Source organism: Streptomyces sp. NPDC091972 (genome assembly GCF_044756385.1).
Classification (GTDB): domain Bacteria; phylum Actinomycetota; class Actinomycetes; order Streptomycetales; family Streptomycetaceae; genus Streptomyces.
This window is the reverse complement of sequence record NZ_JBIVSV010000009.1, coordinates 145,354-201,340: the sequence shown is the minus strand read 5'-3', so window position 1 is coordinate 201,340 and position 55,987 is coordinate 145,354. Positions and strand designations below refer to the sequence as shown.

The window sequence follows — 55,987 nt, the reverse complement described above, 5'->3', positions numbered from 1 at the left end:
GAGCGGCTCGGTGCGGTCACCTGGGCCGAACGCGCCCATGCCGAGCTGCGGGCCACCGGCGCGACCGCGCACACCTCCTCCGCCCACCTCGCGGCGCTGACCTGGCAGGAACGCAGGATCGCCGACCTCGCCGCGGGCGGTCTCACCAACAAGGAGATCGGCGAACGCATGCACCTCTCCCCCCGCACCGTCAGCTCACACCTGTACCGCGTCTTCCCCAAACTCGGCATCACCAGCCGAGCCGCTCTGCGCGACGCACTGGGCAGGCTGTCCGACGACCAGAAGGTGTGACCCCGCGCTAGCCGGGGTGGGTGCGCAGGCCGTACTCCTCCAGCCACCCGAGCACGTAGTCGGCGACGAACCGCCATCCGTTGTCGATGACCAGGGAGTGGGCGCGGTCCGCGAACTGCTTGAGGTCGGTGACGGCCGTGGAGTCGCCGTACTGCTTGTACGCGGCGCGCGTCACGGAGTCGGGTACCAGCAGATCCTCCTGGCCGGAGATCAGCAGCAACGGGCCGCGGTCGGCGTTGCCGACGTCCACCACGGCGTACCGTTCACGTGCCGCGCTCGCGTGTCCGAGGTCGTCGAGCAGACGGCGGGGGGCGGGAACGACGTAGCGCTCGAAGAGCCGGTCCGACTCCTCCGCCGTGGCGGTGTTCGCGAACACGTGGTGGAACTGCCCCGGGGAGAGCGTCACCAAGGGTTCGGCGTCGGTCAGGTCCGGGGTCCACAACCGGGCCGGGGCGTCGGGCAGTGCGATGTCGTTGATGGGGGCGGGCGCGATGGCCACGGCGGCCCGGCCGATGTTGGCGGCGAGGAGGTGCTGCGCGATGAGACCGCCGACGGAGTGGCCGACGATCACCGGAGCGGTGTCGAACGAGCGGACGATGCCGGCGTAGTGGTCGGTGAGCACGTCGAGGCCGATGCCCGCGATGGTCCCGGGCGACTTGCGCAGTTCCCCGACGGCGGCCGCCTCCCCCGGCCAGCCGGGTGTGAACGCGTGGAACCCCCGGCCGGCGAAGCGCTCCGCCCATGACTCCCAGGACAGCGCGTGCAGCCAGGTGCCGTGGATGAAGACGACGGGAGTGTGGTTCACAACGGGCTCCTCCGAGCATGACGATCATCCGGCTCCGGCACGCCGGCGACGGTTTCAGCATCGTTGAGGGGCTGGTCGGGGGGCGACAGTCGAATGACTTAATGTTCATGGCCGCAGCACCCTCGGAGGCTGGAGCGCCCCGGGGAAGCGCCTTCGTTCGAGGCGGCGGGGATCCGGATCCCGCTCCGCTTTCCGGGGCGCCCGCTGAGCACCCCGCACCGCGACTCGGGCGAAGCGGCCGGTCAAGTGACTTATGAACGACGCCTTTGAAGCGACCAGGGTGGGTGGCGTCAGCTTTCGCCACGGGGAAGGATCCACCCGCAATGAGCAGCAACCAACCCGGTGTACAGTCCCGGCCTCCGTCGTACGCCTGCCCGGAGCTGGTCCTGGACGTCGAGCGCGTGCTGGACGTCGCCGCCCGGCAGACGATCAGGGCGGAGTTCCGTTTCGACCCGGAGACTCCCCTGGCCGTGTCCATGGTGCTGGTCGTAGAGGGCGGTCCCCGGGTGCTGTGGCGGATCGGCCGTGACCTCCTGCGGCAGGGCCTCCGCTCGGCCAGCGGACTCGGTGACGTGCAGATGTGGCCCGCGCGTTCCGTTGGCGGGGGCACCGCGTGGCTCCAGTTGGCCTCCCGGGACATGGCGGCTCTCTTCGAACTTCCGGTGCCCCCGCTGGAGGAGTGGCTGGAGCACACCTACGAGCTCGTACCCGCCGGTCGCGAGCTGGCCGAGGTCGACTGGGACGCGGCCACCGCGGATCTGCTGGCGGGTTCCTGAAAATTCGAGGGCGGGTCACCACCGCGGACGGGTTGGGGGTCCTGAGACATCAGGCCGAGCGCAGGGGGCCGGACGCCGGAGGCCGGGACACAGCTCATCAGCCCCGAGGGCACAGCATCCGACGCGGATGGGCTCGGTCCGGTCGGGCCCGCCGTCGGTACCGCCGAGGGCCCCGCCGACTCCGTCCCCGACGCGAACGCGGACGCGGACTCACCGGTCGACGGCGGGGCGGAGCCGCCCCCGGAGGCCTCTCCGGACGAGCCTCCGCACGCCAACAGGACCACCACCCCCGGCGCACACGCCCACCGGCCCACCACCGCATCCGTGCACCTCCCGGCCCCGACGGACTGGCACCGGCCCGCGGGCGCGCCCGCCGCCGATCCCGGCCATGCTGGAGACGACCGGGCACCGACGACGACCGGTGCCGGGGCAGGAGGCGAGGCGGTGACACGATGACCGTCGACGTGACGGTGCGACGCCTGATCCCGCTGCCGCCCGAGCGGGTGGCCGGGTACGCCATGGACTGGCGCCACGACGCCGAGTGGACGCAGGGCATCCGTACGGCGCAACTCACCCGGGAGGCGGACGGCGGCGGCTTCGGGACGGGCGCCGAGGTCACCCGCACCGCACGCTTCCTCGGCCGGCGCATCGACTACGTCCTGCGGGTGGCCGCGTACGATCCCCCTGGACTCCTGGACATGGTCTCCGTGGCCGCTCCCATGCCGATGCACGTGACCTACTCCTTCACGCCGCACACGCGTGGCACACTCGCGGTCATTCGGGTACGCGGAGGCCCCGGCGGTCTGCTCCGCCTGGCAGCGCCCCTGCTCGCCCGCCGGGTCCGTTCCTCCCTCACCAAGGACCTGCGCGACCTCGGGCGCAGGCTCTCCGAGCGGCAAGGAGACAACTGATGGCGTACGACGAAGGGCTCGCCGAGCGCATCCGGCACTGTCTGGGCGCGCATCCCGGCGTCGCCGAGCGGCGCATGTTCGGCAGCATCACCTTCCTGTACCGGGGCAACCTGGCCGTCGGTGTGACCGGTGACGACCTCATGGTCCGCATCGGCCCCGACGCCACCGACGCGGCCCTCGCCCGGCCCGGCACGCGGCCCTGCGACATGACGGGCCGGCCGATGCGCGGCTGGGTGCTGGTCGCCGGGTCCGCCGTGACGGAGGACGAGGCGCTGCGGGCGTGGGTCGACGAGGGGCGGGCGTTCGCGGCGAGCCTGCCGCCCAAGTAATTCGCTCTCCGTGTACGTCAGTTCTGGCGCGCGGCCTCCAGTACGGCCTTGAGCTGCCGCAGCGGTTCCGGGCCGGAGATCCGCAGGACGACCGTGTCGGCGCCGGCCGTCGCCAGTTCGCGGATGCGCCCGGCAGCCTGCGCCGCCGGGCCCGAGACGGTGAACACCTCGTGCGGCGGGCGGCCGAGCCAGGCGGCGTGGCCCTCGATGCTCGGGTGCAGGGTCCGGGCCACCTCGTCGGCGTCGTCTCCGACGCAGGCGAAGGCGAGGACCGTCAGGGTGTGGTCGGAGGCGGCGCCGCCCTTCCCCGTCAGCGCGCGGGCGTTCGCCAGGTCCTGCGGACCGTGGCCCTCCGTGATGACGGTGCCGTCCGCGACCCGTCCGGACAGTTCCAGGGAGCGAGGGCGCACCACACCCGCGACCACCGGCGGCACCTCGGCCGGGGGATGCGTCAACTCGACGCCGTCCAGGCGTACTTCACGTCCCGCCAGCTCCACGCGCTCGCCGCGCAGCAGCGCGCGTACCGAGGTGATCGTCTCCTCCAGCAGGGCCAGCGGGGAGCGGGCCGCGGCGCCCACCTGGGCCATCCACTCCTGCACGCCGTGGCCGATGCCCGCCACCAGTCGGCCGGGGAACACCCGTGCCAGCGTGGCCAGTTCCATCGCGAGGAGGGCCGGGCTGCGCAACGGGGCGGGGGCGATGCCGATGCCGACCCTGATGCGTTCCGTGGCGCCCAGGGCCACGGCCGCCGCGGACACCCCGCCGTTCCACCCGAGGTCCTCGACGACCCACAGGTCGTCCGCACCGAGCGCCTCGGCCTCCCGGGCGAACCCGGGCAGCTCCTCGGGGGCCCAGTCGCGGTCGTACATCACACCGATCCGTACGTTCGTCATACGCCGGAACCTATGCGGGTGCGGCACGTCGATCAACGGGGCGTCCCGGGCGGGGAGTCGGCCGTCGGCGAGGTGCGAGGTGCCCGGGAGCACGCGCTCCCGGGCACACCCGGAGACGGAGCGGAGCACCGCCCCCGCTCCGGGCGGGTGCCGTGAGGCTCAGCCCCCGCTCTTGCGCCGGAACGACCGCTGGCTCGACGCCGGGCCGTGCGTCCCCCGGATCTTCGACGCGTGGGAGTTGGCGGCGAGGTCGGCGGCCTCCGCCTGCGCACCGCGCTTGCGGGCGAGAGCCTCACGGAACTTCTGTTTGAGGTCGTAGTTGCCGTCGCTGTCGGGTGCGAGGGCCGGCTTCTCGGGGTCGGCCGGTTCCGAACCTTCCGGGGATGCAGCGTCTGCGGTCATGGTGACCTCCTGGGTTCGGTCAGTGGGAAGCACAGCTTGTCATGCCGTGAGGACGATCTTCCCCTGGATATGCCCCCGGGCGGCACGTTCGTGGGCTGCCTGGGCGTCTTTGAGCGCAAACGTGCTGTCGATCGCGACCCTGACCTTCCCCGCGTCGACCAGGCGGCCCAGTTCGGCGAGCTGCGCGCCGTTGGAGCGGACCTGGGTGGCCGTGACGGTGACACCGAGCCTGGCGTTCTCCTCGTCGTCGAAGTCGCCGAAGTACACGGGGTAGAGGGCCCCGCCGCGCTTGATGGTCCGCAGGAAGCGCCTGCTGTCGGGGCCGCCGACGGTGTCGAGGACGAGATCGACCTCGCGGACGACCTCTTCCGGGCGGTCCTTGGTGTAGTCGACGAACTCGTCGGCACCGAGACCGCGCAGGAACGTCTCGTGGGCGCCGGAGGCCACGGCGATGACACGGGCCCCTTTCCACTTGGCCAGTTGGAGAGCGAGATGACCCACGCCGCCGGCGGCCCCGTTGACGAGCACCGTGGTCCCGCCGCCGAGCGCCATCGGGCGGTGCCGGGCCGCCTGGAACGGCGAGGGGTGGTCGTGCCCGAGCTCGATCAGGAACTGCCACGCCGTCAGCCCCGACATGGGCAGGCCCGCGGCGTGTACGTGGTCGAGGGAAGCCGGCTTGCGGGCGAGGTCGGACGCCGGTGCGGTGACGTACTCGGCGTAGGCGCCGGCCTGGAGGGCCTCGGGGAAGCGCAGGAGGCCCATCACCTCCTCCCCGACCGCGAGGCCGTCGACGTCGGCGCCGACTGCCTCGACGACGCCCGAGACGTCGGTCCCCGGGATCAGGGGGAGGTGGAACGGGGGCTTGAGTTCGGGAGGCACGTCGGGCATCCCCTCACGCGCGTACCAGTCGGGAGGGTTGAGGCCCACGGCGTGCACGCGCACGAGCACCTCCCCCGGTCCCGGTTCTGGGATCGGCACCTCCTCGTGGCGCAGCACCTCGGGGCCGCCGAACTCGTGCAGACGGATCGCGCTCATCGTGTGTCTGGGCATCGTGTTCTCCTGCCGCGTTGCGGGATAGGCTTATCCGGATCAGCGATCCGGGTATCCGGTTCACTGATCCGAATATATGGATCACTGATCCGGATAGTCAAGAGGGGCAGATGCGAGCCGACGCCAGGAAGAATCACGATCACCTGCTCACGGTTGCGGGCACCGTCATCACCGAGCAGGGCGTCGACGCGTCGCTGCGCGACATCGCCCGCCGGGCCGGCGTGGGACTCGCCACGCTGATCCGCCACTTCCCCACCCGTGAGGCACTCCTCGAAGCACTTCTCCGCACGAGCTTCGACGAACTGGCGGCGCAGGCTGCCGCCCTTGAGACATCGACGCGACCGGACGACGCCCTGGCCTCGTGGCTGCGCGACTTCGTCGCCTGCGCGCACAACTACCGGGGCGTCGTGGAGCTGATGGTGACGGCCATCGAGGACCCGCAGTCCGCGCTGCACGCCTCGTGTGTCGCGATGCGCGCCGCCGGCACACGACTCCTGACCCGCGCCCAGGCGGAGGGCCTGGCGCGGGCCGACATCGACGGCACCGACCTGTTCGCGCTGGCCGGGTCACTCGCCTGGCTCAGCGACCAGCCCTCGCTCGCCGCCCGCTCCGACCACCTCTTCGACGTGGTGGCGAGCGCCATCCTGCGGAGCCCTGCGAGTGTCGGCGACACCGGAGCCCCGTCGCCGGCCCGCTAGTCGCGGCCGGGCCCGCTCCGGGCCGGCCGACAGGTGGGCGTGGGCCACCACGGCGCAACCCAGCGCCGCCGACCTCGCCGCCGGGCACGTCGGGCGGCTGCGGGCGGTCTGGGCGCAGGCCACGACCGTCGGGGGCTGCCGTGGGTCCGGGCGCAGGCCACGATGGTCGGGCGGCTGCCGTCGGTCCGGGCGCAGGCCACGACGGTCGGGCGGCTGCCGTCGGTCCGGGTATAGGGCACGACGGTCGGGCCACTGCTGGCCGTCTGGGCGCAGGACACGACCCCCGGGTGGCCGTCGGCGGTCAGGGCGCAGCACACGACCCCGGGTGACTGCCAGCCGTCTGAACACACGGCACGACCCCCGGGCGGCCGTCGGCGGTCTGAGCGCAGAGCACGATCCTCGGACGACTGCCGGTGGTCCGAGCGCCGCACACGCCCCCCGGGTGGCCGTCGGCGGTCCGGGCGCAGCACACGCCCCCGGGCGGCCGTCGGCGGTCTGAGCGCAGAGCACGATCCTCGGACAACTGCCGGCCGTCCGAACGCCGCACACGACCCCGGGAGGCTACCGGCCGTCCGTGCGCGGAGCACGGCGCATGTCCCGGAACGCCCGCCCTCGAACCGGTCCGGTACCGCCGGTGACGCCTCGGCTGACGCGGCAGACGGTCCATCGTGGCGTGCGCGACTGCACCCACCCAGGGGCGCGGGGAACTGCGCGACCGGCCACGACGGACCCGCACCCGCCCCAACAGCCACACCCTCACGCCTGCCGCGAGAACACATCGCACCGCCCGCCGCATGAGCCCCCTGGAGTCGCCTCGACGCAGGTCAGCCCTCTCGACGCACCGCCGCGTCGAGGAGGGGGCCGAGTTCCCGGGCCACGGTCGTCAGCGGACCCACGTCCCGCTGCGCCCGGGCCATGAGGATCGCCCCCTCCAACGAGCTGACCATGAGGGTGGCCAGCGCCCCGGCCCGCTCCTGGGGCACGCCCATGTCGGCCAGTGCCCGGGTCACCGGACCGGTCCAGGTCGCGAACGCCTCCGCCACCGCCGCCCGGGTGGACGCGGTCGACTCCGCCCAGTCCACGGTGGCGGCGGCGACCGGGCAGCCACCGGCGAAACCGGCGCTCTCGTACTCGTCGGTCCACTGGCGCACCATCGCGGCGAACAGCCCGCTCGGTGTCGGTTCGGGCAGGGCGGCGAGGAAGCGGGCGACCCGGTTGCCGGCGTACCGGCCCGCCCACTGCACGGCCTCGTTGACCAGTTGCTCCTTGCCGCCGGGGAAGTAGTGCTGGAGCGAACCGCGCGGCGCGCCGGCGTGGGCGGCCACGTCGCGCATGCCCGTGGCGGCGACTCCCTCGCGCCGGATGAGCTGGGCCGCGCTGAAGACCATCCGTTCCCGGGCTCCCCTCTCGGCCCCCGCCATCGCCGACCTCCCTGTCCGGTGCAGTTCCGCACCCACTCTATGACCGCTGTCATAGAGACGCTTACTATGACCGCTGTCATAGTGTGCGGCAGCGGCTCGGCTTCGGCGCGGGCCGGAGAAGGCGGTGCCTCGTGTACGTGGGATTCATCGGCCTCGGCACCATGGGGCATCCCATGGCCCTCAACCTCGCCCGGGCCGGCACGCCTCTCGTCGTGTGGAACCGCACCCCCGGCCGCAGCGAGGCCCTGCGCGCCGCGGGAGCGGAGGTCGCCGCGAGTCCCGCCGAGGTCTTCGGCCGGGCCGGGACCGTCTTCCTCATGCTGGCCGACGAGACCGCCGTGGACACCGTGCTGAAGCGCGCCACCCCGGACTTCGCCGCTCTGGTGTCGGGGCGGACGGTCGTCCACATGGGCACGACCTCGGCCGAGTACTCGGCCGGCCTCCAGGAGGCCGTCAGGGCGGTGGGCGGACGGTACGTCGAGGCTCCCGTCTCCGGCTCCCGTATCCCCGCCGAGCAGGGTGAACTGGTGGGCATGACGGCGGGTGACGACGACGCCGTCGCCGCCGTACGTCCCCTGCTGGCCGCCATGTGCCGGGAGACGTTCGACTGCGGAGCGGTCCCCGGCGCGCTGCAGATGAAGTTCTCGGTGAACCTGTTCCTGATCACCCTGGTCACCGGGCTGACCGAGGCGTTCCACTTCGCCGACCGGCACGGGCTCGACCAGCGCCTGCTCCGGGACGTCCTGGACGCGGGCCCGATGGCCAGCGCCGTCTCGCGGGTGAAGGGGCCCAAGCTGCTGGCCCGCGACTTCAGCGTGCAGGCCGCCGCCGGCAACGTCCTGGAGAACAACCGTCTGATCGCCGAGGCCGCCCGCAAGGCCGGCCTGGCCTCCCCGCTCCTGGACGCCTGCCACGCCCTGTACGCCGAGGCCGTCGAACAGGGCCACGGCGACGAGGACATGGTGGCCGTCCTGCACGCCCTGGAGACCCGGACCGACGGCCCGCCCGCCCTGTGAGGTGAACGCCTGCCGGTGACGGCACACGGCCGTTCTTCCCTGACGGGTCCCGCGGCTGTGCTCGGACACCGCGTCACCGCCACGGCCCGGCTCAGGGCGGAAGTCGGACCAGCCCGGGGGGCCCGCACGCGTCGACACCCGGTCCGAACCGCGGCTCCTCGTCCGCAACCCGCCGCCAGAGTTCCAGGTCGACGGCGAGGCCCTGCGCCTCGCGACCCCGCACCGCCCGGAACGCCGACCGCATCGGGACGACTCGAAGACCCCGATGCGGGAACCGGTAGAGGAGCCCTGACGCACACAGGGGCCTGGGGTGCCATGCCCCCGGCGCCCGCCCCGGAGGAGAGGCCACGATGGTGCCTGAACACGACTCCCAGCAGGCCGTCCCGAACCCGCCGGGGATGCGCCCCGACGCCGACGGCGTCACGCGCCGCCGTCCGCTGCGCAGGCGGCACGTGGAGGAGACGGTCGAGGTCGCGGTGCCGGTGCGGACGGCGTACAACCAGTGGACGCAGTTCAAGACCTTCTCCCGGTTCTCGCACGTGGTGCACGACGTGGAGCAGGTCAGGCCCACCGTGACCGCCTGGACCATCGGCTTCGGGCCGCTGCGCCATCGCTTCTCGGTGGAGATCGTCGAGCAGGACCCCGACGCCTACCTGGCCTGGCGTGGCCTGGAACTGCGCCCCTCCCATCAGGGCGAGGTCGAGTTCAGGCCGACGGAGTCGGGCGGCACGGCCATCACCGTCCGGATGCTGCTTCAGCCGCGCGGAGCCGCGAAACGGCTCACCGGGTCCTCCAAGGTCGCCCAGGTGACCTCTCGGCTGGTGCGCCGCGAACTGCAGAACTTCAAACTGTTCATCGAGGGCCTGGGACAGGAGGGCGGGGCCTGGCGCGGCACCATCCGCAACGGGCGAGTACAGCACGACCACCCGGAACCGCCGAGGAGCCGGGTGGCCCAGTGGCCCGTCGGCTGACCGGCGTACCGGACACGCAGGACACAGCGGCGAGCCCGTCGCGGCAAGAGAAAGGCGATGCGATGCAGAACCCGCCCGGCGAGGAGCCGGAGACCACCCTCTCCGTGACACCGCCGAAGAAGTGGGCGGCCGGGGTGCCCGCCGTCGTGCACGCGCTGGAGTACTCCCTGGAGCAGACGTCCCCGCGCCGGACCGGGGTGGACCTGCTGGCCATGAACCAGGTGGGCGGGATCGACTGTCCCGGCTGTGCCTGGGCGGATCCGGCCCCGGGGCACCGCCATCGCAACGAGTACTGCGAGAACGGCGCCAAGCACATCAACGACGAGGCCACGAAGCGCCGGATCACCGCCGACTTCTTCCGTGAGCACAGCGTCTCCGACCTCGCGGCACGCTCCGACATGTGGCTCAACCAGCAGGGCCGGCTCACCGAGCCGATGATCAAGCGGCCGGGCTCCGACCACTACGAGCCCACGAGCTGGAACGACGCCCTGGGCGTGATCGCCGAGGAGCTCACCTCGCTGTCCTCGCCCGACGAGGCCGTCTTCTACACCTCGGGGCGGGCCAGCAACGAGGCCGCCTTCGTGCTCCAGCTCTTCGCCCGGGCCTTCGGCACCAACAACCTGCCCGACTGCTCCAACATGTGCCACGAGTCGAGCGGCTTCGCCCTGAGCGAGACGCTCGGCACCGGCAAGGGCACCGTCAGCCTCGACGACCTCCACCACGCCGACCTGATCTTCCTGGTCGGGCAGAACCCCGGCACCAACCATCCGCGCCAGCTCTCCGCCCTGGAGGAGGCCAAGCGCAACGGTGCCCGCATCGTGGCGGTCAACCCGCTGCCCGAGGCCGGGCTGCGGCGCTTCAAGAACCCGCAGAAGGCTCGCGGGGTCATCGGCCGCGGCACCCAGATCGCCGACCGCTTCCTGCACATCAAGCCCGGCGGTGACCTCGCCCTCTTCCAGGCCCTGAACCGTCTGCTGCTGGAGGCCGAGGACGCCCGGCCCGGCACCGTCCTGGACCACGACTTCATCGACGCGCACACGTCCGGCTTCGAGGAGTTCGCCGAGCACGCCCGCACCGTCGACTGGGACGACGTGCGCGCGGCGACCGGTCTGACCCGCGAGGAGATCGAGAAGGTCCACGACGAGGTCCTGCGCAGCGAGCGCGTCGTCGTGTGCTGGGCGATGGGCATCACGCAGCACAAGCACGGGGTGCCCACCATCCGGGAGATCGTCAACTTCATGATGCTGCGCGGCAACCTGGGGCGGGCCGGGACCGGCGTCTGCCCGGTGCGCGGGCACAGCAACGTCCAGGGCGACCGCACCATGGGCATCTGGGAGCAGATGCCGGACTCGTTCCTCGACGCGCTCCAGAAGGAGTTCGGTTTCGACCCGCCGCGCCCGCACGGACTCGACTCGGTGAACTCGATCAAGGCGATGCGCGAGGGCCGCGTCAAGGTGTTCCTCGCCCTGGCCGGCAACTTCGTGCGCGCCGCCCCCGACAGCGAGGTCACCGAGGAGGCGATGCGGTCGTGCCGGCTGACCGCCCACATCTCCACCAAGCTGAACCGGTCGCACACCGTCTGCGGTGACACGGCGCTGATCCTGCCGACCCTCGGCCGCACCGAGCGGGACGTCCAGGCCGACGGCGAGCAGTTCGTCACCGTGGAGAACTCCATGAGCGAGGTGCACACCTCCCAGGGGCGCCTCGAACCCGCCTCGCACCTGCTGCTGAGCGAGGTCGCGATCCTCTGCCGGCTCGCCCGCCGCACCCTCGGCGGCAACCCGGACATCCCCTGGGACCGGTTCGAGGGGGACTACGGCACCATCCGCGACCGCATCTCACGCATCGTGCCGGGATTCCACGACTTCAACGCCCGCGTGACCCGCCCCGGCGGCTTCCAGCTCCCCAACCCCGTCAACGAGGGCGTGTTCAACACGTCGGCCGGCAAGGCGCTGTTCACCCGCAACGAGCGAGTGGTCCCCAAGGCCCCCGCGGGACATCTGCTGTTGCAGACCCTGCGCTCGCACGACCAGTGGAACACCGTCCCGTACACGCTCGACGACCGCTACCGCGGCATCCACGGCAGCCGCCACGTCGTGCTCGTCAACCCCGTCGACCTCGAAGGACTCGGTCTCGCCCAGGGCGACCGCGTCGACCTGGTGAGCGTCTGGGCGGACGGCACCGAGCGGCGCGCCGAGAACTTCGAGGTGGTCCCCTACCCGGCGGCACCGGGTTCCGCCGCCGCCTACTACCCCGAGACCAACGTCCTGGTGCCGCTGGACAGCGTCGCCGACATCAGCAACCAGCCGACGTCGAAGGGCATCGTCGTACGCCTGGAGCCCACGTCGGACCGGGCGGCCACCACGTCCGTCTGAGGCGTGCGCCCGGGCCCACGATCGGCCGGATGACGTCTGTCCACGGCCCGGTGAAGGCCAATAGCCTGTGCGGCCTTCGCGTACTGGGAGGTCTCGTGAACGGGCTCCGTGCGGTCGTCGTCTGCCTCGTGATCACCTGCGCCGCGCTGGTGTCGCCGGCCGCCGCCGTGACGCCGGGCCGGGGCGCGACGCCGGGCTGGGCGGCGCTGACCGTGCCGGCGGCGGCACCGCCCGTGGCCGTGTCGGACCTCGCCGCGCGCGGACCGGGCGAGGCGTGGGCGACCGGGTACGAGCAGGCATCCGACGGGGCCATGCCGCTGCTGTACCGCTGGGACGGCACCGCGTGGAGCCGGGACACCGCCTTCCCCGGCGCCGGTGAGCCGGGTTGGCTCGGCGAGGTGCAGTTCGTCGGCGCGGAGACATGGATCCTCCACAACCGCGCCGGCGAGGGCGAGATCCTGCGCCGGTCGGCGGGAGGGTGGAGCACCGTCCCGCTGCCGCAGACCCTGTGGACGTACCAGGACTTCGCGGCGGTGCCCGGGGCCGCCTGGGTGGTCGGAGAGGACGACACCGGGCTGAGGGTGCTGCACTACGACGGCTCCCGCTGGACCGCGCAGGCCACCCCGGACGGCGTGCTGTACCTGATGGGCGTCACCGCGCGCACCGCCACGGACGCCTGGGCCTGGGCGGACACCAGAACCGGGACGACCGTCCTGCACTGGGACGGCACGGCGTGGCGGGACGCGGGGGTGCCCCTGCCTGCCGACAGCAACGTGCACACCCTGCTGCTCGAACCGTCCGGCCGGATCACGATCGGCGGCAGCCAGTACACCGACGGCGTCGCCCGCACCTACCTGACGATCTTCAACGGGCGGGCCTGGCGCACCACCCACCCGCCGCTCGGCGACACCCACACCGAGGCCATGGTGCGCGGCCCGGACGGCGCGCTGTGGCTGCCGCTGCGCAGCGACCGCGCGTTCCAGTCCAAGTACGCGCGGGTGGACGGCCCCCGCACCACCTTCTCCTACGGCCCGGAGCGCGCGAACGCGATCGACGTCCGCCCGCGTGCGCTGGCCGGGGCGGGGGCGGCCCTGCTGTCCTTCGGCACGGTCGAGGTCTACGGCTCGAAACCGAACCTGATGAGTGAGCGGCTGGGAGGCTGACCATGGCACGCAGACTGTTCGTCGCCGCCCTCGCTCTCGCCATGACCCTGCTCGCCGTGATGGGCTCGGCCGCGGCGGAGCCCCTGTCCTGGCAGCACGTGCCGGTCCCGGCCGGGGTCCGCCCGCAGGCCGCGCTCAACGAGGCTGTGGCGTTCGGCCCGGACCTGGTGTGGGCGGTGGGCGCCGACGCGGTCGGCCGCGAGGCGCCGGGCTTCCCGCTGGTGCTGCGCTGGGACGGAAACGCGTGGCGCCGCCAGAACCTGCCCGGGGCCGGCTGGCAGGGCGAGCTGCTGTCCGTCGCCGCGACCTCACCGGCCGCGGTCTGGGCCGTGGGCCGCGACGCGGCGGGCGGTGCCCGGCTGCTGCGTTTCGACGGCGTCGCCTGGTCCGAGAGCCGGCCCCCGTCCGGTGTGGTGCTGACCGGAGTCGTCGCGGGCGGCGGCGAGACCTGGCTGATCGGTTCGCGGGACGGCGCCCAGGTCCTGCTGCGCCGGGACGGACGCGCCTGGCGGGACGTGCCCGTACCGCCGGGAGCGGTGTACGGCCTGCACATCAGGGCCGCCGACGACGTCTGGGCCGCGGGCGCCGCCGACTCGGGTGCGGCCGTGTCCCACTGGGACGGGCAGGGCTGGCGGCAGACGATCGTGGACGGCTTCCCGCGGTCGGCCGTGGGCAGTGTGCTGGCCGTCTCCGCGACCGAGGTGTGGGCGGGCGGCACGGCCGGGTTCGTGGGCGGTCCTCCGGGCCGGCCGATTCCGCCGCTGCTGGTCCGCTTCGACGGGCAGACGTGGAGCAGGGTGACCGTGCCCACCGACTTCGGTTCGGTCACCTCGCTGGCGGCCGACGCGTCCGGCGAACTCGCCTGGGTCTCGGTGGCCCGCTCACAGAAGTGGGGCCCGCCGGGCAGCACGCCGCCCCTCGTGCCCGGGCCGGACTTCCTGGCCTGGAACGGACAGTCGTTCACCGAGTACGGCGAGCCGGCGGTGGCCGGAGAGGGCGACTCCTGGACGCTGCGCCTGGCACCGGTGCCGGGCACGCGGACGGTGTGGTCGGTCGGCCGCGCCGCCGGTCCCGAGGGCACCTTCGCCCCCCGCGTCCTGCGCTTCGGCTGACAGGCGCGAAGCGAAGCGCAAATCCATCACCCTTCCCTCCAGGGCTCCGCGCATGCACGGTGTCCCTCGATCGAGAGACATACGGCACACCCGCCGAGGAACTCGGCGCGACGGGGTAACCGAGTTCAGGTAAGGGCGTCGGAGGCACTGTTGCCGTCCGACAATGGAAGCCAGGAAGCAGCACAGCGGCCGTGTCGTACGTACGGGGAAGGACCTGGAATGTTCCGGTGGGCGGAGAGCGCTCCGTGTGCTGGTCACCCGAGTCGAGAGGTGGCAGGGACGCCGACGCGCTCGGCGGTTCAGGCGGTCCGGCTGTCGGAGCCGGCCTCGTCGTCGTGCGTCTGCGCCGCCGCGGCGGCGCAGAACGCCTCCAGTCCTTCCAGCAGCGCGACCCGCTTGGCGGCGGGCATGTCCGCCAGCACGGTCTGCAACTCCCTCTCCCTGCGGGCCCGCAGGTCGACGAGGAAGGCGCGGCCGCGGCCACTGAGATGCAGCCGCACCTCACGTCTGTTCTCCTCGCACACGACCCGCTCCACGAGCCCGGCCGCCACCAGCCGGTCGCACAGCCGGCTCGTGGCCGGCGGGGTCGAGGCGAGGAACTCGGCGAGGGTGCGCAGGTTGATGCCGTCGTGGTGTTCGAGGATGTACAGCACCCGAAGCTGCGACGCGGAGGTGGGCGCGATCGACGCCCGGCCCCACACGACTTCCAGCAGCTCGACGGCCGTCGTCGTCACGCGTGCCACCTCATCAGGCTCGGAGCGGCGGCGGAAGGCAGTCACGATCACACTCTCGCAGGCACTGGGGTGCCTGCCAGCGTACTAGGCGCGTGCGCCGACCACACAGGACGGGGCTCGTCGAAGCGGGCCCACCACGTGAGGGAGACCCGTACGTCGTCCCGCGAAGGACAGGTGTTCACACCATCATGAAGAGATTTCTGGCCGCTGAACGCGCTCTGCGCACAGCGGCCCCCCACGAGTTGCTCGACGCCGTCCGCGCCGTACTGGTCGAGGAGTACGGCGCGGAGGACGTCGAGCTGTTCATGGCCGACTACAGCCTGCGGGTGCTTCAGCCGGTCTCGGTGCTGCCGCACACGCTGGAGCCGGTGTCGGTGCACAGCAGCGCGGCGGGCCGGGCCTTCGGTGCGCAGAAGCCGTACCGGGAGGACCTGCCCGACGGGCGGACGCGGCTGCACCTGCCGGTCAGTGTGCGCGGCGACCGGCTCGGCGTGCTGTCCGTCACTCTGTCCGACAGCGAGGCCGCACGGCGGTGGGAGTCGGAACTGGCCGACATCGCCGGCGTGCTGGGCCACGAGGTGGTCGTGGCGGAGCGCGACACCGACGTGTACCTCCAGGCCCGGCGCAAGGACCGGCTGACCCTGGCCGCGGAGATGCAGTGGCAACTGCTGCCCGGCCGCGCCTGCTCCCGCCCCGAGTACGAGCTGGGGGCCCAACTGGAGCCGGCGTACGCGATCTTCGGTGACAACTTCGACTGGTCCGCCACCGCCGACCATCTGATGCTGTACGTCACCAACGGCATGGGCGAGGGCATAGAGGCCTCCCTGCTGACAAACCTGGCGATCAACGCGCTGCGCAACGCCCGGCGCGCCGGGCTGTCCATCGCCGACCAGGCGGCCCTGGCCGACCAGGCCGTGTACGCCCACTACCGGGGGCGGTGCTACCTGTCCGTCCTGCTGTTCGACTTCGATCTGGCGACCGGCCGGGCGAGCGTCGTGGACGCCGGCTCTCCCCAGCTGCTGCGGCTGCGCGGCGGCACCGTGGAGCGGGTGGACTTCGACGCCCAGCTCCCCCTCGGCATGTTCGAGGAGACCGACTACGTCGCGCAGGAATTCCACGCCGAGCCCGGTGACCGGCTCGTCTTCGTCAGCGACGGGGTCCACGCCGTGGCCTCCCCCAGGGGTGAGGCGTACGGTGAGGCGGCTCTCGCCCGGGCCATCCACGCCACCCGCCTGCTGCCCGCGGCGGAGGTGCCGCGCGCCGTGCTGCGTGAGCTGACCGGCCACCGCGGCGAGTCCATACCGGACGACGACGCGCTGATCGTCTGTCTGGACTGGCACGGAAGGCCGCAGTTCGGCTGACCGGCGGCTCTGTCCGGTGGCGGCGGGGGCATGTTGTTCACCGCCACACGCACGCGTTAACGTTTGCCATGCGGCAATAATTGCCTCATGGCCTGACCGCTCGGCGGGCCGTACGGGCTCGCAGGCAGGGAGACGATGCAGGTGGCGGAGCACGACACGGCCCTCGAGACGGCGAAGGAGCTGGGCGCCTTCCTGGAGCGGCGTCGTGAGCAGATCGCCCAGCGCTGGGCGGACGCCGCCCTGTTCCGCACGGTCTTCACCGTCTCCCGGGACGAAGCGGTCGAGGCGTGCAAGGCCGTGGTGGACGCCCTGGCCGACGTGGCCCGTTCCGGACGGCTGGAGGACGTCGACGCCCCGGGCTTCGGCCCGGCCCGCGACCAGCTCGGACGGATGGCCGCGGCCCGGTCCCGGGCCGGGTTCACGCCCGTGCAGATCGCCGCCGAGGTGGCGGGACTGCGCGAGCCGGTGACCGCGCTGCTGCTCGCCGAGTTCCAGGACGCCGGCGACGAGGCGCGCGCGACCGCGTGCGCCCAGGCGCTGGCGGTCCTGACGGCCACGCTCCGCCTGGTCATCATGGAGACCACGGTGAGCGCGGGCGAGGAACTCATCGCCCGCCAGCGCCAGCAGTTGCTGGAGGTGGCCACGCCGGTCATCAAGCTGTGGGACGGCGTCGTCGCCGTACCGCTGATCGGGACCCTGGACAGCGCCCGCAGCCAGGTCGTGATGGAGAGCCTCCTGGAGGCCATCATCGACCAGCGGGCCGCGTACGCCATCCTCGACATCACCGGCGTGCCGACCGTGGACTCGCTCGTGGCCCAGCACCTGATGAAGACGGTCGCCGCGGCCCGGCTGATGGGCGCGGAGTGCATCGTCTCCGGTATCCGTCCGGCCATCGCGCAGACCATCGTCCACCTCGGCATCGACCTCGGGTCGATCATCACGCGGGCGGGGCTCGCCGACGCGCTGGCCTACGCCCTCGGCCAGCAGGGCATCGTCGTCTCCCCGCGCCCGGTGACGGCGGCGGGCCCGCGGTGACCGGTTTCCTCGCCGCGCACTCCGGCCCGGGCCCGGTACCGGTGCTGGCGCTGGGGGACGTCCTGCTGGTCACCCTGCAGGGCGAGCTGCACGACGGGGCGGCCGAACAGCTCCAGCACGACATCTCCCAGCGGATCGCGTCCGGTCCGATGCCGGTGAACGGCGTCGTGATCGACATCTCCGGGGTGGACATCGTGGACTCCTTCCTCGGCCGCGTCCTGGCCGAGATCGCCGCGAGCGCACGCCTGATGGCCGCACGGACCGTGCTGGCCGGAATGCGTCCCGCCGTGGCCATCACCCTGGTCGAGATGGGGCTCACCCTGCCCGGCCTGGGGACGGCCCTGAACGTCGAGAAGGCCCTGGCCCTGCTGGGCCGCGCCACCTCGGCAGCTCCGACCGCACACCCGGAAGAGGGTGCATGATGCATGCCCCCATCACCTCCACCACGCGTCTGCCCATCGGCTCGGACGCAGACCTGGCCTGGGTCCGACAACAAGTGCGTCAGACCGCTGCCGAACTCGGATTCAACCTGGTGCAGCAGACGAAACTGGTGACCGCGGCCAGCGAGCTGGCGCGCAACGCCCTCGTCCACGGAGGCGGCGGGCACATGGAGATGACGGTGCTGGCGGAAGGCGCCCACAAAGGACTGCGACTGTCCTTCGTCGACAAGGGCCCCGGTATCCGTGACGTCGAACTCGCCATGACCGACGGTTACACCACCGGCAACGGCCTGGGCATGGGCCTGAGCGGGGCCAAGCGCCTCGTCCGGGAGTTCGCCCTCGACACCCGCCCCGGCGAGGGCACCACCGTCACCATCACCGACTGGGTCTCCGGCCTGCCCGGGCCGCGTACAGGTGCCTCTTGAGCAGGGTCTGGGACATCCCCGTCCAGGACAGCACCCGGGTGCGGGACGTGCGCGTCGCCGCCGAGGCCGCCTGCGACCGGGCGGGGCTGGACGCGCACGCCACGGCGGTCGCGGCGCTGGTCGCGACCGAGCTGGGCACCAACCTCGTCAAGCACGCCGGCGGGGGCCGTGTCGTCATCAACCTCACGGCCCCCGCCGACACGCTCGCCGCGGACGTGCCCTGCGTCCAGATCGTCTCCCTCGATCACGGGCCGGGCATCGACAATGTCGCGGCGGCCATGCGCGACGGTCACACCACCGCGTCCTCCTCCCTCGGTGCGGGCCTGGGCACCTGTCGGCGCGTCTCCAGCGAGTTCGACCTGCACAGCAGACCGGGGCGGGGCACCGTCGCGGTCGCCCGCATCACCCCGGCGCGGTCTCCCGGCGGCCCCCGCCCCCGGGAGGTCCGCTCACGCACGGGCACCCGGGCCGGCGGGATCACCACCTCCCTCGCCCATGCCGAGCACTCCGGGGACGCCTTCAGCCGGGTGCGCTCCGGCCGGCGCCTCACCCTGATGCTGGTGGACGGCCTCGGCCACGGGGACAAGGCGGCCGAGGCCTCCACCGCCGCCGTGGAGGAACTGCGCCGGTGCGCGGACCTGCCGCCCACCGAGATGTTGCGGCGGCTGCACGCCGCGCTGCGGGCCACGCGAGGCGCGGCCGTCGGCGTCGCACAGCTCGACGAGGAGGCCGGCCGGCTCTCGTTCGCCGGGGTCGGCAACATCGGCGCCCGGCTGCGCGCCGACGGCGAGTGGCAGCCCCTCGTCTCCCACCCCGGCATCGTCGGGGCCCACTTCCCCGCCACCGTGCCCCTGCGTGAGAGCGCCTGGACCCCGGACAGTCTGCTCGTCCTGCACAGCGACGGGCTCCCCAGCCGCTGGGTGCCCCCCGCCGACCCACGACTCGGCACCCACGATCCGGCCGTGGTGGCCGCGGTCGTCCTCAGGGACGCCGGAAGCGCCGCCCGGCCGTTGCGCGACGACGCCAGTGTGGCCGTACTGGCCCCTGACCCCCGGACGGACCCGCATGACCGCACCCCCTGACGTCTGGAAGATCGCGTCGGTCGCCGACGCCGCCCGGGCCCGCGCCGCCGTCGACCGCATCGCCACGGACGGCGGGGCGCCGACGCTGGACCGGGTCCGCTTCCTGACGGCGCTGACGTCACGCCTGCGCCACTGCGTCGGCCAGGGCGGCGAGTGGGAACTGCGGCTCCAGGTCCGGCAGTCCGCACCCGGAGAGGCCGTCCGGCTGGAGCTGTCCCTGACGCCGTCGGGCGACGGCGAGCCGGGCCCGCGGGACGAGACGCCCGCACTCATCTGCTCCCTGGCCCACCCGCCGCTGAGCACCGGCCGCCGTGTCCCCGCCCCGTTGTCGCAGGCCCTGCTCGGCGCCGACGAGAACACCGCGGCGGTGCTGCGCCTGCTCGACGAGCAGGAGAACCTGGTCCGGCTGCACCGGGAGGAGCTGCACCACACCAACCAGGGCGTCCTGGCCCTGCACGCCGACCTGGAGGCAGCGGCACGCGCTCAGCGCGAACTCCTCGAAGCCGAGCGGACCGCGCGCACAGCGGCGGAACGCGCCCGGCGCCTGCTGACCTTCCTCGGTGACGCCAGCGCGGCCATCACGTCGTCCCTCAGCCACACGGCCATCCTGCGCCGCCTCTCCGACATGCTGGTGCCGGAGTACGCGGAGCGCCTCGACGTCTGGCTCTTCGACGAGGAGGAGTACGAGGAACACGACGAGCACCCGAGGCCGGTCGGGGAGCACTCGGCGGCCGCCGTGGCGGCCGCCCGCACGGGCCGTCCCCAGCACGCCGCCGCCCATCCCGGCGGCCTTCCCGGCGTCGACGACCTCCCGCCCTCCGCCCTGTCCCCCGAGCGGCCGCTGCTGGCCATCCCCCTGGTCGCGCAGCGCCTGCTGGGTGTCCTCACCCTCACCGCCCCCGGTCCCCGCTTCGACGAGGACACCTCGATGATGCTGATCGAGCTCGGCCGCCGCGTGGGCGTCGCCCTCGACCACGCCCACCGGTACCAGCAGTCCCGCAACACCGCCGAAGCCCTCCAGCGCGCCCAGCTCACCGAGCTGCCCACCCCGCCGGGACTGCTGCTCGCCGCGCGCTACCTCCCCGCCACCTGGGGCATGAACATCGGCGGCGACTGGTACGACGCCTTCCTCCAGCCCGACGGCAGCCTGCTGGCCGTGATAGGGGATGTCACCGGTCACGGACTGCACGCCGCCGTCGTCATGGGCCAGTTGCGCACGGCCCTGCGCGCCTACGCCGTCGAGAACGCCACCCCCGGCGAGATCCTCACCCGACTGCACCGCATGCTCGGCCACCTCCAGCCGGACCTGTACGCCACCGCGCTGATCGCCCGCTTCCGGCCCGGCGAACCGGAGGTGGTCTGGGCCTCGGCGGGTCACCCGCCCGCCGTGGCGCGCGCCGCCGACGGCACGGTGCGGGTCCTCGACGCCAAACCCGGCGTCATGCTGGGCATCCCGCTGCCCTACGTGTACCGGGACCACCGGGCCGACCTGCCCCTCGGTTCATCCCTGGTGCTGTACACGGACGGCCTGGTGGAACGCCGGGGGCAGGGCATCGACCCCGGCATCGGGCGCCTCTGCCGCGCCCTGGAGGCGCTCGGCACGCCGGAACTCGAACAGGACCTGGACGCCGCCGCGGACGCCCTGCTCAAGCCCCTCCTGTACGACTCCGAGCGGGACGACGACGTCTGCCTGCTGCTGTGCCACACCGTGGCCACGGCCGAGCGGCCTCGGCAGGCGGACCCCTCCCCCGCTGACCCCCGCGGCTCCGAACCGCCCGACAGCCCGCCCGCGCACGGTAGCGTGAAGGAATCAAGGCGAGAGGGTGGATTCCGTGAAAGCGTCTGAATCACAGCAGTCGGCGGAAGCCCAGCTCCGTGCGGCCCCGCCGCACGCGCTGGTCGCCACCGCTCACCGTCTGCTCGCCGAACGGCTGGGCGCCCGGGAGGTGCGCCTGCTGCTCGCCGACTACGGCCTGGCCGTCCTGCAACCGGTGACGCACCTGCCGCAGACCGGCCCCGCGGTCTCGGCCCACGAGGGACCCGCGGGCAGCGCCTTCCTCACCCAGAAGCCGGTGCTCGAACTCCTCGACGACCCGGCGGGCAATCTGGTCCACCTGCCCATCACCGTGCGCGGCGACCGCCTCGGCGTCCTGTCCGTGCACCTGCCGGCAGGCGCCGTCGACCCGCACACCGTGCTCCAGCTCAGCGAGTTCGCCACGGCCCTCGGCCACGAGGTCACCACCGCCGGCCGCGACACCGACCTCTACCTCCAGGCCCGCCGCACCCGTCGGATGACCCTCGCCGCCGAGATGCAGTGGCAGCTCCTGCCCGGCCGGGGCTGCGCCCGCGAGGAGTACGTCATCGGCGCGCACCTGGAACCCGCCTACGCCATCGGCGGCGACACCTTCGACTGGTCCACCGGCGCCGACCACCTCGTCCTGACCCTCACCGACGGCATGGGACAGGGCATCGACGCCTCGCTGCTCGCCGGCCTCACGACCGGCGCCCTGCGCAACGCCCGCCGCGCCGGCATAGGCCTCGCCGACCAGGCGTGCCTCGCCGACCAGGCCGTCTACGCCCAGTACGGCGGCAAGGCGTACGCCTCAACCCTGCTGCTGCGCTTCGAGCTGGCCACCGGCATCGTGCAGGCGGTCGACGCCGGCTCCCCGCAGCTGTTCCGGCAGCGCGGCGGCCACACCGAGCAGATCGAGTTCGAGGCTCAGATGCCGCTCGGCATGTTCGAGGAGACTATTTACACGGAGCAGACGTTCCAGGTGGAGCCCGGCGACCGTCTCATCGCCGTCAGCACCGGTGTGCACGGCACCCGCTCCGCGACCGGCGACCTGTTCGGCGAGCGGGTCCTGCGCCAGATCCTGGGGGCCACCCGTACCGCGCCGCCCCATGAGACGGCCCGCGCGGTGGTCTCCGGCCTGATCGAGCACTTCGGCAGCAAGGACCTGCTGTCCGACGCCGCGGTGGTCTGTCTGGACTGGCACGGCCGCCGAGGCTGACGGCCGGGTCAGCCCCGGGGGCCGTCGCCCTCCTTGTCGCTCTGGTCCTGAGCGCTCAGGAACGCCCGCAGCCCTCCGCTCAGGGCCGACCTCTCACCGGGCCCCATGGCCGCGAGGACCGCGGCGAGCGCCTGCGACCTGCGCGCGGCCACCTCGTTCAGGACCTGCCTCCCGCGTCCGGTGAGGACGATCTGCACCTCGCGCCGCCGGTGCGGATGCAGCAGGCGCTCCAGCAGACCGGCCGCCTCCAGCCGGTCGCACAGCCGGCTCGCGGTCGGCGGACCTATGTCCAGGCTCTCGGCCAGCGCGGTGAGGTTGAGGCCCGGTTCCGACTCCAGCACCCGCAGGGCTCTGAGTTGGTGCGGCGACAGCCTCAGGCTCGCGCCCTGGGCGGCCACCGACCACAGGTTCGCGAGACCGTCCACGGCATCGGCGATCTCCAGCGCGACGGAGAGTGGGTCGTCACCCGGTCCGCTCGACTGGTCGTCCCCCGAGCCACTGAGACGAGTCACACACCCATCGCTTTCAGTAATTGCTTGGCCATGTAGATACCACCCTCATTCAAACGCGGTACCCGATGCCGCGTCGACCAAGCACATGGCTCGCTCCGGAGGAAGGCAAAAGGAAAAGGCAAGGAGAGAATTCTCCTTGCCACTACTCAACTTATAGCGCGACGGGGGGCTTGCGGCAAGCCCCCCGTCGCGGCGCAGAATCGTCCGCCGAGGCCACAACCTGCGGAAACAGGGGGAATGACGTGTTGTTGTCGACGTCTGGTGCGCAGCGCCCAGGAGGGCGGAGCGACCGACCGACTCGTCAAGGGGAAGGCAACCGCGGATGACGACGTGCTCGACCAACGGTTCGACCGACCTGCACATTCGATCGGGCACCGCAGTGCAGCACGGCACGGCCGCCTCGGAGGTGTCGCGATGACCGAGCGGTACGTGCTGGACCTTCAGGAGATCGACGAGAGCCGGCTCGCCGTAGCCGGCGGCAAGGGAGCACATCTGGGCAGTCTGTCGCGGATCGAGGGCGTCCGCGTACCGGCGGGCTTCTGCGTGACGACGGACGCCTACCGGCGGGTCGTGGCGCAGGAGCCGTCGATCGCCGCGCAACTCGACCGGCTCTCGCGTGTGAGCCCGGACGACCAGGAGGCGATCCGCACGCTCAGCGCGGAGATCCGCCGGACCGTCGAGGAGATCGCCGTCCCGGACGACCTGGCGCGGGAGATCACCCTCGCGCTGCGCCGTTCCGGTGAGCAGGTCCCCCACGCCGTCCGCTCCAGTGCGACGGCCGAGGACCTGCCCACGGCCTCCTTCGCGGGCCAGCAGGACACCTACCTGAACGTGGTGGGCGCTGCGGCGGTCCTCCGGCACGTCAGCCGGTGCTGGGCGTCCCTGTTCACCGAGCGGGCCGTCACCTACCGCCGGCGCAACGGCGTCGACGACCGTACGGTCCTCATGGCCGTCGTCGTGCAGCAGATGGTCTTCCCGCAGGCGTCCGGCATCCTGTTCACGGCCGACCCGGTCACCGGCAACCGGACGGTCGCCACCGTGGACGCCGGCTTCGGCCTCGGCGAGGCCCTGGTGTCCGGCCTGGTGAACCCGGACGTCCTCAAGGTGCGGCACGGCGAGGTCGTCGCCCGGACGATCTCCGCCAAACAGCGCGAGGTGCGCGCACTGCCGGCCGGCGGCACGCAGGAGGTGGCCGTCGACGCGCGGCGGCAGGAGGAGCCGGCCCTGACGGACGCGCAGGCGGTCCGGCTCGCCGAGCTCGGGCGCCGGATCGAAGCGCACTTCGGCCGCCCGCAGGACATCGAATGGTGCCTGGTCGACGACGACTTCCACATCGTGCAGAGCCGGCCGATCACGACGCTGTTCCCCGTCCCCGAGAGCGGCGACGAGGAGAACCACGTCTACGTCTCCGTCGGCCACCAGCAGATGATGACCGACGCGATGAGGCCCCTGGGCCTGTCCATGTGGCAACTGACGGCCATGGCGCGGATGCACACGGCCGGCGGGCGGCTGTTCGTGGAGGTCACCGAGCGCCTCGCCACGCCCGCGAGCCGCGCCGCCCTGCTGGAACTCATGGGCAGGGGCGACCCGTTGGTCCGGGACGCCCTGGAGACGGTCCTCGACCGCGAGGACTTCGTCCCGTCGCGCCCGGACACGCCTGGCGGCGGGGTGCGGGCCGGCGGGCCCCCCGAGCCGGTCGAGACCGACCCGGCCGTCGTCACGGGACTGATCGAGCGCAGCCAGGCCTCCATCGCCGCCCTGCGGCGCGAGGCCCGGACCAGGTCCGGCCCGGAGCTGTTCGACTTCCTGCTGGAGGCCTTCGAGGAGCACAAACGCGTCCTCACCGATCCGCTGAACTTCAAGGCGATCATGGCGGGCATGGAGGCCACCTGGTGGCTCAACGACAAGCTGGAGGAGTGGCTCGGTGAGAAGAACGCGGCCGACACACTGACCCTGTCCGCCCCCGGCAACGTCACCTCGGAGATGGGACTCGCGCTGCTCGACGTCGCGGACGTGATCCGTCCGCATGCGCAGGTGGTCGACTTCCTGGCGGGCGTCGAGGACGACGGTTTCCTCGACGAGCTGGTGAAGCTCCCGGGCGGGACCGAGGCCCGGGACGCCATCGAGGCGTACCTCGACCGGTACGGCATGCGCTGCGTCGGCGAGATCGACGTCACGAGGCCGCGGTGGAGCGAGCGCCCCAGCACGCTCGTCCCGGTGATCCTCGACAACGTCCGGAACTTCGGGCCGGGCGCGGCCCGGGAGCGTTTCGAACAGGGACGGCGGCAGGCGTCGCGGAAGGAGCAGGAGGTACTGGAACGCCTGCGGGCGCTGCCGGACGGGGAGCGGAAGGCCGCCGAGACCAAGGACATGATCGACCGGGTCCGCACCTTCATCGGCTACCGGGAGTACCCCAAGTACGACATCATCAGCCGCTACTTCGTCTACAAGCAGGCGCTGATGGCGGAGGCCGAGCGCCTGGTGGAGGCGGGTGCGCTCGCCGACCGGGACGACGTCTTCTACCTCACCTTCGAGGAGTTCCGCGAGGCCGTGCGCTCGAAGCAGGTCGACGACCGGCTCGTTCGGCAGCGCAAGGAGGAGTTCCGCGTCCACCAGGCGCTCACCCCGCCCCGGGTGCTCACCTCGGACGGTGAGGCCCTCAGCGGGGCGTACCGGCGCGACGACGTGCCGGCCGGCGCCCTGATCGGCCTGCCGGTCTCCACCGGGACCGTCGAGGGGCGGGCCCGCGTCATCCTCGACATGGCGGACGCCGACCTGGAGGCGGGCGACATCCTGGTCACGACGTTCACGGACCCGAGCTGGTCGCCGCTGTTCGTCGGCATCGCGGGCCTGGTGACGGAGGTGGGCGGCCAGATGACCCATGGCGCGGTCATCGCCCGTGAGTACGGCCTGCCGGCCGTCGTGGGCGTGGAGCAGGCCACCCGGCGGATCCGGGACGGCCAGCGGATCCGCGTGCACGGAACCGACGGGTACGTCGAGATCCTGCCCTGACCGCCGGGGGCGGAGCCGGGACCGGCTCCGCCCCCGGCACACGTGCGGCCGGGCTCAGGCGCTGGTGGCGGTCTCGCTGTCGGGGTGGATGGTGAAGATCTGGTCGAGGCCGACGATGCGCAGGACGCGCAGGATGTTGGGCGGTACGGCGGCCAGGGCGACGTCCGCCTGGACGGCCTGCGCGGTACCGCGCGCGGCGATCAGGGCGGTGATGCCGCTGGAGTCGCAGAACTCGAGTCCGCTCATGTCCAGGACGAGGCACTGGCCCGGCCGGAGGGACAGGCCGCCGAGCACGGACTGGAGTTCGGCGACGTTGGCGTAGTCGAGTTCACCGAAAATCTCCATGACGGGACCGGTCGCGGCATCTCGGGTAGTGATCTTCAGCTTGCTCATCGTTCGTTTCTCGTCCGGGGGTCGCTGGCGGGGACACCGATGGCGAGCAGGGCGGTGTCGTCGTCGAGGCCGTCACCGAAGCCGTCCAGAAGACCGGTCAGGGCCTCGACGACGGCGTGCGGCGGCTTGCCCGCATGAGCGGTGACGAAGGCGAGCAGTGCTTCGTCGCCGTAGCGGCCGGTGCGGTCCGGGCCGGTGCGGGCTTCGGTGAGGCCGTCCGTGTAGAGAAGGAGCGTGTCGCCGGCGCCGAGGACGGTCCTGGCGTCGGTGAAGGGCGCGGAGGGCAGGATGCCGAGGAGCAGGCCACCGGGGGTGGGCAGGAACTCGGCTGTGCCGTCCGCGCGCAGGACGATCACCGGGGGGTGGCCGCCCGCCGCGAGGTGGACGGCCAGTTGCCCGGTGTCGGGATCCGGTTCGAGGGTGCCGAAGACGGCGGTGCAGTAGCGGGGGTCTCCGCTGCCGGCGTAGCGCTCGTGGAGCACCGTGTTGAGGGTGTTCAGGGTGGAGACGGGGTCGGGGTCGTGCAGTGCGGCGGCGCGCAGGGTGTAGCGGGTCAGTGAGGTGAGCGTGGCGGCCTGGGGTCCCTTGCCGCAAACGTCGCCGAGGAAGAACCCGAAGCGCTTGCCGTCCAGGGCGAAGACGTCGTAGAAGTCGCCGCCCAACCGGTCGGGCGAGGCGGTGTGGTAGTGGGCGGCCGTCTGCACGCCGGGTACCGCGGGCAGGCTGTCCGGGAGGAGCGACTGCTGGAGCACGGCCAGCGCCTCCTGCAACCGGGCGCGGTCGGCCTCCGCCTGCCGGCGGGCCTCCTCGGCCGCTGCACGGCGGCGCAGGAGCTCCTCCTCGTAGGCGCGGCGGTCCCGGGCGTCGAAGACCGTGGTGCGGATCAGCAGGGGCTCCCCGGTGGTGCCGTGCTTGATCAGGGAGGACACCAGCACGGGTATCCGGCCACCGCCGGTCTGCTTCATGTCGAGGGCTATTCCGCTGATCTCGCCCTGCATCCGCAGCAGCGGCGCGAAGTGCGTCTCGTGGTAGAGCTTGCCGCCGACGGTCAGCAGGTCGGTGAACCGCATCCGGCCCACCACCGCCTCCCGCTCCAGTCCGAGCCAGCCCAGGAGAGTGCCGTTGATCTTGGCGATGGTGCCGTCCATCAGCGTGGACAGGTAGCCGCAGGGGGCGTTCTCGTACAGGTCCTCGGCTCCGTCCTCCAGCAGTGCGGCGAACGCCGCGTCAGGGCCCGCCCCGTCGGCGTCGGCGTCCTGGGGGTCGGGCTGCTGGTCGGCACGGCACATCATCACAGGCTCGCGAGGAAGTCGACGATCGCCTGGTTCGTGGCCTCGGGCGCGGACAGGTGGGGGCAGTGGCCGGTCGCGTCGAGCGTGACCAGGGTCGAGCCGGGGATCGTGCGGTGGACGAAGGCGCCGACCTCCCGCGGGGCGATCGCGTCCTGGGCGCACTCCAGCACCAGCGTCGGCACGCTCACACCCTTCAGGTCGTCCCTGGAGTCCGACAGGAAGGTGGTCCGGGCGAAGACGCGGGCCATGTCCGGGTCGGTGGCGCAGAAGCTGTTCCTGAGTTCGTCGCCGAGCTCGGGCCGGTCCGCGTTGCCCATGATCACCGGGGCCATCGCGGTCGACCAGCCGAGGTAGTTCGCCTCCAGCGAGGCGAGCAGTTCGTCGATGTCCTCGGCGCTGAACCCGCCTCGGTAGCCCTCGTCGTCGATGTAGCGCGGGGACGGAGCGATCATCACCAACGCTCCTATCCGCTCGGGAGCCATGCCGGCTGCCAGTACGCCGATCATCGCGCTGACCGAGTGCCCCACGAACACCGCGTCACGCAGGTCGAGCGCCTCGGACACCTCGACCACGTCCCGGGCGTACCCGTCCAGGGAGGAGTACCGGTCCTCGGAGAACGCGGAGGCGTCGGAGCGGCCGGAGCCCACGTAGTCGAACAGCACCACGCGGTAGTCGTCGGCCAGGGCGGGCACCGTCAGCCGCCACATGTTCTGGTCACAGCCGAAGCCATGGGCCAGCACCACCGTGCGTCCCTGCGGGTTGCCGGTGACGGTGACATGGTTTCTGCTCGTGATGTCCATACCCGACAGTCTCTCAGCCCTGTCCCGGCACTGCGGCACCCCCTCCGCACGGCCCTTCAGGAGAAGGGCCGTGCGGAACGCCCCCGGGGTCATGGCGGGGAAGTCCGGATCGAGGCCGGGTCGGCGTGGTGGGCCCAGCAGGGCGCAGTCCACGTCCACCACTGCCTCCACTGTCCGCACCAGGCGTACCGCGACGGGCACGCCCGAGGTGTCCCGCACCTCGACGCACACGGTCACGAGACCGTCGCGCACATAAACGGTCCGGGGCGCCGTCGCGGAAGTCCCGTTGGGCAGCAGGTCGGCCTCCGACACCGAGGTTCAGCGCCCCCCGTCGAGACCACGCGAGAGAGAGCGGCATGGGCGTAGGTGGCCGACCGGCCCGGTCCAGTGGCCGGGCCGTGAGGCCCACGGCCGCGCTGGGCCGAACGGCCCTGGTCGCGGACCGTTCGGTCCCGTCTCGTGGCGGTGCACCGGGACCTTCGTCCCGACCTCGGCGCCGAAGGTCCCGTGCCACTCCTCCAGGGCCGGAAACGACCGTAAATGCCGGAATTCCTGTTGCTATACAGGGGCCGCCGCCCCACGACCGGCGGCCCCCGATTCCCCCGCTCCCCTGGGAGACCGCATGCTGTCCGCCGAGTCCGCCGCCCTCGTGAAAGCCACCCTGCCCGCCGTGGCCGGGGCTCTCGACGAGATCACCACCCGGTTCTACGCCGCGATGTTCCGTGACCGGCCCGAGCTGCTGGACGGGATGTTCAACCGCGGCAACCAGGCCAGTGGCGCCCAGCGACGGGCGCTGGCCGGTTCGATCGCCGGGTTCGCGACTGCCCTGCTCGCCGAGCCCGGCACCCGGCCGGACGCGCTGCTGGCGCGGATCGCCCACAAGCACACGGCGGTCGGCGTCACCGACGACCAGTACACGATCGTCCACAAGTACCTGTTCGGCGCGATCGCCGAGGTCCTCGGCGATGCCGTGACACCGGAGGTGGCCGCCGCCTGGGACGAGGTCTACTGGCTGATGGCCGGCGCGCTCATCGCCCAGGAGGCCCGCATCTACCAGGAGGCCGGTGTGGAGCCGGGCGCGACGTGGCGGCCCTGGACGGTGGTCGAACGCCGCGAGGAGACCGCGGACGTGGTCTCCTTCCTGCTGCGCCCGGCCGACGGACGCCCCGCCCCGGCGGCACGGGCCGGACAGTACGTCAGCGTCCGGATGCGGATGCCGGACGGCGTGCGCCAACTGCGCCAGTACAGCCTGTCCGGGGACCCCGGCGGTGAGCTGCGCCGCATCACCGTCAAGCGGGCCACCGGCGCCGAGGGCGCCCCCGACGGCGAGGTGTCGGACCTGCTCCACCGCACGGTGCGGCCCGGGGACGAGCTCACCCTGTCCGCGCCCTTCGGCGATGTCGTCCTCGACGAGGCCGACACCCCGCTGGTCCTCGTCTCCGCCGGCATCGGCTGCACCCCCATGGTGGGCATGCTGGCCCGGCTCACGGCGACCGGCTCCACCCGCCCCGTCCTCGTCCTGCACGCGGACGGCTCTCCGGACGAGCACGCCCTGCGCGCCGAGACCCGTGAGCTGACCGGCCGACTGCCGCGGGCGCGGCACCTGTTCTGGTACGAGCGTCCCGGCACCGCCGAGCCCGACGCGCGCGCCGGACTGATGGACCTCGACGGAGTGGAGGTGCCCGTCGACGCCACCGTGTACCTGTGCGGTCCGCTGCCCTTCATGCGCGCGGTCCGCACCCAGCTGCTGGAGCGGGGTGTCCCGCCGCGTGCCATCCGTTACGAGGTGTTCGGCCCCGATCTGTGGCTGCCGGGAACGACTGCCTGAACCGGACGGACATGCCCCGGCCGGAGGCCGGGCACCCGCCTGGCAGTGGGCCGAACGGCCCACCCGGCGCCGTGCACGGGTCCGGGCGGCCCGGTGACGGTGTCTGCCCGGTTCATGTCACCAGGCCCGGGACCTGCCACCGTCGCGGACGGAGCATCTGGAGGAGGCTCGGGCATGGGCGGGACGTGGTTCTGGCGCTGGCGGAGCAACCCGTTGCGACGCCGGGACGACATCGTCGAGGCGTGGATCGTCCTGGCGGTGTGGACGGTGATGGCCCTGGGCGGTACGGCCGCGGGGCTCGCCGCGACGCACACCGCCGACGAGGTGTTCGCACGGCAGCGCGCCGAACGGTTCCCCGTCGGCGCGGTCCTGCTCACCGACGAGTCGCAGCGCACCTCGGCGGTCCGCCCGGGGAGCGGCCGCTCTCTGGGGGCGGTCCGCTGGAAGGCTCCCGACGGCTCGGTCCGCACCGACTGGACACTCGTCGACACCGGGCTGAGGGCCGGAAGCCGTGTCATGCTCTGGCAGAACGGTCAGGGCACCCTCGTCACCGCTCCCCCGAGCACCCGGGAGGCCGCCGTCGAGGCGGGTGTCGTGGGCGCGCTCGCGGGCCTGGCCCTCGCCGGTGCCGTGCACGCCGCCGGAACCCTGGCGCGGTGGCGGCTCGACCGGCGGCGGGTCGAGGCATGGGGCCGTGAGTGGGACCTGGTCGGCCCGCAGTGGGGGCGTCGGACCATCTGACGTGTACCGGAGACGGCCCGGCCCTCCATCACCTGGCAGGGAGACACGCTCATGCAGAAGCCCTCGCACCGTTTCGCCGAGATCGTGCTCGGTGTGGACGCCCGCGATCCCGCCGAGGCCGTCGTCCGCCTCGCCTTCGACTGGGCCGCGCTGTGCGGCGCCCGCCTGCGCGCCGTCCACGCGTGGCGGTACCCGTCCTGCGCGGCCGAACTGCCCTTCGGCGTACCCGAGGAGGACCGCGGGGCGTGGGAGGACCACGAGGTGCAACTGCTGTCCGACGCCCTGCGGCCGTGGCGTGCGGAGTATCCCGAGGTGCCCGTCCTGGAGGACGTACGACACCTGCCGCCGGCCGAGGCCCTCGTCCGGCAGTCCGCGGACGCCGAGCTGGTGATCGTGGGCCGCGGCCGCGACGGTGAACTCGGCACCGTGGCACGGGACGTGCTGCGGGAGGCCGCGGGTCCCGTCCTCGTGGTGCCCGTGCAACGCCGGGCCGCGGCCGTCCGGTAGACCGCCGGGCCATGGTCGGCCCTGACATCGCGAGGGCCGAACGCCCCCTGCGCGGGCGGTGTCAGCCGCCCACCGGGACCCGCCACACCAGCGTGGTGCCGCCCGTCCCGGGACGGTCGATGGTCAGGTGCCCGCCGTAGGCCTCCGCGCGGTCGGCCAGGTTGCGCAGTCCGCTGCGGCGGCCCTCCGCCGGGATGCCCACGCCGTCGTCCGACACGGTCAGCCGCACCTCGTGGCCGTCTGTCTCCAGGACGACGTCGGCGCGTCCGGCCCGCGCGTGGCGCGCGATGTTGGTCAGCGCCTCGGAGAGCACGGCCACCACGTCGTCGGCGATCTCCCGGGGCACGTCCGTGTCGACCAGCCCCTCCATGCGGATGCTGGGAGGGAAGCCGAGAACCGAGGCGGCCTCGCCGATCACGCGGACCGCCCGGGCCCGCAGTCCCGACCCGGCGCCGCCCTCCCGCGAGCGCAGACCGAAGATCGTCGACCTGATGATCTTGATGGTCTCGTCGAGATCGTCCACCGCGCGCACGACCCGCTCCGAGGCCTCGGCGTGCTCGATGAGGCGGCCCGCGCTCTGCAGGGTCATGCCGGTGGCGAAGAGCCGCTGGATGGCGAGGTCGTGCAGATCGCGGGCGATCCGGTCGCGGTCCTTGAGCACCGCGATCTCCTCGGCGTCCTGGCGGCGCTCAGCCAGCTCCATCGCGACCGCGGCCTGCGCGGCGAAACCCCTGAGGGGCTCGATCTCCTTGTCGGTGTACACGGTCCGGCCGGCCTCCCGCACCAGCAGGACGACTCCGCGCGCCCCTTCCGTGCCCGATCCGATCGGCACCGCGACCGCCGGACCCAGTCCGGCGAAGCGTTCCGCGGCGCTCGCGACCCGCTCGTCGCAGGAGACGTCCGCGCTGGTGACGGGGACCCCGCCGGTGAAGGCATGTCCGATGAGGCTGCCGTCCACGGGCAGTACGAGCCCCTGGTGGGCCTCGGCCCGCGTCCCGACGGCCAGTTCCACGGTGAGCGAGTCCGTGCCCTGCACGGGCATCGCGACCAGGGCCAGGGCGGCACCGGTGTTCTCCCGGGCCCGGTCCGCGATCAGCCGAAGGACCTCCGTCTGCGCGCCGCCCGACATCAGGCGGTGGGTGATCTCGGCGTTGGCCCGCAGCCAGCGCTCGCGCAGCCGGGAGTCCTCGTACAGGCGGGCGTTGTCGATGGCGACACCGGCGGCCACCGCCAGCGTGGACAGCACCGCCTCGTCCTCCTCGTCGAACTGGACGCCGCCCCGCTTCTCGGTCAGGTACAGGTTGCCGAAGACCTGCTCGCGCACCCGGATCGGGACACCGAGGAAGGTGTTCATCGGCGGGTGGTGCGGCGGGAAGCCGTACGACGCCGAGTGCTCGGAGATCTTGGTCAGCCGAAGCGGCTCGGGGTGGTGGATGAGCTCCCCGAGGATGCCGTGGCCCTCCGGGTAAGGTCCGATCCTCGCGATCTGCTCGTCGGTCACGCCCACGGTGTGGAAGGCGGACAACCGTTTCCCGTCGGGGCCGATCACACCGAGGGCCGCGTACTGGGCGTCGACCAGCGAGGCGGCCGCCTCGACGATGCTGTGCAGCGCCTGCTCAAGGTTGAGTTCCCGGCCGACCGAGAGTACGGCCTCCAGAAGGCTGTGCACCCGGTCACGGGTGCCGCGGGCCGCGTCGAGCCGGGCCTGCAGCTCTTCCAGCAGCTCGTCCAGCCTGAGCTGCGGCAGCCTGACGCGGGCCTCCGCGGATCCTTCCGAGCCACCCACCTGCGATCCTCCCGATACCTGCGCCGCCCCCGTGCCGTCACTTGCCACCGTAGTGGTCGGGGCCGCGACGCGTTGCGGAGTCGGAGTGGATCGCTCGTCCGAGGTGGTCGGCACGTTCCCGGCGAGGCCGGCAGCAGGTCGGTGCGCGGTGCGGATGCTAAGGGGACCGGCGCACAGGGCCGCACGGCCACGGACCCTGGGCCGACCGGCCCTGGTGGCACCGGCGCCGCCCGAGTCGAATGGTCTGATCGCTCACGTCCTGATCGACGGCGAGATCGTCATCCGCACCCATGCCGGGGCAGCCCTCACCTCGCGGACCCGGCAGGCCACGGAAGCTGGAGTCGTCGTGGCCGACGAGGCCGACCTGATCGACCCGGACACCCACCTCGGCTGGAGCGTGGTGGTCACGGGCTTCGCCCGCCTGGTCACCGAACCCACCGAACTGGCCAGGTACCGGGCACTGTTGCGCCCCTGGCTGGACCGGACCATGGACTACGCGGTCCGTATCCACCCGGACCTGGTCACGGGCATGCGCCTCGTCACCGCCGACGCGTGACCACGTCCGGGCTCATGTCCGGGCTCACGTCCCCGGTGCGGACCGACCACCTGTGCCAAGGCGCCGCGCTGGTTCCCGCGACCGCCCGCACGTCCGCGCCAGGAGAGACCCGCGGTCCCTCCTGGCGCACCACGGCCGGACCGTTCCCGCGCCTCAGCCGTCCCAGGTCCAGTCGGCGACCTCGGGCAGGTCCGTGCCGTGGGCCCGGATCCAGTCGTGGTGCCGCAGACGCACGTCCTCCATCCGCTGCCGTACCGCGGCGGCCCGTACCGCGAGGCCCGGGACGCGGTCGATGACGTCCATGACCAGCCGGTACCGGTCGAGGTCGTTGCGGACCACCATGTCGAACGGGGTGGTGGTCGTACCGATCTCCTTGTAGCCGCGCACGTGCAGGTGGGGATGGCCGGCCCGGCGGTAGGCCAGACGGTGGATCAGCCACGGGTAGCCGTGGTAGGCGAAGATCACCGGCTTGTCGCGGGTGAACAGCGCGTCGTACTCCGCGTCCGGCATGCCGTGCGGGTGTTCCTCCTGGGGCAGCAGCCGGGCCAGGTCGACGACGTTGACCACGCGGACGGTCAGGTCCGGCAGGTGCCGGCGCAGCAACTGGGCGGCGGCCAGGACCTCCTGGGTGGGAACGTCACCCGCGCAGCCGAGGACCACGTCGGGTTCCCGGCCGCCGTCCTCGGTGCCGGCCCAGTCCCAGATCCCGGCGCCGCGCGCGCAGTGCACGCGGGCCTGGTCCATGGACAGCCAGTCGAAGCAGGGCTGTTTGCCGGCGACCACGACGTTGACGTAGTCACGGCTGCGCAGCACGTGGTCGGCGACGGACAGCAGGGTGTTGGTGTCCGGCGGCAGGTAGACCCGTACGGCTTCGGGGCTCTTGTTGAGGATGTGGTCGACGAAGCCGGGGTCCTGGTGGGAGAAGCCGTTGTGGTCCTGGCGCCAGACGTGCGACGTCAGCAGGTAGTTGAGGGAGGCGATGGGTGCGCGCCAGGGCAGCCGGCGGGTGGTGCGCAGCCACTTGATGTGCTGGTTGACCATCGAGTCCACGATGTGCACGAACGCCTCGTAGCAGGAGAACAGTCCGTGCCGGCCGGTGAGCAGATAGCCCTCCAGCCAGCCCTGGCAGGTGTGTTCGGAGAGGATCTCCATCACGCGGCCGTGCCGCTCCAGGTGCTCGTCGACGGGCAGGGTCTGCGCCTGCCAGGCCTTGCCGCTCGCCCCGTAGACGGCCTGGAGGCGGTTGGAGGCGGTCTCGTCCGGGCCGACGATCCTGAAGTCCCGGCGGTCTCGGGTGCGGTGCATGACGTACTCCAGCACGTCACCGAGGACCCGGGTGGGCTCGTGCAGGGTCGCGCCCGCCTTGTCGACCGCGACGGCGTACGACTGCAGGTCCGGCAGCGGCAGTTCACGCACCAGGAGCCCGCCGTTGGCGTGCGGTGTGGCGCCGAGCCTGCGCGTCCCCTCGGGCACGCAGGAGAGCACCTGCTCGTACGGGCGCCCGTGCTCGTCGAACAGTTCCCGCGGCCGGTAGGAGCGCAGCCACGCCTCCAGCTGCCGCAGGTGCTCGGGGTTGTCCCGTACGGCGGACAGCGGCACCTGGTGGGAACGCCAGGTGCCCTCGACCGGGAGGCCGTCGACCTCGGCGGGGCCGGTCCAGCCCTTCGGGGTGCGCAGCACGATCACCGGCCAGTGCGCGCGCTGGGTCACACCGTTCTCGCGGGCACTGCGCTGGATCGCGTCGATGCGCTCCAGGGCGTCGTCCATGGCGGCGGCCATGGCCCGGTGCACCGTCAGGGGGTCGTCGCCGGTGACGTGGATCGGGGCGTGGCCGTAGCCGCGCAGCAGCTCGTCGAGCTCGGCCTCGGGGAGCCGGGCGAGGACGGTCGGGTTGGCGATCTTGTAGCCGTTGAGGTGCAGGATGGGCAGGACCGCGCCGTCGTGGACCGGGTCGAGGAACTTGTTGGAGTGCCAGGAAGCGGCCAGCGGCCCGGTCTCCGCCTCGCCGTCGCCGATCACACAGGCGACCAGCAGATGAGGGTTGTCCAGGGCCGCTCCGTAGGCGTGCGACAGGGAGTAGCCCAGCTCGCCCCCCTCGTGGATGGAGCCGGGCGTCTCGGGAGCCACGTGGCTCGGCACGCCGCCGGGGAACGAGAACTGCCGGAACAGCCGCTCCATGCCGGCCGCGTCCCTGCTGACGTCGGGATAGGTCTCCGAGTAGGTGCCCTCCAGCCAGGAGTTGGCGAGTACGGCGGGCCCGCCGTGGCCGGGGCCCCAGACGCACAGGGCGTCCCGGCCACGCGCCTTGATGACGCGGTTGAGGTGGGTGTGCACGAGGTTCAGGCCCGGGGAGGTGCCCCAGTGACCGAGCAGCCTCGGCTTCACGTGCTCCGGGCGCAGCGGCTCGGTCAGCAGGGGGTTCGCCAGAAGGTAGATCTGGCCGACGGACAGGTAGTTGGCGGCGCGCCAGTGGGCGTCCAGGGCTTTCAGCTCGTCGTCGGTGAGCTCGGCGGCTGCCTGCTGCGTGTCGACGGACATCGGGGTTCCCTTCCGGGGCGGTCTCGGTGCGAGCGTGTGCGCGGTTCCGCACCTGACCACCTTCCGTCGGCGGACCCGGTCCTCGACAGGGCCGTTCGGGCCACGCGGTGCGGCCGGGAGCCCCTATCCGGTGGGGACCACGGCCACGGGGCAGTGGGAACGGTGCAGGAGGGTACGGCCGACCGTGTCTAGCCGGGGCTCGGCCCGATGCCCGTGGCGGTGGGCTCCGACGACCACGAGCCCGGCGTGGCGGGTCGCCTCCAGCAGGGCGTGTGCCGGGTCGGTACGGACCGTGAGGGTGTCGACGTCGACTCCGGCGTGGTCCTGGCGCAGTCCGGCCACGTCGAAGCGCGCCATGGCCTCCTCACCCGCCTCGCGCCGGACGGCCTCCCGCTGTCCCGGACTCGTCCCGGGCAGCGGCGAGGGCAGCTCGGGCGCCGTGTGCCGGTGGGTCCAGGCGTGCAGCACCCTGAGCCGGACAGTGCCGCGGTGACCCGATCGACCGCGCTCTCACTCTCCCGCGCCAGGGCCCGCACCGTTCCGCCCGTGGCGGGCGCGGTCGTGACCGGCAGTCCCGGACGGTGATCACGTATCCGTGCCACGGCCGAGGCCGGCACCGGTTCCGCCTCGTCGCGGTCGGGCACCGCGTAGACGATGTGCAGGGCGGGCCCCCGGCATACGGCCTCCTCGGCCGCCCAGTTCAGTGCTCTTACGGCGATCAGTCAGCCGTCCACTCCGACGACCACTCGTACTGCGCCCATGTCCCTGTCTCCCTTCTGCGGGCGTGGCTTTCGCGGTGCGGTCCGGCTGGGTCGCGGCGGCCCGCTCTCAGAGGGGCTGTCGTGCGCCGTGGAGGGTGCGGCCGCCGGTGAGCTGCCGGCCCGTGATCAGCTCGGGCTCGATCCGCACGAACACCTCCTCGTGCGAGGGCGCCCAGGATCGTGGCCCGACCAGGCACAGGCGGGCGTGCTCGGCGGGGTCGGTCACGACGGCGGCCCGGCCCGTGACGACGACGCTCCAGCCGGAGTGCGCGGCCGCGTCGACCTCGTCCGCCTCGAAGGCGACCACCACACCGTCGACCGCACGCACCAACTCCGACTGCGCCGCCGTCCGCAGCAGCACCCCGCCGCCGCCGTCAAGGCAGAAGTTGACCGGCAGGACGGCGGGCAGGGCGTGACGTGTGTGGACGATGCGGCCGACCGGAGTCGTCGCCATCAGGCGCAGGCACTCCTGCCGGTTCAGTTCACGGAAACCGTCGTCGGGATTCATGGCCGGTCCAACCTTCGCCGTCTGCTGCTTGGTCCACTCCACCTTGTCGTCGGGCCCCGGTGAACGGTGAGGGGCCATCAGTCCCGACCCGGGGACAGGACGGCCCCGAAGCCCGGACCGACGGCCTACCGGCCCCGGGACAACGGTCCCCGGATCGACCGATGCGGTCGGCCTCGAAGACGACCCGAGCGCCGAGCATCCGGGAAGCGGCGGAGCCGAGACGGATCACCATCTGCGCGTGTCCGGTGGGGCCGGACGTCCCTCGTACAGGGCGAGCGGGTCGAACGATCAAGCAGGCAGACTCGGGTTCTCCCGTCCCCTTCGGGGGCGCCCGGGCCGGAGGCGCTGTGCGTGGGGCGTCGGCCGCATGGCCGCGCCCTCCGTGTCGGTGCGGGCCCCGGCCGACCGCGAGGGCTAGGGGCGTACGCGTGCGCGGCCGCCCGCCAGGGTGCGGAGCAGCCGGTTGCGGGCGCCGTTGGGGACGGTCCACAGGGGGTGGCCGCGGACCGCCCACGACTGGAGGAGGGCGTTGGCGGCGAGGAAGCCGCTGGTGGCGGCGCGTTCCATCAGGGCGACCGGGAGGTCCGTGCGCACCAGGTCGCCCGCGAGGACCAGGCCGGCCTGCGGAGTACGCACGCCGGGGCGGTCGGTGTATCCGCCGACGGGGAACAGGGGGCAGTCCTGGCGCCATTCGTGCCGTTCGTCGAGGACGCGCGCCTCGCGGGTCTCGGGGTAGACGTTCCGGAGCTGTGCGATCAGGTGCCGGGCCTCCATGCCGGGGTCGGCGTCCTGCGGGAGCGCGTAACCGTGCAGCTCGACGACGGAACCGCCGGTCCGGGCGGACCAGCGGGCCGCCTCCTGCTCCCAGCGCTCCAGGACGCTGACGTTGTCGAGGGAGCCGTACCCGGCCGTGCCGAGGAATCCGGGCCGGCCCGCGTCGACGGGGCGGTCGAGCCAGAGCCGGGAGACGAGGAAGGGCGGGGCGGTGCGGAGCCGGGCGACGCGGTCACGCCAGTCGGCGTCGGCGAGGCGGGGCGAGCGGGCGACCAGGGAGCGCAGGCCGGCGGTGTCGAGGGCCAGGACGACGGTGTCGTACCGCTTCTCCTCGTGGTCCGTGGCGACGGTGAAGGCGCCGTCCGCCGTGGGCGAGACGTTCTCGACGGGGGTGGACGGGCGCAGGTCGGCGCCGTGGCGGATCAGGTGTTCGGCGAGGGGGTCCCACAGGGCCGTCGGGAAGGGGTCGTCGGGCACGTCGAAGAGGAGTCCCTCCGAGCTGCCGAGGAAGTAGATGTGGAACATCAGGACCATCTCGGCGGCCGACAGGTCGCGGGGGTCGGCGAAGAAGCTGCGGGAGAACACCTCGAAGGCCAGGTGGCGGGCGGCCGCCGGGAAGCGCAGGGACTCGAGGAAGTCGTGGGCGCTGACGGTGTCCAGTTCCGCGTACACGTCCGGGACGCGGACGTCGAGCAGGGGCAGGGCCGCGGTGGGGCGCATGCGCGCCAGGTCCCGCCAGTGGAAGGAGGGGCTCAGCGCCACGAAGCCGAGCGCGCTCAGCGGCGGGGTGCGCGGCACTCTGCGGAAGCTGTCGTGCAGTCCGTCGCGGTGCCGCAGCGGGTAGTCGGGCAGGCCGGTGAGGCGGCCCGGTGGGGAGTCGGTGCGGCTCAGCAGGCTGCGCAGGTTGTAGTACTGGCGGAAGAAGGCGTGGAAGCCGCGGCTCATGGTCGCGGTGGTGCCGTCGCACAGGTGGGTGCTCCAGCCGCCGACCCGGCCGCCCAGGTAGGGCTCGCGTTCGTAGAGGGTGACGTCGACGCCTCGTTCGGCGAGCGCGGTGGCGGCGGCGAGTCCGGCGATGCCACCGCCCACGACGGCCGTGCTGCGCGGCTGCCCGCCGACCCGGGTCGCTCCGGGCGGTGGGGGCAGCAGGACGGCGTGGCGGTCGCGTCCGGGGCGGGCGGCGCCCGCCGCGGCGGTCATCGGGCGCTCCGGGCGGGCGGGGTGGCGCGGCGGGCGACGACGGTGTGGGTGATGCCGGTCTGCCAGCCGGGCAGGGGCAGGGCCCGTACGCGGTCGAAGCCGCGGGCGCGGACGCGGTCGGTGAAACGGTCGACCGTGTCGAACTCGACGACGCTCCGCCAGAGATGGCGGTACAGGTCGCCGTCGCCCAAGGTGCTGGCGACGGGCAGCACGAGGCCGCGGCACACGGCCGTCCAGACCGCACGGTGGAGCGGGCGGCCGCTGAGGGTGTACTCGTGCACGGCGAGCCGGCCGCCCGGGACCAGCAGGTCGTGGACGGTGTCCAGCACGGCGTCGGGGTCCGCGACGTTGCGGAACAGGTAGGCGGCGAAGACCGCGTCGAAGGGGCCTCGCACGCCCGCGTCGGCGAGCGCCTCCGCCGGGGCGCACACGAAGCGGACGTTGCCGTGCCACGGCTTGGCCGTGGCACGGTCGAGCATGCCCGCTGAGGCGTCCACGGCCGTGATCTCGGCGTCGGGCAGCACGCGGGCGAGCGCGGCGGTGGACGCCCCGGTCCCGCAGCCGAGGTCCAGGACGCGCAGCCCGGCGCCCGTCCCGGAAAGGCCGAGCCGGCGTGCCGAGCGGCGCAGATGGGCGTGGTAGCCGGGGTTGGCGGCCACGAGGGTGTCGTACCTGGCCGCCGCATGGTCGAATGCGGCGGCCAGGTCCGCGTCACGCAGCACGGTCACGCTGCCTCCTGGTGCGGGTCGTCGGGGTCGGGATCGGCGGGCCGCACAGGGCGGGGCCGGTGGGTCGGGAGCGGGGGCCCGGTGGGTCCGGTGCGTCCGGCGCCGGAGCCGCGTCGGCTGGTACCGCGGGTCAGGGGCCGGGGAAGGGGCGTCGGGGCAGCCGGGGCACTTCCGCGGCGGCTCGCAGCATGGGCAGGACGGGGGTGCGCAGCCCGATGGCGATCTCCTCGTGCGGCCGGGTTCCGCCGTCGAGGAACCGCAGGAGCCGGGTCATGGGCACGTGGCTGAACAGCCGTCCGAAGAAGTCCGCGCCGTCCACCAGGCCGCTGTCGAGGGCGTGCAGCAGGACCGCGTCCATGGCGCGGGCGCGGGGCGAGTGCGGCAGCGGGGGTACCGGCCGCCGGCCCCGGCGCAGGGCCGCCGCGACGGCCGCGGTCTGGCGCTGCACGCCGGCGAAGGTGTAGCCGGTGGAGGGCCGGGTGGCGCCGCCGGCGGTGCCGATACGGAAGACGGACTGGCCGGTCTGCCGGGCGAAGCCGGCGTCGGTCATCGGGATGACGCCCGTCTCGGTCGCGGTCACCTCGAAGTCGTCGAGCCCGAGCACGGTGCCGGTGTAGTGGTCCAGCGCCTTGTCGTACGCGTCCGCGGACAGGGCGGCCGGGGAGAACTCCGTGTACTCCACGAGGGCCTGGTCCGGGCGGGTGGGCAGGACGTAGCCGAAGGAGAGGCCCTGCGCCGGCTGGGAGGTGCGCAGGTCCATGAACTCCACGCGGGCCGGGTCGAAGACGGGACGGCCGGTGCGGACGAACCAGCCGTGGAAGTGCTGGAGCAGGGTCGTACGGGCCGCGGGGAGGCTGCCCAGCGGCCGGGAGTCGAAGACCCAGCGGGCCTGCACGGACGCGGGGCGCCCGTCCGCCGTGCGGGCGTCGATCCGGGCGCCCTGCGGGAGTCCCTCGACGCTCTCGACGGTCGCCTCGACGCGTCGTACCCGTCCGCTGCGGTCGAGGGCGTTGCCGACCAGGGCCTCGAAGTCGTCCGAATGGATCATCTTGTAGCGCAGCGGCGAGATGTCCTGCTCGATCGGCTCCCCCGTGGGCCGGTGCACCCGCAGGCGCTGCCAGGACCTGGTGACGGCGGCGTCGTACGGTCCGGGGCCGGTCTCCCAGAAGCACCAGGTGCGCCGGGGCGGGCGCAGGGGCCCGGGCGGGGCGTCGAGGAGGACGACGGACGGGTGCCTGAAGCCCGGGGCGGGACGGGTGAGGCGGTGGGCAAGGGACAGCCCGGCGGCTCCCGCTCCGATGATGGCGACGTCCGCCTCGTACATGACCGGGTCACTCCCTCCGCGTCTCCGCCGTGTCCTGCGACGGTGTTCCGGTCGCAGTACCCGTCCGGATGCGGATGTCACCTGCCGCGTGCCGTGTCGCACGCTCGTGACGGGCAAGGGCGTGCATCGGTTCTGCGTCGTTGTCACGCGGCGCACTCGACGAGCTCGTCCGTGCGCAGGCGGCCGGCGAGGCGGCGCAGGCCCCGGCGGGCGTGGCTCTTGACCGTTCCCAGCGGCCAGCCGGTGAGTTCGGCGATCTGGGTCTGGGTGAGGTCGTCGTAGAAGGCGAGGTTCAGTACCCGGCGCTGCGGGTCCGGCAGCAGCGACATCTCGTCGGCGAGCAGGACGCGGTCGAGGGCGGACTCCGGCAGCGCCGCCTCGTCGTCGGCCCGCAGCAGCAACTGGGCGCCCGCGGCGGCGACGAGTTCGTTGCGCCGGGTGCGGGCGGCGAGCGCGTCGGCGATCTTGCGGCGGGCGATGCCGGTGAGCCAGCCGGGCAGGGTGCCCCGGTCGGGGGCGAACCCGGCGCGGCCCCGCCACGCGGCGAGGAACACCAACTGGGTGATGTCCTCCGCCTCCCTCGCGTCCCCCAGGGAACGCCGGGCGAGGGCGTGGACGAGCGGGCCCCACCGGCGGTGCACGACCGTGAGGCATGCCTCGTCCCCGTTGAGGAACCCTTCCACGAGCGCGCTGTCGTCGATGTCCCCGCCGGTTCGCTGTGCGGTCGTCATCGTCACTCCTCCGCTGGGCCTGGTGGTCGCACAGAGCGACCGCGGCCCTTCCACCCTGCGGATTCCACGCAGGAGGGGCAACTTGCATCGACTTCGCATCGAATCGTGCGGGAAAGGCGGGCCTCGTGTCCGGAGGAACCGGTCCCGGCCTTTCCTCCCTTTACCTTTCCGCCCCGCATCCGTCTCCGCCACCCGAGGCGAACCGGTCATGACGACGCCAGCTCTGATCACGAGCATCTCGACGAGGGGAACCGGCATGAGCTCCACCGTGGCAAAGGGCCACCGCGCGGACCGGAGTCCGTGCGCACCCACGACCGCCGAGCGGGTCTCCCCCGCGCCGCCCCGCCGGCCGGCCGCGGGGACCGGACAGGGCCAAGGTGATCATCAGCGCGCCTCCCCGCCCGGCACCCGTCCGGCGTACGGCGACGACCCGCGTGCCGTGGACGCGGACGTGGCGCACGCCGTGCGCGCGGTCCTCGGCGACCTGCTCGACCGTCACGTGGCCGCGGCCGAGGCCGTCGACCCGCTCTTCGCCGAGGACCTGGCCGCGCGGGTCGCCCGTTTCACGCGCAACGGCGGCAAGCTCGGCCGCTCCCGCTTCGTGTGGTGGGCGCTGCGCGCCTGCGGGGGCGACGACCCCTGGCGGGCGCAGGCCGCGCTGCGGCTCGGAGCCGCCCTGGAACTCATCCAGACCTGCGCTTTGGTCCACGACGACGTGATGGACGGGGCGCGGTCGCGCCGCGGCCGGCCTGCCCTGCACGTCGACGTGGCGGCCCAGTACGCCGGCGCGGGCGACGCCCGGCGCGGTGAGCGGCTCGGGCAGGCCGCGGCGATCCTCGCCGGTGACCTGGCCCTGGCCTGGGCCGACGACACGGTGGCGGACACCGACCTGCCCCGCCCCACCGCACGGCGGGTCCGGGACCTGTGGAGTGCGCTGCGCACGGAGATGGTGGCCGGGCAGTACCTGGACATGCAGGGCGAGGCGACCTCGGCGCGTTCCCTGGCCCGGGCGATCCGCGCCGCCTGCCTCAAGAGCGCCCTGTACTCGGTGGAACGCCCGCTCGCGCTGGGCGCGGCGCTGGCCGACGCAGGCCCCGCCGCCACCCGGGCCCTGTGCTCGGCGGGCCGCTGCGTCGGGCTGGCCTTCCAGCTGCGCGACGACCTCCTCGACGTCTTCGCGGATCCGAGCGACACGGGCAAGCCCACCGGCGGCGACATCCGCAGCGGCAAACCGACCTACCTCGCCGCGGTCGCCCAGGCGCGGGCGGAGTCCTCGGGCGACCGTCGGGCCCAGGACCTGCTGCGCAACACACTCGGCCGACCGGACGCCTCCGACGCCGAACTCGCGGCCGTCCGCGAGGTGTTCGAGGTCACGGGAGCGCGGGACACGGTGGAGGAGAAGATCCGCAGGCTGGTCGGCCAGGGACTGCGCCACCTGGACACGGCACCGCTGGAACCCGAGCCCACGGGGCAGTTGCGGACGCTGATGCGCTCCGCGAGCGGCGTGACCGGCACCGCGGCGTCCGAACCGGTGCCCGTCTCCCTGATCCTGGCGACCGGCGAGGGGGCCGGCCGATGACCCGCACCGTGCCCGGCCGCACCGACCACGTCGTGGTCGTCGGCGCCGGTCTGTCCGGTCTGTCGGCCGCCCTGCACCTGCTGGGCGCCGGACGCCGGGTGACCGTGGTGGAGCGCGACGCGTCACCCGGCGGGCGTGCCGGGCGGATCGTCCGCGGCGGCTACCACATCGACACCGGGCCCACGGTCCTGACCATGCCTCACCTGGCGGACGAGGCGTTCGCCGCCGTCGGCGACAGCCTGGACGCCCGTGTCGACCTGGTGCCGCTGCACCCGGCCTACCGGGCCCGGTTCGCCGACGGCAGCACCCTGGACGTCCACACCGGCGCCGAGGCCATGGAGGCGGAGATCGAACGCTTCGCCGGGGCCCACGAGGCCGCCGGGTACCGGCGGTTGCGCGCCTGGCTGGAGCGGCTGTACCAGGTGCAGATGCGGCGCTTCATCGACGCCGACTTCGACTCGCCGCTGCGCCTGCTCCATCCCGACCTGGCGCGCCTGGCCGCCCTCGGCGGTTTCGGGCGGCTGGACGCGCGCATCGGACGCTTCCTGCACGACGAACGGCTGCGGCGGGTGTTCTCCTTCCAGGCCCTGTACGCGGGCGTGGCACCGGAACGCGCCCTGGCCGCGTACGCCGTCATCGCGTACATGGACACGGTGGCGGGCGTCTGGTTCCCGCGCGGCGGCATGCACGCCCTGCCCCGGGCGATGGCGGACGCCGCCGCGGACGCGGGCGCCGACCTGCGCTTCGGAGAGACCGTCACGCGTCTGGAACGCTCCGGCGACCGGATCACGGCCGTCGTCACCGACACCGGCCGCATCGCCTGCGACGCCGTCGTCCTCACCCCCGACCTGCCCGTCACCTACGGGCTGCTGGGCCGCGCCCCGAGGCGGCCGGTGGGTCTGCGGTTCTCGCCGTCCGCCGTCATCCTGCACGTCGGCACGGACCGCACCTGGCCCGGGCTGGCCCACCACACCATCTCCTTCGGCGCGGCATGGCGGCGGACGTTCGCCGAACTCACGCAGTCCGGCAGCCTGATGAGCGATCCGTCCCTGCTCGTCACGCGACCCACCGCCACCGATCCGAGCCTCGCCCCGCCCGGCCGACATCTGCACTACATCCTCGCGCCCTGTCCGAACACCGACCTCGGCCCCGGCGCCGCCGACTGGGGCGAACTGGGTCCGCGCTACCGCGACAGCCTGCTGGGCGAACTCGAACGGCGCGGCCTCGCCGGTCTCGCCGCCGCGGTCGAGGAGGAGTGCGTGGTCACGCCGGCCGACTGGCAGGCCCAGGGCCACGCGGCCGGCTCGCCCTTCTCCGCCGCCCACACCTTCGCACAGACCGGGCCGTTCCGGCCGCGCAACCTGGTGCGCGGGACGGTCAACGCGGTCCTCGCCGGCTGCGGCACCACTCCCGGTGTCGGCGTCCCGACCGTCCTGCTGTCGGGCAAGCTCGCCGCGGCCCGCATCACCGGCGGCGCCCGCCCCCGGCGGCCGCGTCCCGCCGTACGAGAGACCCCCGAACGGAGGCCGGCATGACCGACCGTGAACTCGACGCGGCGGGTGTCACCGACCCGGCGCTGCGCAGGGCGTACACCCGATGCCGGCGGCTGAACGCCCGGCACGGCAAGACGTACTTCCTCGCCACCCGCCTGCTGCCCGTCGCACGCCGGCCGGCCGTGCACGCGCTGTACGGCTTCGCCCGCTGGGCCGACGACATCGTCGACACGCTCGACGGTACGACCACCACCGCAGAGCGCGCCCGACGGCTGACCCTGTTGCAGCACGAGCTGGAGCTGGGGCTGACGGCGGGCCACAGCGCCGAGCCGGTGGTCCACGCGCTCGCCGACACCGCGCTGCGCTACGACATCGACCACCGCCACTTCACCGACTTCATGGCCGCGATGCGCGCCGACCTGGACATCACGGGCTACGCCACCTACGCCGACCTGCGCACCTACACCTACGGTTCGGCGGAGGTGATCGGTCTGCAGATGCTGCCGGTGCTCGGCACGGTCGTCCCGCGCGAGGAGGCGGCACCGCACGCGGCGGCCCTGGGCGTGGCGTTCCAGCTCACCAACTTCCTGCGGGACGTGGGCGAGGACCTCGACCGCGGCCGCGTGTACCTGCCCGCCGACCTGCTGGCCGCCCACGGCGTCGACCGGCGGCTGCTGCGCTGGAGCCGGGACACCGGCCGGCCCGACCGCCGGATCACCGCCGCCCTGCGGGAGTTCGAGCAACTGACCCGCGCGCTCTACCGCGAGGCCGCGCCGGGGCTGGCCATGCTCGACCCGGTCTCGCGCCCCTGCATCCGCACCGCCTTCGTCCTGTACGGCGGCATTCTGGACGCGGTCGCCGCGGACGGGTACCGCTCGGTGCAGCGCCGTGCCGTGGTCCCCGGCCACAGGCGAGCCGTCGTGGCCCTCGACGGCCTGGTCCGGGTGGGGGCGGCGCGGCTGCGGCACAGGACGGACGGCGAGCGGGCGGTACCCCTGTCGGACACGGCAGCCGACTCCACATCACCCTGGCGGAGGATCGCATGAAACCGCGGCGACCTGCGGGACGCCCCCGCTACCCACTCGCCCTGCGCCGCCGCCCGGTGCGGTGGGAGAAGCAGCAGCCGACCTGGCGGCAGGCCCGGCCGGCCCTGATCGCCGAGGCCCTGAAGCGGGCCCAGGCCCGCCCGTCCGGCAACTGGTACGTCGTCGGCGCCACCCGGGACGTGCACCGGGACCGCCCGCTGTCCGTGACGGTGGCCGGGCGGGAACTGGTGGTGTGGCGCACCGCCGACGGACGGCTCGCGGCGGGCCCCGGCATCTGCCCGCATCTGGGCGCACCGCTCGCCGACAGCCCGGTGCGCTGCGGGACCCTCGTCTGCCACTGGCACGGACTGGCCCTGGACGGCGGGCCGTTCACCGGCTGGGAGCCGCTGCCCGTGCACGACGACGGTGTGCTGGTCTGGGCGCGCCTGGACCAGGTGGGCGGTGAACCCCCGACGCGGGAACCGGTCGTGCCGCCCCGGCCGGAGCCGTCCCGCTCCGTCGCCGCCGTCTACACCGGGGTGGGGGTCTGCGAGCCGGAGGACGTCGTGGCGAACCGGCTGGACCCCTGGCACGGGGCCTGGTTCCACCCGTACTCCTTCGTCGACCTGACCGTGGTCGACACTCCCGGCGCCGAGGGGGACGGCGAGGACGGGTTCACCGTGGACGTCTCCTTCAAGGTCGCGGGACGGTTGGTGGTGCCGGTGCGGGCCCTGTTCACCACGCCCGAGCCGCGGACGGTCCTCATGCGCATCACCGAGGGCGAGGGGGTGGGTTCCGTGGTCGAGACGCACGTGACCCCGCTCGGCCCGGACGAGCTGGGCCGTCCGCGCACGGCCGTGATCGAAGCGGTCGTCGCATCCTCCGCGCGCCCCGGTTTCGCCGCGGCCCGTGCGGCGGCCCCGGTGCTGCGCCGCCTGATGGCGGCGGGCGCGGCACGGCTGTGGCGCGACGACCTGGCCTACGCCGAACGCCGCTGGCTGCTGCGCTCCACGGGACGCTTCCCCGGCTGACCGAACCGCCTGCCCGACGGCGGACGCGGCCCCGGCTCAGTCCGGCGGGGCGGCGACCGCCTCCGGGTGATCGGCGAGGTAGTCCCGCAGCACCGACAGGAAGTCCGCGTCGGGGCGGAGTCCCAGGGCCGCGGCGCGCCGGTGGTCGAGGACGGCCGGCCAGGAGCCGACGATCGCCTCGACCGCCGGATCGGGCGCGACGGTGACCAGGTCGGCGACCGCGTCACCGGCCGTCTGCCGCAGGGCCGCGAGCATGTCGGCGACCGAGACGGTCAGGGCGGGCAGGTTCACCGGCAGCGGGCCCTCCAGGCGGCCCGGCCCGGTGCCGCGTTCGGCCTCGGCGACGCGGAGGATGCCCTCGACGGTGCGCCGGGGCGAGGAGAGCGCCACGCGCAGAGCGGGGTCGACGGGGCAGACGGCGGGCAGGCCCGCGAGGGGTTCGCGCACGATGCCGGACAGGAATCCGGAGGCGGCCGCGTTCGGCCTGCCCGGCCGTACCGCCACCGTCATCAGCCGCGCGACCCGCCCGTCGACGAAGCCGCGCCGGGTGCAGTCCGCGACGAGCTGCTCGCACATCAGCTTCTGGGCGCCGTAGCTCGACCGCGGCACCGGCACCGTCGTCTCACTGACCGCCGCCGGCAGGGGCAGGGCCGGGTGGGAGCCGTAGACGGCGACACTGCTGGCGAACAGCGTCCGCACCACCGGCCCGCCCGCCCCGGACTGGGTCCGTGCCGCCTCCAGCACCGCGCGGGTGACGTCCACGTTGGCGCGCATCCCGAGGTCGAAGTCGGCCTCGCACTCGGCCGACACCGCGGCGGCGAGATGGAACAGCACGTGCACCGGCTCCGCGAACACCGCGTCCAGATGCTCGGGCAGCTCCCCGTGCACCACCTGGACCGGCACCCCGGCCCCCTGTGACCCACCGGGCCAGGGGACCCGGTCGACCAGCACCAGACGGCTGATCGGCGCACCGCCGAAGGTCCCCGCCCGCGCCAGCGCACCGGCCAGCAGCCGTCCGAGGAACCCGGACGCGCCCGTCACGACGACTCTCACCCGTTCGTCTCCCACCTCGGCCCGACCGACGCGCCGCATGATCGAGAGTGCCGTCCGCCGGCCCCTCCCCCCTGTGATATCAGGGCAGAACACGCAAGCCAGGACGCCTCTCTGTGCTGAACTGGTGAAATATTGACGGGAGTTGTGGACAGCGACAAGAATGCGGCTCGCTCGCTGTGACCGAAGCGAGCGAAGTGACGCGAGTGGCTCCGCCACGGACTGCATTCCCCTGACCGCCTGCCGCGGCCGCTCGCGCCCTGCCACCTCCCACACTCTCGACACCGCTAGGGCATATCTTGACGCGCCTCTCACGCTCCAGAACGTCGGCCGCTGTCGCCGCTGCCGCCTTCATCGCCACGGCCACCCCCCTGTTCGGGGCCACCGTCGCCCATGCCACCCCCGGGGGCGGCTGCCAGTCGGCCACGGTCCAGTACCGCCTGGTCGACGCCGCCGGAAAGGCGGACGCCGACTGGACCTCGCAGGGCGGCTTCCGCCAGTGGTCCTCCGCCCCCGGCACCGTCGAGGTACGGCTGGCTCCGGGACAGACCGTGGGCGAGGGCTGCACGTACCCGGTCTCGCTGGCCGAGTACACCACCGAGGGACCGGACTGGTACACCTCCGGCCTCCAGACCCTGGTCGACCACGCCACCGTCTACCTGAGCGCCAAGGACCTCCCCGGCTCCGACGACGCCGAGCGGACCTGGCAGAAGCTCACGGTCAAGACGCCGGACTGCTACGGGCAGATCGACCTCTACGGCGACGACGTGATCTACGACGGCGGGTCGGGAGAGGGCCACGGCCCCGCGCCCTACCAGCCCGACAACGTCGCCACGCCGTACCACCTGATCGCCGCGTGGAACGGCGGCGACAAGTCGTGCAGCCCCGAGCAGCCGAACTCGCCCACGCCCCCGTCCTCCCCGTCCACGCCGGACAGCCCGAGCAGCCCGCCCGCCAGTGAGCCGCCCGCGGACGAGTCGACCCCGCCGGCCACCCCGACGGCCCCGCCCGCCACCTCCACCACGCCGCCGACCACCCCGGACGTCCCTCCGCTGGAGTCGACGCCGCCCACCTCGCCGGCGCCCTCGCCGAGCGACAGCACCCCGCCGCTGGCCGAGACCGGTTCCAGCGCACCGGTCGGCGCGATAGCGGGCGGCGCTGCCGCGGTGATCGCCCTCGGGGCGGCCGCCCTCTACGGCACCCGCCGCGCACGGCGTTCCTGACCGGGACCGCTGCCCGCGCCGGCACACGGTGAGGCGCAGGGCGGTTTCACCCGGACACCGGCCGTCCGGCCCCGAACCCGCCCGGACGGCCGGACGCGGTCCGGGCGAGACCGCCCGCACCCCGGCCTCTCGCCGGGTCAGTCCTCGCGGCGCGAACCGCGGTCGGCGAGACCGCCGGCGCCGAGCGGGCCGGTGTACGCGAGGGACCGTTCGGCCTCCAGGCGGGGCAGCGCGCGGCGCGACACACGCAGCACGACAGGCGGCAGCGCCGCGCGCACCGGTTGGGTCAGGCGCAGCCAGGCCGGTGCGTACACGGCCGTACGGCGTCGCTCCAGGCCCTTGACCAGGCGGGCGGCGACCGTCTCCACGGTGTACACACGGCGGGCCGGCAGGGGCATGCCGGCCCGCAGTTCCCGCAGCACGACGTGCCGGTCGGCGTCGCGGATCATGTCGGTGTCGGTCCAGTTGATGTAGGCGATGCCCACGCCGACGCCCCGGTGCGCCACCTCCGCCCGCAGGGAGTGCGCGAAGGCCTCGGCCCCCGCCTTGGAGGCGCAGTAGGCGCTCATCAGCGGGGCCGCGCCGATCGACGCGAGCGAGGCGATCTGAAGGAAGTAGCCGCCCGTGTCGAAGAGGTCGGGCAGGAACGCCCGGGCCGTGTGGGCGCTGCCGGTGAGGTTGACGTCGACGACACGGCTCCAGGCGTCCGGCGGCGAGGTCAGGAACGGGCCGCCTTCGGCGATGCCCGCGTTCGCCACCACGGCCGAGGGAGGTCCGAGGCGGGCCCGCACCGCGCGGGCCGCGGCGGCCAGCGCGTCCGGGTCGGTCACGTCGGCCTCGACGGCCAGGGCGGGCCCCGGCAGGGACTCGGCCACGGCTTCCAGGAGGGCCTTCTCGTGGCCCAGCAGCGCCACCCGGGCGCCGCGCCGGGCGATCTCGCGGGCCAGGGCCGCGCCCAGACCTCGGGCGGCTCCGGTGACGGCCACCGTCCGGCCGGCGAGCGGACTGTCGGGCATGGCCGACCCTCCTTCCGTTGAACGCCGTGGAACGCGGAACGCGCGCCCCGCAGGGTCTCTCAGCTGTCGTGGGCAGACGGGCGGGCGGTGTGGTCGGGGTGACCGGCGGTGCGGCGCTCCTCCTTCATCTCCGCCTCGTACAAGTGGTCGCGGCCCTGCGCGAGTTCCCGCACCGCGCTCAGCTCCAACTGCTGGAAGGGCCGGTAGTAGGTGGCGTTGTAGGCCTCGACGATCTGGAACGTCCAGTGTCCGGGGATGACGTTGCGGCCGAGGATCTCCGAGCGGACCTTCGCGGCCCATTCGGGGTGTCCCGCCTCCTCCAGCAGACGCACGGCACGGTCGAGTTCCAGGTCGGCCGTCCCGGTGAGCTGGTGGAAGTCGTACAGCCGGCCGCGGGCCCGCTCGGTCGTCTCCAGTGCCTTGGACAGCGCCCCGAGGGCCTCGACGGTCGTGTCGTCGACGCCTGCGGGGCGCCGATGGTCACGGTCGGGGCCGCTGGGGGCCTCCTCGTGTGCGTTCACGGGTCTCCTCCACGGATACGGCCGCCCCGGCGGGCGGCGCCTGGGTTCAGCGCCTGCTTCCGGTGCGGTCGCGGCGGGTCAGGAGTCGTTGGGCGCGGGCGAGCCCGGGGGGCCGGTGGCGGTGCAGGGCGGACCGTGCCGCGTTGGCGCCCGGCGCTCCGTGCACTCCGCCGCCGGGGTGGGCGCCGGAGGAGGCCAGGAACAGGCCGGGGACCGGGGTCTCGGGGCGTCCGGTGCCGGGCACGGGGCGGAAGAAGAGCTGCTGGTGGAGGGCGGTCGTGCCGCCGTTGATGGCGCCGCCGCTCAGGTTGGCGTCCATGGCCTGGAGGGTCGGGGGCGCGAGGATGCGGCGGGCCCGGATCAGGGCCCGGAAGCCGGGCGCGAACCGTTCCACCTGTCGTTCGACGCGGTCGGCCATGAGTTCCTGGTCCTTGGTGTCCCAGCGGCCGCTGATGCCCTCGTCCGCGGCGTCGGCGCCGATCTCGTGGGGGACGTGGGTGTAGGCCCAGGCGGACTCCGTGCCCTGCGGGGAGCGGGTGGCGTCGGAGGTGGTCATCTGGCCGAACAGCAGGAAGGGGCGGTCCGGGACCTGCCGCATGGCGAGCTGGGCGGCGAAGCGGGTGAGCTCGTCGACGCCGTCGGCGAGGTGGACGGTGCCGGCCCGGGACGCCTCCTCGGCCCGCCAGGGCACCGGGCCGTCGAGCGCCCAGTCGACCTTGAAGGTGGCGAAGTCCCACTGGAACCGGCGCACGTCCTCCAGGAGCTGGGCGGGCAGGTGCTCGGGGTCCAGGAGGCTTCCGTACAGGGCCGGCACGGACACGTCCGCCAGCACCGCGCGGCGGGCCCGTACCGCGTCACCGGCCGCCGTCCGCACACCGACGGCCCGGCCGCCGCGGACGACGATCTCGTCGACGCGCTGCCCGCAGTGCAGCCGTCCGCCCCGGGCCCGCAGGCGACGGGCCAGGGCCTCGGTGAGAGCGCCTGAGCCGCCGACCGGGACGGGGAAGCCGTAGGTCTGTCCCAGCATGGCCATCAGCCAGCCGAAGCCGCCGCTGCCGGCCGACTCGGGGGCGAGGTCGGCGTGCAGAGCGTTCCCGGCCAGCAGCAGCCGGCCGCCCTGTCCGCGGAACTCCTCCTCCCCCATCCGCCGTACCGGAAGGACCAGGGTCCGGGCCATGCGCAGACCGCCCGCGGCCCGCAGCCGCCACGCCAGGCGGGCCGTCGCGCGGACCGGCGGGAAGGGGGTGAACAGGGCGTCCAGGACGTCGGGGCGCAGCCGCAGCCACACGTCGTGCAGCCGCCGCCACGCGTCCCCGTCGCCCGGCGCGAAGGTGTCGAGGGAGGCTGCGGTGGTGTCGACGTCCCGGTCCAGGAGGGCGCAGCTGCCGTCGCTGAGCGGGTGTGCGAGGACGCTCGGCGCGTTGCTCCATCGCAGTCCGTGGTCCTCCAGGCGCAGTCCGGCCAGGACCGGGGAGGCGGCCGCGAGCGGGTAGAAGGAGCTGAAGAGATCGTTGACGAAGGCGGGGTCCACCCCGTGGTCGTGGCGCACCGCGCCGCCCGGTTCCGGCTGTTCCTCCAGCACCTCGACGCTCCAGCCGGCGTCCGCCAGCAGGTTGGCGGCGACCAGACCGTTGGGGCCGGCACCGATCACCACGGCGTCAGGCATGACCGACTCCCTGCGCGCCCGGTGCCGCTCCCCGGGCCGGTGCGGGGTGCGGGGTGTCGTCGCCGGCCGGGTTCTCGCACAGTCTGGCCAGTCGGGCGAGCATGGTGCGGTGACGGAGCTGGATCAGCGCGTCGAAGCCGACGTTGTGGAGGGCGCCGCCGGCTCCTTGCAGGGGGTGTTCGTCCACGATGACCAGGCAGTGTTCGCCCCACGGCCGCAGTTCGATGGCGATACGGGCGGTGCCCAGCACACCGGCGTGGGCCTCCAGCTCCAGGGCGGCGCCCTCCTCGCAGCGGCGTACGACCGTCTCGTTGGTCAGCCTGAGCGGGCCGACGCGGACCTCGAAACGGATAGCCGCGTCCTTGTTCGGCCACTGCCCTCGCACCGGCTCGGACTGCGCGGTCCCGACGACCCATTCGGCGTAGCGGTGACCGTCGGCGAGGACGTCCCACACGGCACTCGGAGCGACTCGGATCAGACGATGGCGACGAGCCACGGATACCTCCAGGACTGTGTGTACGGAGAGCTTCGGTCGGGGGCCCTCGGCCGGATGCACCGTTCGGCCCCCGGTCCCCCGCGGGTCTGCCGGTGCCGCGGTCGCGGCTCGACCGCTCAGGGGTGCCCAGGTCCGGAGGTTTCAAAGCGGTGGTGGCGGCTCGGTCAGCTCGCGGCCCCGGACCGGGACGGGCTCCAGGGCGGTCGGCCTCGGCACCGCCGCCCTCGGTCCAGGATCGCCGAAATGGCCCGTCGGCTCTCGTCGAGGCCGCGGGCGCGCGCATGTCGTCCCGTCACCGGCTCATCGGCTGTGGGAGAGGGACGACCTCGCGCGGCTAGTCGTCGAACAGCGTCAGGCGGGCGGTGACGCACTTCCCCACCGGCTCCTGGCGCACCTCTATCGCCTGGACGACCGCCATCACGATCTCCAGGCCGTGCTGGCCCACCCGCCCCGCGTCGGCGGCGCGCGCCAGCGGAAGGGTCGGGTCGGTGTCCCAGACCTCGATCTCCAGCATGCCGTCGGCGATGCGCAGGTTCAGCAGCACCGGCCCGGGCGCGTACTTCAGCGCGTTGGTGACCAGCTCACTGACCACCAACTGCCCCAGGTCCATAGTGCGGGCGGCCACCGGCAGCCCGTACTCCCCCTGCACCCGCGTCAGGAACTTCGACGTCTCGGCCCGCGCGTCGGCGATGCAGCCGTCCGCTCCGTCCAGGGCCACGGTCACCTCGGCAGGTGCGGCTTCCGGCATCCGCGAACACTCCTCAGGCAGGACCCGCACCCTGCCGACCATCTCCAGTACCCCGTTCATGAGCGCGCGGTTACCCCGTGTTTCCCGTCTTACGCCTGTGCCGTCTGTTCTCGTGCCGTCCTGGAAATGGAGGGCGCTCTCATGCATCGCGCCGGGTCATCCTGGGCAGCGGTGGCACCAAGGACGTGACAGCCCCCTATCCAGTGCGCAGAGGACGCGAGTGGCAGACAACCGGGAAGCAGCGGGTCACGGCACACTGACCGTGGTCCGGACCGACGCCGACGGCATCACCGTCCTCGGCCTCGAGGGAGAGATCGACCACCAGAGCGTGGGCGGACTGACGCGGGCCCTGGTTCCGGCGGACTCCGCCGTGGGTCAGCGGGTCGTCATCGATCTGAGCCGGGTCACGTTCATGGACTCCAGCGGGGTCAACGCCCTGATCGCCGCCTTCCAGGCCGCCGCGAACGCGGGAGGATGGCTGCGGCTCGTGGTGGTGCGGGGAGCCGTGTTGCGCACCTTGCAGCTCGTGGGCCTCGACACCGTCATCCCCTTCCACCCCACCCTGGAGGACGCCCTGGCGGCGGCGCGGCCGGAGCCTGGAAAATCCTGACGAGTACCCGGGATCGTCACCCTCACACTTTTTTCACGACCTCTTTTTCCGGCGTGTCACAACCCTTCCCACAGCCTTTTGTCGCTGCTCCGCACCTGGGTTAATCTTCGACGGATTTCTCATCGGGCAACTCCGTGGGGTGCGGGATTGTCGCTGGTGAGCGGGCCCTTGACGAGCCCGCCAGGGTTCCGAGTCCCCGGTGCGGGGGCTCTAGGGGAGCGGAACGAGGGTACGCATGACCAGCACGTCGACGGAGGCCCGCGAACAGGCCCCGGGTGAGCAGGAGCTGCGCCAGCTGCTGGCGGGGCTGACGGCCGTGCGCGACGGTGACTTCGGCACGCGGCTGCCGTCCGACGGACAGGGTCTGCTGGGCGACATCGCCACGGTCTTCAACGGCATGGTCGACCAGCTCTCCGTGTTCACGTCCGAGGTCACCCGGGTGGCCCGCGAGGTGGGCACCGAGGGCACGCTGGGCGGCCAGGCGGAGGTGCCGGGGGTCTCGGGCACCTGGGCGGACCTGACCGACTCGGTGAACGCGATGGCGGGAAACCTCACCACCCAGGTCCGTGACATCGCCCAGGTGGCGACGGCGGTGGCCAAGGGCGATCTCTCGCAGAAGATCGACGTGCCCGCGCGCGGTGAGATCCTTCAGCTCAAGGAGACCGTCAACACGATGGTCGACCAGCTCTCCGCCTTCGCCGACGAGGTCACGCGCGTCGCCCGCGAGGTCGGCAGCGAGGGACGCCTCGGCGGCCAGGCGCAGGTGCCCGGGGTGGGCGGGGTCTGGCGCGACCTCACCGATTCGGTCAACTTCATGGCCGGAAACCTCACGTCCCAGGTCCGCAACGTCGCCCAGGTGACGACGGCGGTGGCGCAGGGCGACCTGTCCCAGAAGATCACCGTCGACGCCCGCGGCGAGATCCTCGAACTCAAGAACACCATCAACACGATGGTCGACCAGCTCTCCGCCTTCGCCGACGAGGTCACCCGCGTCGCCCGCGAGGTCGGCACCGAAGGCCGGCTGGGCGGACAGGCCGACGTCAAGGGCGTCAAGGGCACCTGGCGCGACCTCACCGACTCCGTGAACTTCATGGGCGGCAACCTCACCGCGCAGGTCCGCAACGTCGCCCAGGTGGCCACCGCGGTGGCGCAGGGCGACCTGTCCCAGAAGATCACCGTCGACGCCCGCGGCGAGATCCTCGAACTCAAGAACACCATCAACACGATGGTCGACCAG

General features: G+C 73.2%; 53 protein-coding genes (1 of these 53 cut by a window edge). 29 read left to right on the top strand and 24 right to left on the bottom strand.

Annotated elements, in window-relative coordinates:
* Window positions 1-291: the 3' end of an AAA family ATPase gene (locus tag ACIQJT_RS26320; RefSeq protein ID WP_402647716.1), read on the top strand. Its footprint begins 2,454 nt before the window's first position; only the last 291 of its 2,745 coding nucleotides appear in the window; its start codon lies beyond the left edge, outside the window; it ends in the stop codon at window positions 289-291.
* A 7-nt stretch (window positions 292-298) separates the two neighbouring features.
* Here ACIQJT_RS26320 and ACIQJT_RS26315 read toward each other — a convergent pair whose 3' ends face one another.
* A complete protein-coding gene (locus ACIQJT_RS26315; RefSeq protein WP_402647415.1) occupies window positions 299-1,096 on the bottom strand; it encodes an alpha/beta hydrolase in 798 nt (265 codons plus the stop codon).
* A 323-nt stretch (window positions 1,097-1,419) separates the two neighbouring features.
* Between ACIQJT_RS26315 and ACIQJT_RS26310 the strand changes: the two genes are divergently transcribed.
* The 3 genes from ACIQJT_RS26310 to ACIQJT_RS26300 all read left to right on the top strand — a co-directional run bounded on the left by ACIQJT_RS26310 (window position 1,420) and on the right by ACIQJT_RS26300 (window position 3,112).
* A complete protein-coding gene (locus tag ACIQJT_RS26310; protein ID WP_365460862.1) occupies window positions 1,420-1,872 on the top strand; it encodes an SsgA family sporulation/cell division regulator in 453 nt (150 codons plus the stop codon).
* Between the two features lie 452 nt (window positions 1,873-2,324).
* A complete protein-coding gene (locus tag ACIQJT_RS26305; protein WP_365460860.1) occupies window positions 2,325-2,783 on the top strand; it encodes an SRPBCC family protein in 459 nt (152 codons plus the stop codon).
* Window positions 2,783-3,112 carry a TfoX/Sxy family protein gene (locus ACIQJT_RS26300; RefSeq protein ID WP_402647411.1) on the top strand — a complete coding sequence of 110 codons (330 nt, stop codon included), beginning with the start codon at window positions 2,783-2,785 and terminating at the stop codon, window positions 3,110-3,112. Before ACIQJT_RS26305 ends, ACIQJT_RS26300 begins: the two co-directional genes overlap by 1 nt.
* A 17-nt stretch (window positions 3,113-3,129) precedes the next feature.
* Here the strand turns inward: ACIQJT_RS26300 and ACIQJT_RS26295 are convergent, their stop codons facing one another.
* The 3 genes from ACIQJT_RS26295 to ACIQJT_RS26285 form a co-directional block, all read right to left on the bottom strand.
* On the bottom strand, window positions 3,130-4,005 hold the full coding sequence (locus tag ACIQJT_RS26295; RefSeq protein ID WP_365460856.1) for an LLM class flavin-dependent oxidoreductase: 876 nt from the start codon (window positions 4,003-4,005) through the stop codon (window positions 3,130-3,132).
* 159 nt (window positions 4,006-4,164) lie between these two features.
* Window positions 4,165-4,407: a DUF5302 domain-containing protein gene (locus tag ACIQJT_RS26290; RefSeq protein ID WP_365460854.1), complete on the bottom strand. Its 243-nt coding sequence runs from the start codon at window positions 4,405-4,407 to the stop codon at window positions 4,165-4,167.
* Window positions 4,408-4,446: 39 nt separating this feature from the next.
* On the bottom strand, window positions 4,447-5,457 hold the full coding sequence (locus ACIQJT_RS26285; protein ID WP_402647406.1) for an NADP-dependent oxidoreductase: 1,011 nt from the start codon (window positions 5,455-5,457) through the stop codon (window positions 4,447-4,449).
* 110 nt (window positions 5,458-5,567) lie between these two features.
* Between ACIQJT_RS26285 and ACIQJT_RS26280 the strand changes: the two genes are divergently transcribed.
* Window positions 5,568-6,155 (top strand): helix-turn-helix domain-containing protein, encoded by a 588-nt coding sequence (locus ACIQJT_RS26280; protein WP_365460850.1) that lies wholly within the window; start codon window positions 5,568-5,570, stop codon window positions 6,153-6,155.
* 824 nt (window positions 6,156-6,979) lie between these two features.
* Here ACIQJT_RS26280 and ACIQJT_RS26275 read toward each other — a convergent pair.
* Window positions 6,980-7,576, bottom strand: a complete 597-nt coding sequence (locus ACIQJT_RS26275; RefSeq protein WP_402647403.1) for a TetR/AcrR family transcriptional regulator — start codon at window positions 7,574-7,576, stop codon at window positions 6,980-6,982.
* Between the two features lie 131 nt (window positions 7,577-7,707).
* Here ACIQJT_RS26275 and ACIQJT_RS26270 point away from each other — a divergent pair, with 131 nt between their 5' ends.
* From ACIQJT_RS26270 to ACIQJT_RS26250, 5 genes are all read left to right on the top strand, one after another.
* On the top strand, window positions 7,708-8,592 hold the full coding sequence (locus ACIQJT_RS26270; RefSeq protein ID WP_402647400.1) for an NAD(P)-dependent oxidoreductase: 885 nt from the start codon (window positions 7,708-7,710) through the stop codon (window positions 8,590-8,592).
* A 350-nt stretch (window positions 8,593-8,942) separates the two neighbouring features.
* The gene (locus ACIQJT_RS26265; protein ID WP_402647397.1) at window positions 8,943-9,563 is read left to right on the top strand and encodes an SRPBCC family protein; all 621 of its coding nucleotides are present in this window, start codon (window positions 8,943-8,945) and stop codon (window positions 9,561-9,563) included.
* Between the two features lie 62 nt (window positions 9,564-9,625).
* Window positions 9,626-11,938, top strand: coding sequence for an FdhF/YdeP family oxidoreductase (locus ACIQJT_RS26260; RefSeq protein ID WP_402647394.1), 2,313 nt, complete (start codon window positions 9,626-9,628; stop codon window positions 11,936-11,938).
* A 95-nt stretch (window positions 11,939-12,033) separates the two neighbouring features.
* Window positions 12,034-13,101, top strand: a complete 1,068-nt coding sequence (locus tag ACIQJT_RS26255) for a hypothetical protein (protein WP_402647391.1) — start codon at window positions 12,034-12,036, stop codon at window positions 13,099-13,101.
* A gap of 2 nt (window positions 13,102-13,103) precedes the next feature.
* Window positions 13,104-14,213, top strand: a complete 1,110-nt coding sequence (locus ACIQJT_RS26250) for a hypothetical protein (protein ID WP_402647388.1) — start codon at window positions 13,104-13,106, stop codon at window positions 14,211-14,213.
* A 299-nt stretch (window positions 14,214-14,512) separates the two neighbouring features.
* Here ACIQJT_RS26250 and ACIQJT_RS26245 read toward each other — a convergent pair whose 3' ends face one another.
* Entirely contained in the window at window positions 14,513-14,947 is a 435-nt protein-coding gene (locus ACIQJT_RS26245) for a MarR family transcriptional regulator (RefSeq protein WP_402647385.1), read from the bottom strand.
* Between the two features lie 188 nt (window positions 14,948-15,135).
* Between ACIQJT_RS26245 and ACIQJT_RS26240 the strand changes: the two genes are divergently transcribed.
* The 7 genes from ACIQJT_RS26240 to ACIQJT_RS26210 all read left to right on the top strand — a co-directional run bounded on the left by ACIQJT_RS26240 (window position 15,136) and on the right by ACIQJT_RS26210 (window position 22,301).
* Window positions 15,136-16,308 carry a PP2C family protein-serine/threonine phosphatase gene (locus tag ACIQJT_RS26240; RefSeq protein ID WP_402647382.1) on the top strand — a complete coding sequence of 391 codons (1,173 nt, stop codon included), beginning with the start codon at window positions 15,136-15,138 and terminating at the stop codon, window positions 16,306-16,308.
* A 135-nt stretch (window positions 16,309-16,443) separates the two neighbouring features.
* A complete protein-coding gene (locus ACIQJT_RS26235) occupies window positions 16,444-17,343 on the top strand; it encodes an STAS domain-containing protein (protein ID WP_402647379.1) in 900 nt (299 codons plus the stop codon).
* Window positions 17,340-17,765: an STAS domain-containing protein gene (locus ACIQJT_RS26230; RefSeq protein ID WP_365460830.1), complete on the top strand. Its 426-nt coding sequence runs from the start codon at window positions 17,340-17,342 to the stop codon at window positions 17,763-17,765. Before ACIQJT_RS26235 ends, ACIQJT_RS26230 begins: the two co-directional genes overlap by 4 nt.
* The gene (locus tag ACIQJT_RS26225; RefSeq protein WP_365460957.1) at window positions 17,765-18,208 is read left to right on the top strand and encodes an anti-sigma regulatory factor; all 444 of its coding nucleotides are present in this window, start codon (window positions 17,765-17,767) and stop codon (window positions 18,206-18,208) included. The genes ACIQJT_RS26230 and ACIQJT_RS26225 overlap by 1 nt, the downstream gene beginning before the upstream one ends.
* On the top strand, window positions 18,205-19,290 hold the full coding sequence (locus tag ACIQJT_RS26220; protein ID WP_402647375.1) for a SpoIIE family protein phosphatase: 1,086 nt from the start codon (window positions 18,205-18,207) through the stop codon (window positions 19,288-19,290). Before ACIQJT_RS26225 ends, ACIQJT_RS26220 begins: the two co-directional genes overlap by 4 nt.
* On the top strand, window positions 19,274-21,136 hold the full coding sequence (locus ACIQJT_RS26215; protein ID WP_402647372.1) for a PP2C family protein-serine/threonine phosphatase: 1,863 nt from the start codon (window positions 19,274-19,276) through the stop codon (window positions 21,134-21,136). Before ACIQJT_RS26220 ends, ACIQJT_RS26215 begins: the two co-directional genes overlap by 17 nt.
* Window positions 21,114-22,301 carry a PP2C family protein-serine/threonine phosphatase gene (locus ACIQJT_RS26210; protein WP_402647369.1) on the top strand — a complete coding sequence of 396 codons (1,188 nt, stop codon included), beginning with the start codon at window positions 21,114-21,116 and terminating at the stop codon, window positions 22,299-22,301. Before ACIQJT_RS26215 ends, ACIQJT_RS26210 begins: the two co-directional genes overlap by 23 nt.
* Window positions 22,302-22,309: 8 nt before the next feature.
* Here ACIQJT_RS26210 and ACIQJT_RS26205 read toward each other — a convergent pair whose 3' ends face one another.
* Window positions 22,310-22,813 carry a MarR family winged helix-turn-helix transcriptional regulator gene (locus tag ACIQJT_RS26205; protein ID WP_402647366.1) on the bottom strand — a complete coding sequence of 168 codons (504 nt, stop codon included), beginning with the start codon at window positions 22,811-22,813 and terminating at the stop codon, window positions 22,310-22,312.
* Window positions 22,814-23,227: 414 nt separating this feature from the next.
* Here ACIQJT_RS26205 and rph point away from each other — a divergent pair, with 414 nt between their 5' ends.
* Window positions 23,228-25,825 (top strand): rifamycin-inactivating phosphotransferase, encoded by a 2,598-nt coding sequence (gene rph, locus ACIQJT_RS26200; RefSeq protein ID WP_402647363.1) that lies wholly within the window; start codon window positions 23,228-23,230, stop codon window positions 25,823-25,825.
* A gap of 54 nt (window positions 25,826-25,879) precedes the next feature.
* Here the strand turns inward: rph and ACIQJT_RS26195 are convergent, their stop codons facing one another.
* From ACIQJT_RS26195 to ACIQJT_RS26185, 3 genes are read right to left on the bottom strand one after another with little or no spacing between them, the layout of a single operon-like run.
* A complete protein-coding gene (locus ACIQJT_RS26195) occupies window positions 25,880-26,218 on the bottom strand; it encodes an STAS domain-containing protein (protein ID WP_402647360.1) in 339 nt (112 codons plus the stop codon).
* Window positions 26,215-27,507: a PP2C family protein-serine/threonine phosphatase gene (locus ACIQJT_RS26190; RefSeq protein ID WP_402647357.1), complete on the bottom strand. Its 1,293-nt coding sequence runs from the start codon at window positions 27,505-27,507 to the stop codon at window positions 26,215-26,217. The genes ACIQJT_RS26195 and ACIQJT_RS26190 overlap by 4 nt, the downstream gene beginning before the upstream one ends.
* A gap of 2 nt (window positions 27,508-27,509) precedes the next feature.
* Window positions 27,510-28,310, bottom strand: a complete 801-nt coding sequence (locus ACIQJT_RS26185) for an alpha/beta fold hydrolase (protein ID WP_402647713.1) — start codon at window positions 28,308-28,310, stop codon at window positions 27,510-27,512.
* Window positions 28,311-28,932: 622 nt separating this feature from the next.
* Between ACIQJT_RS26185 and ACIQJT_RS26180 the strand changes: the two genes are divergently transcribed.
* The 3 genes from ACIQJT_RS26180 (at window position 28,933) to ACIQJT_RS26170 (ending at window position 31,386) form a co-directional block, all read left to right on the top strand.
* The gene (locus tag ACIQJT_RS26180; RefSeq protein ID WP_402647354.1) at window positions 28,933-30,138 is read left to right on the top strand and encodes a globin domain-containing protein; all 1,206 of its coding nucleotides are present in this window, start codon (window positions 28,933-28,935) and stop codon (window positions 30,136-30,138) included.
* A 174-nt stretch (window positions 30,139-30,312) separates the two neighbouring features.
* Window positions 30,313-30,879, top strand: a complete 567-nt coding sequence (locus ACIQJT_RS26175; RefSeq protein WP_365460812.1) for a hypothetical protein — start codon at window positions 30,313-30,315, stop codon at window positions 30,877-30,879.
* A 51-nt stretch (window positions 30,880-30,930) separates the two neighbouring features.
* Entirely contained in the window at window positions 30,931-31,386 is a 456-nt protein-coding gene (locus ACIQJT_RS26170) for a universal stress protein (protein ID WP_402647351.1), read from the top strand.
* A gap of 61 nt (window positions 31,387-31,447) precedes the next feature.
* On the opposite strand, the gene ACIQJT_RS26165 is transcribed toward ACIQJT_RS26170, so the two are convergent.
* The gene (locus ACIQJT_RS26165; RefSeq protein ID WP_402647348.1) at window positions 31,448-33,172 is read right to left on the bottom strand and encodes a GAF domain-containing protein; all 1,725 of its coding nucleotides are present in this window, start codon (window positions 33,170-33,172) and stop codon (window positions 31,448-31,450) included.
* 154 nt (window positions 33,173-33,326) lie between these two features.
* On the opposite strand from ACIQJT_RS26165, the gene ACIQJT_RS26160 reads away from it, so the two are divergent.
* Window positions 33,327-33,728, top strand: coding sequence for a pyridoxamine 5'-phosphate oxidase family protein (locus tag ACIQJT_RS26160; protein ID WP_402647345.1), 402 nt, complete (start codon window positions 33,327-33,329; stop codon window positions 33,726-33,728).
* Between the two features lie 153 nt (window positions 33,729-33,881).
* On the opposite strand, the gene ACIQJT_RS26155 is transcribed toward ACIQJT_RS26160, so the two are convergent.
* From ACIQJT_RS26155 to ACIQJT_RS26125, 7 genes are all read right to left on the bottom strand, one after another.
* Entirely contained in the window at window positions 33,882-36,266 is a 2,385-nt protein-coding gene (locus ACIQJT_RS26155) for a phosphoketolase (protein WP_402647342.1), read from the bottom strand.
* Between the two features lie 123 nt (window positions 36,267-36,389).
* A complete protein-coding gene (locus ACIQJT_RS26150; RefSeq protein WP_402647339.1) occupies window positions 36,390-36,734 on the bottom strand; it encodes a universal stress protein in 345 nt (114 codons plus the stop codon).
* Between the two features lie 360 nt (window positions 36,735-37,094).
* Entirely contained in the window at window positions 37,095-37,535 is a 441-nt protein-coding gene (locus ACIQJT_RS26145; RefSeq protein ID WP_402647336.1) for a pyridoxamine 5'-phosphate oxidase family protein, read from the bottom strand.
* Window positions 37,536-37,949: 414 nt separating this feature from the next.
* Window positions 37,950-39,509 carry an FAD-dependent oxidoreductase gene (locus tag ACIQJT_RS26140; RefSeq protein ID WP_402647333.1) on the bottom strand — a complete coding sequence of 520 codons (1,560 nt, stop codon included), beginning with the start codon at window positions 39,507-39,509 and terminating at the stop codon, window positions 37,950-37,952.
* Window positions 39,506-40,237, bottom strand: coding sequence for a class I SAM-dependent methyltransferase (locus ACIQJT_RS26135; RefSeq protein ID WP_365460800.1), 732 nt, complete (start codon window positions 40,235-40,237; stop codon window positions 39,506-39,508). Before ACIQJT_RS26135 ends, ACIQJT_RS26140 begins: the two co-directional genes overlap by 4 nt.
* A gap of 130 nt (window positions 40,238-40,367) precedes the next feature.
* A complete protein-coding gene (locus tag ACIQJT_RS26130) occupies window positions 40,368-41,561 on the bottom strand; it encodes a lycopene cyclase family protein (protein ID WP_402647331.1) in 1,194 nt (397 codons plus the stop codon).
* A gap of 143 nt (window positions 41,562-41,704) precedes the next feature.
* Window positions 41,705-42,292 carry an RNA polymerase sigma factor gene (locus ACIQJT_RS26125; protein ID WP_402647328.1) on the bottom strand — a complete coding sequence of 196 codons (588 nt, stop codon included), beginning with the start codon at window positions 42,290-42,292 and terminating at the stop codon, window positions 41,705-41,707.
* Window positions 42,293-42,548: 256 nt separating this feature from the next.
* Here ACIQJT_RS26125 and ACIQJT_RS26120 point away from each other — a divergent pair, with 256 nt between their 5' ends.
* From ACIQJT_RS26120 to ACIQJT_RS26105, 4 genes are read left to right on the top strand one after another with little or no spacing between them, the layout of a single operon-like run.
* Window positions 42,549-43,871, top strand: a complete 1,323-nt coding sequence (locus ACIQJT_RS26120; protein ID WP_402647325.1) for a polyprenyl synthetase family protein — start codon at window positions 42,549-42,551, stop codon at window positions 43,869-43,871.
* Entirely contained in the window at window positions 43,868-45,406 is a 1,539-nt protein-coding gene (locus tag ACIQJT_RS26115; protein WP_402647323.1) for a phytoene desaturase, read from the top strand. Before ACIQJT_RS26120 ends, ACIQJT_RS26115 begins: the two co-directional genes overlap by 4 nt.
* A complete protein-coding gene (locus ACIQJT_RS26110) occupies window positions 45,403-46,410 on the top strand; it encodes a phytoene/squalene synthase family protein (protein ID WP_402647320.1) in 1,008 nt (335 codons plus the stop codon). Before ACIQJT_RS26115 ends, ACIQJT_RS26110 begins: the two co-directional genes overlap by 4 nt.
* Complete coding sequence (locus ACIQJT_RS26105) at window positions 46,407-47,420, top strand: DUF5914 domain-containing protein (protein ID WP_402647317.1); 1,014 nt, start codon at window positions 46,407-46,409, stop codon at window positions 47,418-47,420. The genes ACIQJT_RS26110 and ACIQJT_RS26105 overlap by 4 nt, the downstream gene beginning before the upstream one ends.
* Before the next feature lie 36 nt (window positions 47,421-47,456).
* Here ACIQJT_RS26105 and denD read toward each other — a convergent pair whose 3' ends face one another.
* Window positions 47,457-48,473, bottom strand: coding sequence for a D-erythronate dehydrogenase (gene denD, locus ACIQJT_RS26100; RefSeq protein ID WP_402647315.1), 1,017 nt, complete (start codon window positions 48,471-48,473; stop codon window positions 47,457-47,459).
* Window positions 48,474-48,769: 296 nt separating this feature from the next.
* On the opposite strand from denD, the gene ACIQJT_RS26095 reads away from it, so the two are divergent.
* The gene (locus tag ACIQJT_RS26095; RefSeq protein ID WP_402647313.1) at window positions 48,770-49,693 is read left to right on the top strand and encodes a hypothetical protein; all 924 of its coding nucleotides are present in this window, start codon (window positions 48,770-48,772) and stop codon (window positions 49,691-49,693) included.
* A gap of 137 nt (window positions 49,694-49,830) precedes the next feature.
* Here ACIQJT_RS26095 and ACIQJT_RS26090 read toward each other — a convergent pair whose 3' ends face one another.
* From ACIQJT_RS26090 to ACIQJT_RS26070, 5 genes are all read right to left on the bottom strand, one after another.
* Window positions 49,831-50,709, bottom strand: coding sequence for an SDR family oxidoreductase (locus tag ACIQJT_RS26090; protein WP_365460784.1), 879 nt, complete (start codon window positions 50,707-50,709; stop codon window positions 49,831-49,833).
* A 59-nt stretch (window positions 50,710-50,768) separates the two neighbouring features.
* Window positions 50,769-51,230 carry a hypothetical protein gene (locus ACIQJT_RS26085; protein ID WP_402647310.1) on the bottom strand — a complete coding sequence of 154 codons (462 nt, stop codon included), beginning with the start codon at window positions 51,228-51,230 and terminating at the stop codon, window positions 50,769-50,771.
* A gap of 46 nt (window positions 51,231-51,276) precedes the next feature.
* Window positions 51,277-52,896, bottom strand: coding sequence for a phytoene desaturase family protein (locus ACIQJT_RS26080; RefSeq protein WP_402647308.1), 1,620 nt, complete (start codon window positions 52,894-52,896; stop codon window positions 51,277-51,279).
* Window positions 52,889-53,392 carry an SRPBCC family protein gene (locus ACIQJT_RS26075; RefSeq protein ID WP_365460778.1) on the bottom strand — a complete coding sequence of 168 codons (504 nt, stop codon included), beginning with the start codon at window positions 53,390-53,392 and terminating at the stop codon, window positions 52,889-52,891. The genes ACIQJT_RS26080 and ACIQJT_RS26075 overlap by 8 nt, the downstream gene beginning before the upstream one ends.
* A gap of 334 nt (window positions 53,393-53,726) precedes the next feature.
* Window positions 53,727-54,200, bottom strand: a complete 474-nt coding sequence (locus ACIQJT_RS26070; protein WP_365460776.1) for an ATP-binding protein — start codon at window positions 54,198-54,200, stop codon at window positions 53,727-53,729.
* 160 nt (window positions 54,201-54,360) lie between these two features.
* Here ACIQJT_RS26070 and ACIQJT_RS26065 point away from each other — a divergent pair, with 160 nt between their 5' ends.
* Both ACIQJT_RS26065 and ACIQJT_RS26060 read left to right on the top strand, forming a co-directional pair.
* A complete protein-coding gene (locus ACIQJT_RS26065; RefSeq protein ID WP_402647305.1) occupies window positions 54,361-54,750 on the top strand; it encodes an STAS domain-containing protein in 390 nt (129 codons plus the stop codon).
* Between the two features lie 235 nt (window positions 54,751-54,985).
* Window positions 54,986-55,987: HAMP domain-containing protein (locus ACIQJT_RS26060; protein ID WP_402647302.1), on the top strand; the 1,002-nt coding region annotated here is incomplete at its 3' end.

Bases quoted from the DNA above. Each gene is read 5' to 3' on its own strand.
- ACIQJT_RS26310 (WP_365460862.1), top strand. From the start codon at position 1,420: ATGAGCAGCAACCAACCCGGTGTACAGTCCCGGCCTCCGTCGTACGCC.
- ACIQJT_RS26305 (WP_365460860.1), top strand. From the start codon at position 2,325: ATGACCGTCGACGTGACGGTGCGACGCCTGATCCCGCTGCCGCCCGAG.
- ACIQJT_RS26300 (WP_402647411.1), top strand. From the start codon at position 2,783: ATGGCGTACGACGAAGGGCTCGCCGAGCGCATCCGGCACTGTCTGGGC.
- ACIQJT_RS26295 (WP_365460856.1), bottom strand. From the start codon at position 4,005: ATGACGAACGTACGGATCGGTGTGATGTACGACCGCGACTGGGCCCCC.
- ACIQJT_RS26290 (WP_365460854.1), bottom strand. From the start codon at position 4,407: ATGACCGCAGACGCTGCATCCCCGGAAGGTTCGGAACCGGCCGACCCC.
- ACIQJT_RS26285 (WP_402647406.1), bottom strand. From the start codon at position 5,457: ATGCCCAGACACACGATGAGCGCGATCCGTCTGCACGAGTTCGGCGGC.
- ACIQJT_RS26280 (WP_365460850.1), top strand. From the start codon at position 5,568: ATGCGAGCCGACGCCAGGAAGAATCACGATCACCTGCTCACGGTTGCG.
- ACIQJT_RS26275 (WP_402647403.1), bottom strand. From the start codon at position 7,576: ATGGCGGGGGCCGAGAGGGGAGCCCGGGAACGGATGGTCTTCAGCGCG.
- ACIQJT_RS26265 (WP_402647397.1), top strand. From the start codon at position 8,943: ATGGTGCCTGAACACGACTCCCAGCAGGCCGTCCCGAACCCGCCGGGG.
- ACIQJT_RS26260 (WP_402647394.1), top strand. From the start codon at position 9,626: ATGCAGAACCCGCCCGGCGAGGAGCCGGAGACCACCCTCTCCGTGACA.
- ACIQJT_RS26250 (WP_402647388.1), top strand. From the start codon at position 13,104: ATGGCACGCAGACTGTTCGTCGCCGCCCTCGCTCTCGCCATGACCCTG.
- ACIQJT_RS26240 (WP_402647382.1), top strand. From the start codon at position 15,136: ATGAAGAGATTTCTGGCCGCTGAACGCGCTCTGCGCACAGCGGCCCCC.
- ACIQJT_RS26235 (WP_402647379.1), top strand. From the start codon at position 16,444: ATGCAGGTGGCGGAGCACGACACGGCCCTCGAGACGGCGAAGGAGCTG.
- ACIQJT_RS26225 (WP_365460957.1), top strand. From the start codon at position 17,765: ATGCATGCCCCCATCACCTCCACCACGCGTCTGCCCATCGGCTCGGAC.
- ACIQJT_RS26215 (WP_402647372.1), top strand. From the start codon at position 19,274: ATGACCGCACCCCCTGACGTCTGGAAGATCGCGTCGGTCGCCGACGCC.
- rph (WP_402647363.1), top strand. From the start codon at position 23,228: ATGACCGAGCGGTACGTGCTGGACCTTCAGGAGATCGACGAGAGCCGG.
- ACIQJT_RS26195 (WP_402647360.1), bottom strand. From the start codon at position 26,218: ATGAGCAAGCTGAAGATCACTACCCGAGATGCCGCGACCGGTCCCGTC.
- ACIQJT_RS26190 (WP_402647357.1), bottom strand. From the start codon at position 27,507: ATGTGCCGTGCCGACCAGCAGCCCGACCCCCAGGACGCCGACGCCGAC.
- ACIQJT_RS26185 (WP_402647713.1), bottom strand. From the start codon at position 28,310: ATGGACATCACGAGCAGAAACCATGTCACCGTCACCGGCAACCCGCAG.
- ACIQJT_RS26180 (WP_402647354.1), top strand. From the start codon at position 28,933: ATGCTGTCCGCCGAGTCCGCCGCCCTCGTGAAAGCCACCCTGCCCGCC.
- ACIQJT_RS26175 (WP_365460812.1), top strand. From the start codon at position 30,313: ATGGGCGGGACGTGGTTCTGGCGCTGGCGGAGCAACCCGTTGCGACGC.
- ACIQJT_RS26170 (WP_402647351.1), top strand. From the start codon at position 30,931: ATGCAGAAGCCCTCGCACCGTTTCGCCGAGATCGTGCTCGGTGTGGAC.
- ACIQJT_RS26160 (WP_402647345.1), top strand. From the start codon at position 33,327: ATGCTAAGGGGACCGGCGCACAGGGCCGCACGGCCACGGACCCTGGGC.
- ACIQJT_RS26155 (WP_402647342.1), bottom strand. From the start codon at position 36,266: ATGTCCGTCGACACGCAGCAGGCAGCCGCCGAGCTCACCGACGACGAG.
- ACIQJT_RS26145 (WP_402647336.1), bottom strand. From the start codon at position 37,535: ATGAATCCCGACGACGGTTTCCGTGAACTGAACCGGCAGGAGTGCCTG.
- ACIQJT_RS26140 (WP_402647333.1), bottom strand. From the start codon at position 39,509: ATGACCGCCGCGGCGGGCGCCGCCCGCCCCGGACGCGACCGCCACGCC.
- ACIQJT_RS26130 (WP_402647331.1), bottom strand. From the start codon at position 41,561: ATGTACGAGGCGGACGTCGCCATCATCGGAGCGGGAGCCGCCGGGCTG.
- ACIQJT_RS26125 (WP_402647328.1), bottom strand. From the start codon at position 42,292: ATGACGACCGCACAGCGAACCGGCGGGGACATCGACGACAGCGCGCTC.
- ACIQJT_RS26120 (WP_402647325.1), top strand. From the start codon at position 42,549: ATGAGCTCCACCGTGGCAAAGGGCCACCGCGCGGACCGGAGTCCGTGC.
- ACIQJT_RS26115 (WP_402647323.1), top strand. From the start codon at position 43,868: ATGACCCGCACCGTGCCCGGCCGCACCGACCACGTCGTGGTCGTCGGC.
- ACIQJT_RS26110 (WP_402647320.1), top strand. From the start codon at position 45,403: ATGACCGACCGTGAACTCGACGCGGCGGGTGTCACCGACCCGGCGCTG.
- ACIQJT_RS26105 (WP_402647317.1), top strand. From the start codon at position 46,407: ATGAAACCGCGGCGACCTGCGGGACGCCCCCGCTACCCACTCGCCCTG.
- ACIQJT_RS26090 (WP_365460784.1), bottom strand. From the start codon at position 50,709: ATGCCCGACAGTCCGCTCGCCGGCCGGACGGTGGCCGTCACCGGAGCC.
- ACIQJT_RS26080 (WP_402647308.1), bottom strand. From the start codon at position 52,896: ATGCCTGACGCCGTGGTGATCGGTGCCGGCCCCAACGGTCTGGTCGCC.
- ACIQJT_RS26070 (WP_365460776.1), bottom strand. From the start codon at position 54,200: ATGAACGGGGTACTGGAGATGGTCGGCAGGGTGCGGGTCCTGCCTGAG.